The sequence below is a fragment of the Winogradskyella immobilis genome, from assembly GCF_021887715.1.
GTDB lineage: Bacteria > Bacteroidota > Bacteroidia > Flavobacteriales > Flavobacteriaceae > Winogradskyella > Winogradskyella immobilis.
In genome coordinates this window covers 173,014-215,863 of sequence record NZ_JAIQXX010000005.1, presented here as the reverse complement: position 1 = coordinate 215,863, position 42,850 = coordinate 173,014, and the positions used below count along the sequence as shown (strand labels likewise).

Below are 42,850 nucleotides of genomic sequence, written 5' to 3'. Positions count from 1 at the left end.
GTCGCATTGTCCGTTAAATCATCATTACCTATAGCGTTAATCGTTGTACTGGTCGTCGTGTCTTCGGCTACTGTTGCTGTATCATCAATCGCATCGGGTACGCCATCTTCTACTGTTAAAGTTGCACAATCAATTTCTCTTATACATACATTATCATCATGCGTAATTAAAACACAAAACTCTGTGCCATCTAATCCTGTAACATCGCTTATATTTAAGGTTGCTGTAGTTACATTACTAAAAACCCCGCCGTTATTAATTATAGTCCCACCATTATCTGGATCTCCAGTATACCATTGGTAATTAATTCCCGAATTAGCATTTCCAGGTGTTCCATAATTTGGAGTTCCTGTAGTATAGCTTGTAGCTGCATCTGCAGTAGCTACTACTATAAAAGTAGCAGGATCTCCTTCGTCTTCTGTCTGATTTGTCGGAGTTGTAGTTACTGTTAGTTGTACCGCTTCGATTTCATTTCCTGTAGTACCATTATAACCGCCTGTGCCTCCTGTAACTAAACCATCACTATCAAAACCTGTTCCGTCTAAAACTCCATCATTATTATCATCTACTCCTCCTGATTCTAAAACATCATTACACCCATCATTATCACTGTCTAAATCCTGAAAATCTGGAGTACCATCACCATCTGTATCTGGACAAGCTGTTATTCTTAAATTTAACACCCCTCCTCGATTACTTCCTGAGACAGTATTTGTTCCAAAAACTCCGTGTCTAATTGTAGCTGAAGTAAAAACAGGATAACTAACAAAAACAGCATAATCTTCATCGGTATTATCTGCATTATCCCCTACAGTAAAATCATCTAATCCATATACTACGCTTCCGTTTGCTAACACATATCTCTCGAGCTCTGCTCCTACTTGGATAAGTGCTCCAGCTGGATCAAAACCTCCTATATCTGTAAAGTCTAAAGGAGCATTATTTCTATTATCTAGATCAAATATTCTTACTTGAACATTATCTACAACTACAGGTATACCTGCTGGGGTTCCTGCTGTTACACTAGATGCTTCTACTAGGGAAATCTCTATTTCAAAACTTTCTTCTTCGGATGGATTACCATTTTCTATTGTATAATTATCTGCGCTAAATGATATAGTTGTACCTGGTGAAAAAGCGGTTCCAACAGTCGTATTCTCACCAGTTACTGCATTAAAGGTAGATACAATTTCTGCTCGTAAATCAAACACTTCAGATGTTATTGGATCTGTATAATAATTGGTTTTTACGAGCACATTTCCTATAAGTAAATCATTTATATTTCCTATAACAGCTGACCAATCATTACCTGCTGTTTGTAATAAATTTACCTCAGTACATTCATCTGTATCTAAAATCCCATCATTATCATCATCTAAATCACAAAAATCTGGCACACTATCTCCATCTGCATTTACATTATCATCTCCTCCTGGGCAAATATCTGTACTATCAGGGACGCCATCACCGTCACTATCTGGGTCAGATACCGTTATAGTCACTTCAGCAGTTCTACAAATGTCATCTGTTGTAGTACCTGGGCTATCATCATTTACATCATTACATACTACATATTCTACGGTTACAGTAGCACCTTCTTCTCCAGGAAGCGGAGTATAAGTCATTTCTCCTGTATCAGGGTCAAAACTTACAGTACCACGTGCATTACCATTACTTGTATCTGATATTATAGTATTACCCAAATTGTTAGGATCATTATTATTTAGGTAATCATCGTTTTGTAAAATATTTAGAGTCACTGAATTTCCAGGATCTACAGAAGCAGAATCGTCTGAAACTGTAGGTGCATTATTATTAGGATCAAATATATCTGGAGCACCATCACCATCTGTATCTTCTGCCACACAATAGACCAACTCAAAGAATTGCATAGTGACATTGCTACTATTAGCATTACTTTGTTTTCCAGCAACAACAATTAGTCGGTCAATAGGACCTTGCGCTGATATTGCTATGGCATTATCAGGTGCATTATCACCACCTGCAGTACTTACTGCACTTTGTCCTGTTATAGTAAGGTCACCATTTAAGTTTATATCGGTTATCGTTACTGGAACATTTACTCCATTATTAGAAGCAATAAAATCTACTCTATCATCATTATCTAATCCTCCCCAATTAAAGCTTGCCATGAATATTGATTGCTCAAAATCAAAAGTATAGACTCCAACAGCTATTCCTCCTGGTCCTGCATCAGCTGGATAAAACTCTCCAGCTGGAAAACTTGTATTATTAGGTTGTACATTTATAAATGCGCCATCTACACCGGCCTCATTATCAGTAGTTACACCATCATTCCATGTAGCACCATTGATTACTTCAAAAGAGAAATCAACAGAAACACCAGCAAAAGGGTATAAATTCATTACTGTACCTGAAGCTGTACCTCCGTCGGTACCTGTATCATTATTAGTAAATGTATCATTAATAGCTATAAATGAATTTGGGGGTGGGCATGTTAATTCGTCTATATCATTAACGCCATCACCATCAGCATCTTGAGCATAAGCGCTAAAAGATATGATTATCAAGCAAATGAATAAATTCGCTTTTACATATTTATTAAATAGTTGGGTAATAATTTTCATAATACTTCTTAAGTTTATTATGTTAATAAGAAATCACTATATGATTCATTGTTTTGGTTGGTTGCTATTTTTTTGAAATAACTTATATAATTTGTATTGTATTCTCTTTAGAAATCTTAAATCAGTATATGATTGATACAATTTATTTCGGCTCCAAGAAAGAAATAAAAAAAAGTGTTTTAAGGTATTTAATTTGTGGAATAATGTGGAATATATGGGGCTGAAAACTCTCCAATTTTTAAATGAAAATTGGCATATATAATTACAAGATACACCTAGACCGATAGGCATGTCATTATTAATCATTTATATAGGGTATATATATTTTATTAGATTATTTTACTAAGTATCTAATAAAATTAGGTTAACAAACTTACAATAGTAATTTTCTTATGCAAACTATTTTAATATTATTTTCAATTTAATTCGATAAAACACTCCTTGTATCGATAAATTAATTTACTCTTAAAATTACATTCTTATTCTAAGACACTCTAATCTTATTTAAGTCACATTAAAATCAAATAAAATAATGTCTAGTCTTTTGATATTAATTGAAACACAAAATATGTTTCATAAAAAACAAACTCAACATCGGCATTATTTGCTCTTTATCGATGTGAAAATACTTTTAACTAACCATTAAAAACACTTAAATGTTCTGAATATGTATTATAGAGTTGTAGAAACTAAAATTTGTGTTATAATAAAAAATAGGTTAGATTTTGTTTATTTTATTAAGGATGTCTTGACGATATTTTTTTCCGATAGGGATAATTTCGTTATTAATTTTTAATGACGTGCTATCAATTTGATCTAAATATTCTGTATTAATAATAAACCCTCGATGTACTCGAATAAATTTTGAGTTCACTTTATTAATAATATCATTTAAACTACCACGTATAATGAATCTCTTTTTTTCTTTTACAAAAATTTCTATATAAACATGTGAGCTTTTAAAATACAATATATCATCAAATGCAAGTTTATTGTAGACCCCTTTTTCTTTTATAAATAATGCATCTTTAATAATTACGTTTTTGTCATTAATCTCACTTATTTTTTCGGAATGACTATATAAAGCTATTTCAATAGAAGTATATAATTCTTCTTTAGTAAATGGTTTTATCAAATATGCAGGAGGTATTACTTTTTTAGCTTCATTTACTGTAGACACATCTGCATTAGAGGTTAAAAATATAAAAGGAAAATTGTAATCTTCCTTTATTTTTTTAGCAAGATCGATCCCTGTTTTTTGACCAGATAGCTGAATATCTAAAATTGCTATATCTGGATTTTCATTTTCAATTAACTCTATGGCTTCAGTATAATTTACGGCTGGTTCTAGAGCTTTATACCCTAAACTGTTTAAAGTATCACATATATTATCAGCAATTATTATTTCGTCTTCTACTACTAATATTTTTACTTTACTCATTTATGGTTATTTATTACCTGTAAAAATATATACTAAACATTTATATTATTCTAATGTACAGTAAAATGTTCTGAATTGCCCATTTTTAGTTCTGAACTAATTATACATTATTTTAGTTTATTCTCTTTCTTGCATGAACATCTTTAAATATAATTTCAAAATTAGCACCATTATTATTCATAAACGAAAATGATCCCTGAAGCTGTTTTGCAAGACGGTTTACTAACCGTAACCCTAAACTCTTTACTTTATTTATATTAAAATTATTGTCAAGCCCTGAACCATTATCAGATACTTCTAATTTATAATTGCCATCACCTACTTTATTAATAGCTATATTTAATTGTCCTTTTTTATGTTTTACAAATGCGTACTTATAAGCATTTGTAATTAATTCGTTTACAATTAACCCTAAAGGTATTGCTGTATCAATATCGAAAAACAAATCATCAGTGATGATCTTTGTATCTATTTTAGTATTTGATTTATATAATATTGAAATTTCTTTTACTAATAAGCGAATATATTCATCAAAATCAATCAATCCGTTTTCATTTTGATATAGTTTTTGATGAATCAATGCCATAGATTTTATCCTATTTTGACTTTCACTGGCTAATGCTAATGCTTTTTCATCTTCAATATCTTTAGACTGTAATTCTAATAAACTCGAGACAATTTGAAAGTTGTTTTTAACACGATGATGCACTTCTTTTATCAATAATTCTTTTTCTTTTAGCGCATCGTTAATTTGATGATTTTTTATCATTAATAGTTTTGATTGCTTCCTTTTTTTAATTATTACAAATACAGAAATTAAGAATAAGCCTGTAACTAATGAGCCTATAATTATATATAAATTAGAGCGCTCTTTAGCATTGAGAATTTCTACTTCTTTTGATTTTATAGCTTGTTGAGTTTTAAAATTTGCTAAAGACTTGGTCAAGTCTTCACTATATATTTTTCGAGTTAATACAATTGCTTGGTCTTTGTACTTTATTGCTTCTTTATAAAAATTATCCTTTTCTAGAAGTTTAGAAGATTCTGACAGAACATGATAAAAATCATTATCATTAAGTTTATTTTTAGATGCTTCAGTAATAATTTCACAAAATTCTAATGCATTATTCGATCCAAATTTTTTAAATATATTTTTTTTTGTTTCAGAATTTAAATCTAATGTAGAAAGGTATTGCGCATATAGTGAATAGCTATCTTTTTGCGAAATTGGGTCGTTATAAAGCTCTTCTAGTAATTGTTCTACTCTTTTATCATATCCACCTTTAAAAGCATAAGCATTTATTAAATGCCCTATTGTACCAGCATAATAAGATGTCTTACTAGGCTGCTTTTTTTCTAGTTGTAAACTTCTTTCATTAACATCTATAAACTCATCTAATTTTCTCTCTACAACCAAAAAGTCAGACAAGTAAAAAAACGAGGCTATTTCAAGAGGTATATCGTTATATTCTCTCGCAATTTTTAAACAATTATCAAGTATTTCTTTACCTTTATTAAAATCTTTTTGAATAAAATTCATCACAGCATTATGAATACTCACATATGATTTTTGAATTTTATACTGTTTGTCCGTTTTACTAAATTTATTTATATAATCTTCTAAGATTTTATTTTGTGTAGTAGCTTCATCTAAATTCCCGTTATTTCTTAATGTTGTAACTTGATTTTGTTTGATTAAAGTATAATCTAAATTAATCTTATTTCTATCTAATGGTGGTTTTACAAAATCATTTATATAGTTAGAAATTAAATTGTAATTAATTTCCTCTTTATTACTAATTTCAGTAAGAAAAATATTGTAATCTTTATACGTAGCATTCTCTGTATCTACAATTTTTAGCAATAGTTTTTTATAGTCACCATCTTTTAATCTAGATATATAATTCAAAGTTGAATCTGACTGCATCATTATAATAAATGATTCAATTTTTGATTTATAAAAACTATCACTTTCTTTAATTTGAGAATTAAGTATACTAGAAAAGTATAAACCTATAAGAAGTGTTATTAAACCTTTTTTCATATTATCTAAGAGTCAATATATTAATACAAATATATAAGAAGTGATAGTCAAAAAAATGAAAAATGTTATAATCGCATTTATAAGTCCTCCTAGTTTGAGTAAAAATTGAGTTTATAAAAATTTATAGATAATTTATTATTAATTTGGATTAACATATAGCATAAAAAAATATAACAAATAAGGCTATATTTGCGCTCATTAAATCAATACAATGAGTTTTCTATCTGAAATACAGCGACGCCGAACTTTTGGTATCATTTCTCACCCCGATGCTGGTAAAACCACACTTACCGAAAAGCTTCTATTGTTTGGTGGTGCCATACAAGAAGCTGGTGCTGTAAAAAGCAATAAGATTAAAAAAGGAGCTACAAGCGACTTTATGGAAATAGAGCGTCAACGTGGTATTTCTGTAGCTACTTCTGTATTAGCTTTTGAATATAACGGTATTAAAATAAATATCTTAGATACACCAGGCCATAAAGATTTTGCAGAAGATACGTTTAGAACTTTAACTGCTGTAGACAGTGTTATTGTAGTTATAGATGTTGCAAAAGGTGTTGAGGAACAGACTGAGAAATTGGTTGAAGTATGCAGAATGCGAAACATACCCATGATTGTTTTTATAAATAAATTAGATCGTGAAGGTAAAGACGCTTTTGATCTTTTAGATGAAGTAGAGCAAAAGTTAGGTTTAACTGTAACTCCTTTAAGTTTTCCAATTGGTATGGGTTACGACTTTAAAGGCATCTATAACATTTGGGAAAAGAATGTTAATCTTTTTAGTGGAGATAGCAGAAAAGATATTGAAGAAACTATTGAAGTTAGTGATTTAAATTCTTCCGAACTCAATACCCTTTTAGGAGATATCGCTGCAAACCAACTTAGAGAAGATATTGAACTTACAGATGGTATATATCCTAGTTTTGATAAAGACGCTTATTTAAATGGAGATTTACAACCTGTATTTTTTGGATCTGCTTTAAATAATTTTGGAGTTAGAGAACTATTAGACTGTTTTGTTGATATTGCTCCTAAACCAAGAGCTAAACAGAGTGAAGAACGTTTAGTAAAACCCGATGAAAATAAATTTACGGGATTTGTGTTTAAAATTCATGCTAATATGGATCCTAACCACAGAGATCGTTTAGCGTTTATAAAAATTGTTTCTGGAGAGTTTAAAAGAAATACTCCTTACCTACATGTTAGAAATAAAAAGAAACTAAAATTCTCAAGTCCAAATGCATTTTTTGCCGAAAAAAAACAAATTGTAGATATATCATATCCTGGTGATATTGTTGGGCTACATGACACAGGTAATTTTAAAATAGGTGACACACTTACTGAAGGAGAAATTATTAATTACAAAGGTATTCCTAGTTTTTCTCCTGAACATTTTAGATACATTAATAACGCTGACCCAATGAAAGCTAAACAGCTATACAAGGGTATCGATCAATTAATGGATGAAGGTGTTGCTCAGTTATTTACCTTAGAAATGAATGGTCGAAAAGTTATAGGTACTGTCGGCGCACTACAGTACGAAGTGATACAGTACCGATTAGAACACGAGTATGGTGCTAAATGTACTTATGAAAATTTGAATGTTCATAAAGCGTGTTGGGTAGATCCTGAAGACGAAAAGAATACTGAGTTTGCAGAATTTAAACGTGTGAAGCAACGCTACCTCGCTAAAGACAAGAGTGGACAATTGGTGTTTTTAGCAGATTCAGTCTTTTCACTACAAATGACACAGCAAAAATACCCTAGTATTACATTCCATTTAACTTCAGAATTTGAATAAATTAGTAGGTTATACATCGATATTTCTATCTTAATCATGTTTTTAATCTGATTTTTTATGCTTTTTATCGATTATTTTTATATATTGCCACTATAAACGAATAATTTGAAGACAGATTAAGCCCCAAAATAGTCTACCTTATGGAAACAAATACAAACGTTTTCAGTAATTCTGAAATTACTGTAACCTATGAGCCAAAATGTTGTGTTAATGCAGAACTTTGTGCAAAACAACTTTCTGATGTTTTTAGAACATCTGTTATTCCGTGGATTGATCTCGACGGAGCTAAAACCAAAAAAATTATAAAACAAATACAAAAATGCCCTTCTGGAGCATTAAAATACCATGTAAATAAAGAGCAAAAAGAAGTTGCTTAAATCCCAGTTATAGAACTTGGATAAAATTTTAATTTCAATAATTGAAAAACCCTTTGACTAGTCATCAAAGGGTTTTAATTTTTAGGCTTGTCCTGTTGGACCGAAATTTATTGGAATAGACGGTTGCTCATAATCCTTAATAACTCCATGAGCATTTTCAAAACGTTTAACATTTTCGTTCAACGCTTTTACTAATCGCTTTGCATGTTGTGGTGTTAATATAATACGAGACTTTACTTTACTCTTTGGAGTGCCTGGCATAATATTTACAAAATCAACGACAAATTCAGATACTGAATGGTTGATAATCGCCAAATTAGAATAGGTTCCTTGTGCAACTTGTTCGTCTAATTCTATGTTAATTTGACCTTTTTTTGGATTCTTTTTTTCGTCTGCCATTTTAAACTTGTTTAAATTCCCGTGAAAACGGGAATCTTATTAATTAATAAATTTAACACCAACAAGGTTATATAAACCTTGCAGGTATTGTAATATTTAAAAAAGCCTTCATACATATAATGTGTGAAGGCTTTCATTTTATTTAGATTCCTGCATTACTCATTGATTTACTATTCAAAACAAATGAATTAGTGAATCTTCGATTTTGCAAGAATGACAAATTTCTAATTGAAATTCATTTCTTCTTTAGCTTTCATCATCTCATCAAATTCAGCTTTAGAACCTACGATAATATTTTCGTAATCTCTAACACCTGTACCTGCTGGTATTCTATGACCTACAATTACATTTTCTTTAAGACCTTCTAAATTATCTATTTTACCGTTTACTGCGGCTTCATTAAGGACTTTAGTTGTCTCTTGGAAAGAGGCTGCTGATATAAACGATTTTGTCTGTAAAGATGCTCTAGTAATACCTTGTAAGATTGGAGTTGCTGTTGCCGGACTTGCATCACGAGCTACTACTAACTTTTTATCCTCTCGTCTTAGGCTAGAATTTTCATCTCTTAAAACTCTTGTCGTTACTATTTGACCTGATTTTAAATTCTCAGAATCACCAGCATCATCAATTACTTTCATTCCGAAAATTTTATCATTTTCTTCAATGAAATCTGATTTATGAACTAATTGATTTTCTAAGAAAATAGTATCACCAGAATCTATAATACGTACTTTACGCATCATTTGTCTTACAACAACCTCAAAGTGTTTATCATTAATCTTCACACCTTGTAAACGATATACTTCTTGCACTTCATTTACTAAATATTGTTGTACCGCTGATGGGCCTTTAATATTTAAAATGTCATTAGGCGTTACAGAACCATCAGATAATGGCATACCAGCTTTAACGTAATCATTTTCTTGAACAAGAATTTGATTCGATAATTTTACTAAGTATTTTTTAACCTCACCTAATTTAGATTCTATAATAATCTCACGATTACCACGCTTAATTTTACCAAAAGATACAACACCATCAATTTCACTAACTACAGCTGGGTTAGATGGATTACGCGCTTCAAATAATTCTGTTACACGCGGAAGACCACCAGTAATATCACCTGCTTTAGCTGATTTACGAGGTATCTTAACTAAAATCTTACCGATTTCAATTTTATCTCCATCATCAATCATTATATGAGCACCTACTGGTAAATTGTAAGAACGTATCGTTTCTCCTTTAGAATCTTCAATTAATAATGTTGGTATTAATTTTTTGTTTCTAGATTCAGAGATTACTTTTTCTTGGAAACCAGTTTGTTCATCAATTTCAACTTGGTAAGTTACACCTTGTTCAATATTCTCGTAACGTACTTTTCCTGCAAATTCAGAAATAATAACACCGTTATATGGATCCCATTGACAAACAACATCACCAGCTTTAAGTTTACTACCATTTTTAGCATAAATATAAGATCCGTAAGGAATATTATTTGTACTTAAAACGATACCTGTTTTAGCATCTGTTAATTTTAATTCTGAAGTTCTAGAGATAACAACATCTACATCATTACCCTCATTGTCTTTAGACTTAACCGTTTTAAGATCTTCGATCTCAGCGATACCATTAAACTTAACTGTTAATTTATTTTCTTCTGAAATGTTACCTGCAATACCACCTACGTGGAATGTACGTAATGTTAACTGTGTTCCTGGCTCACCAATAGATTGGGCCGCTACAACACCAACAGCCTCACCTCTTTGTACCATTTTACCAGTAGCAAGGTTACGTCCGTAACATTTAACACAAATACCTTTCTTAGCTTCACAAGTTAATGCAGAACGCACTTCAATTGTTTCAATTGGCGAATCACCAATACGTTTAGCAATAACATCATCGATATGTTCTCCAGAAGCTACTAATAACTCCTCAGTAAGTGGATTGTATACATCATTTACTGATGTTCTACCAACTATTCTATCTTCAAGTTTTTCTACAATCTCTTCATTTTTCTTTAATGCAGAAACTTCAATACCTCTAAGTGTACCACAATCTTCTTGATATACAATAACATCTTGAGATACATCTACTAAACGACGTGTTAAATAACCTGCATCGGCAGTTTTAAGAGCCGTATCTGCAAGACCTTTACGTGCACCGTGCGTAGAGATAAAGTATTCTAAAATTGAAAGTCCTTCTTTAAAGTTTGAAAGAATTGGATTTTCAATAATTTCTCCACCACCTGCATTAGATTTTTTAGGCTTTGCCATTAATCCACGCATACCTGTTAACTGACGAATTTGTTCTTTAGATCCACGAGCTCCAGAATCTAACATCATAAATACTGAGTTAAACCCTTGTTGATCCTCACGGATACGCTTCATAGACAATTCTGTTAATTCGGCATTAGTTGATGTCCAGATATCAATAACTTGGTTATATCTCTCATTATTAGTGATAAGACCCATGTTATAGTTACCCATAATACCATCTACTTGTTTGTTAGCAGCATCAATCATTCCATGCTTTTCTTGAGGAATGATTATATCACCTAAACTAAATGATAAACCACCTTGGAAAGCAAACTTATATCCTAATGTTTTAATTTCATCAAGGAAAGCAGCAGTTTCTGGTACGCTAGTTACCTTAAGAATACCATGAATAATATCTCTTAACGATTTTTTAGTTAATACCTCATTAATATAACCAGCAGCTTCAGGTACTTTTTCATTAAAAAGTACACGACCTACAGTAGTTTCTATAATTTGAGTTGTTAACTCACCTTCTTCATTAAAATCTACAGTTCTTACTTTTATACCTGCATTAAGATCTACTTTCTTCTCATTGTAAGCAATAGTTACTTCTTCTGGAGAATAGAATGTTAAACCTTCACCAGTAATAGGTACATCTTTAGTAGATTTTCTATGCTTAGTCATATAATATAAACCAAGTACCATATCTTGAGAAGGTACAGTTACTGGTGATCCATTAGCAGGATTTAATATATTATGAGAAGCTAACATTAAAAGTTGTGCTTCTAATATCGCCTCAGGACCTAATGGTAAATGTACCGCCATTTGGTCACCATCGAAATCGGCATTAAATGCAGTACATACTAATGGATGTAACTGGATTGCTTTACCTTCGATAAGTTTAGGCTGGAATGCTTGAATACCTAGTCTGTGTAATGTAGGAGCACGATTTAAAAGTACTGGATGTCCTTTTAAAACATTCTCTAAAATATCCCAAACTACAGGCTCTTTTCTATCTATAATTTTCTTTGCAGATTTTACAGTTTTTACAATTCCTCTTTCTATCAATTTTCTAATGATGAAAGGCTTGTAAAGTTCTGCTGCCATATTTTTAGGCAATCCACATTCAAATAACTTTAATTCTGGTCCAACAACAATTACCGAACGTGCTGAATAATCGACACGTTTACCTAATAAGTTTTGACGGAAACGTCCTTGCTTACCTTTAAGTGAATCTGATAATGATTTTAATGGTCTGTTAGAGTCTGTTTTTACCGCAGACGATTTACGTGTGTTATCAAATAATGAATCTACCGATTCTTGTAACATACGTTTCTCATTACGTAAAATTACTTCTGGAGCTTTTATCTCAACTAATCTTTTAAGACGGTTGTTACGGATAATTACACGACGGTATAAATCATTTAAATCTGATGTTGCAAAACGACCACCATCTAAAGGCACTAAAGGTCTTAGTTCTGGTGGAATTACAGGAATAGCTTTAAGAATCATCCATTCTGGCTTATTCTCTCTATTCATGTTAGAATCTCTAAATGCTTCTACAACTTGTAAACGTTTTAATGCTTCTGTTTTACGTTGCTTAGAGGTTTCATTATTTGCCTTGTGTCTTAAATCATAAGATAAAGCATCTAAATCAATACGCGCTAAGATGTCTATTAAACACTCAGCACCCATTTTAGCAATAAATTTATTAGGGTCTGTATCATCTAAATATTGATTTTCTTGTGGAAGTGTTTCAAGAATATTTAAGTATTCTTCTTCTGTTAAGAAATCCATTTTTTGTACAGGTTCACCTTCTGCATTCATAGCAATACCTGGTTGTATAACTACGTAACGCTCGTAATAGATTATCATATCTAATTTCTTAGACGGTAATCCTAATAAATAACCAATCTTATTTGGTAACGAGCGGAAGTACCATATATGCGCTACTGGAACCACTAAGTTAATGTGTCCAACACGATCTCTACGTACTTTCTTTTCTGTTACTTCTACACCACAACGGTCACAAACAATACCTTTGTAGCGAATTCTTTTATATTTACCACAAGCACATTCAAAATCCTTTACGGGACCAAAAATACGCTCACAGAACAAACCATCACGTTCTGGTTTGTGTGTTCGATAATTAATAGTTTCTGGTTTTAAAACTTCACCGCGAGATGCTCCTAAAACTGATTCTGGAGATGCTAAACCAATAGAAATTTTATTAAATTTCTGTACTGTATTCTTATCTTGTTTTCTTGCCATGTCTTTATTTAGTATTCAGTCTCAGTCTCAGTATTCAGTTCACTTAAATTGCAAACTGAGTACTGTGACTGCATACTATTTTTATTCTTCTAATCTAATATCTAATCCAAGTCCTTTCAATTCGTGCATAAGTACGTTGAAAGATTCTGGAAGTCCTGGTTCTGGCATTGGCTCACCTTTTACAATAGCTTCATAAGTTTTAGCTCTACCAATAACATCATCTGATTTTACAGTTAGGATCTCACGTAAAGTACTTGATGCTCCATAAGCTTCAAGTGCCCATACTTCCATTTCACCAAAACGTTGACCACCAAATTGTGCTTTACCACCAAGAGGTTGCTGCGTAATTAATGAATATGGACCTATAGAACGTGCGTGCATTTTATCATCAATCATATGACCAAGTTTAATCATATAAATGACACCTACAGTTGCAGGTTGATCAAAACGATCACCTGTTCCACCATCATATAAATATGTATGACCGAAACGAGGTACATTTGCCTCGTCTGTAAATCCATTAATTTGATCTAAAGTTGCACCGTCAAAAATTGGCGTTGCATATGTGCGACCTAAATTTTGACCTGCCCAACCAAGAACCGTTTCATAAATCTGACCGATATTCATACGAGAAGGTACACCTAACGGGTTTAATACAATATCAACTGGAGTACCATCTTCTAAAAATGGCATATCTTCTTGACGAACAATACGAGCTACAATACCTTTGTTTCCGTGACGTCCTGCCATTTTATCACCAACTTTTAGTTTACGTTTTTTAGCAATGTAAACTTTAGCCAATTTGATAATACCTGCTGGTAACTCATCACCTACAGAAATTGTAAATTTCTCACGTCTTAAAGAACCTTGTAGATCATTTTCTTTAATCTTATAGTTATGAATTAAATCTGCAACTAAAGTATTTGTTCTATCATCAGTAGTCCATTTACCAGAAGTTAAATGCGTATAATCATCAACACTATTAAGCATTTTTAATGTATACTTCTTCCCTTTTGGAATAATTTCTTCACCTAAATCGTTATAAATACCTTGAGCAGTTTTACCATTAACAATTATAAATAATTTTTCTACTAAAACATTTTTAAGATCATCAAAGCGGTTGTCGTAAGCATTTTCTAATGCATCAATATCCTCTTTATCTTGCGCTCTTTTACGCTTATCTTTTATTGCTCTAGCAAATAATTTTTTGTCAATAACTACACCATTTAAAGATGGTGATGCCTTTAAAGATGCATCTTTTACATCTCCAGCTTTATCACCAAAAATAGCACGTAAAAGTTTTTCTTCTGGTGTAGGATCTGATTCTCCCTTAGGTGTAATTTTACCAATTAAAATGTCTCCTGGTTTAATCTCCGCACCAATACGAATCATACCATTCTCATCTAAATCTTTGGTAGCTTCTTCAGAAACATTAGGAATATCATTAGTTAACTCTTCATTACCTAATTTTGTATCTCTAACTTCTAATGAATATTCATCGATATGAATAGATGTAAATACATCTTCTCTTACTACTTTTTCTGAAATTACAATCGCATCCTCAAAGTTATACCCTTTCCAAGGCATAAAGGCTACTTTCATATTACGTCCTAATGCTAATTCTCCATTTTGAGTTGCATAACCTTCGCAAAGTACTTGTCCTCTCTCAACTTTATCTCCTTTTTGTACTATAGGCTTTAAGTTAATAGATGTTCCTTGGTTGGTCTTTCTAAACTTTACTAATGGATATGTTTTAGTATCACTGTCAAAGCTTACCATAGCAGCTTCTTCAGTACGTTCGTACTTAATTGTAATCTTTTCTGCATCTACATATTCAACAGTACCATTTCCTTCAGCATTAATTAATACTCTAGAATCTGATGCTACTTGACGTTCTAAACCAGTTCCTACAATTGGTGCTTCAGGACGTAATAAAGGTACTGCCTGACGCATCATGTTAGATCCCATTAACGCACGGTTGGCATCATCATGCTCCAAGAATGGAATTAATGAGGCTGAAATCGATGCAATTTGGTTTGGTGCTACGTCTGTATAATTAACATTAGAAGGTTCTATTACTGGGAAATCTCCCTCTTGACGAGAGATAATTTTATCTGCAGTAATTTTACCTTTATCATCAACTTCAATTGTAGCTTGTGCAATTAACATATCTTCTTCTTCTTCAGCACTTAGATATGTTGGTGCATTTTTAATATCTACAACACCTTCTTCTACTTTACGGTATGGTGTTTCAATGAATCCCATAGAATTCACTTTAGCATATACTGATAAAGAAGATATTAAACCAATGTTTGGCCCTTCTGGTGTTTCAATAGGACATAAACGTCCGTAATGTGTATAGTGAACGTCACGTACCTCGAAACCTGCTCTTTCTCTTGATAAACCTCCAGGTCCTAAAGCAGATAAACGACGTTTGTGCGTAATCTCAGCTAACGGATTGGTTTGATCCATAAATTGAGACAACTGGTTTGTACCAAAGAAAGAATTAATAACTGAAGACAAAGTCTTTGCATTAATTAAATCTATTGGTGTAAACACTTCGTTATCACGTACATTCATACGCTCACGAATAGTACGTGCCATACGTGCTAAACCAACACCAAATTGAGATGATAATTGTTCACCTACAGTACGTACACGACGGTTAGATAAGTGATCGATATCATCAATCTCTGCTTTAGAGTTAATTAGCTCAATTAAATATTTTATAATCGTTATAATATCTACTTTGGTAAGCACTTGCTTATCCATACCGATATCTAACTGTAATTTTTTGTTCATTCTGTAACGTCCTACTTCACCTAAAGAGTAACGTTGGTCAGAGAAGAATAATTTGTCAATAATACCACGTGCTGTTTCCTCATCTGGCGGCTCAGCATTACGTAGTTGACGGTAAATGTGTTCAACAGCTTCTTTTTCAGAGTTTGTTGGATCTTTTTGTAATGTATTATGAATAATTGCGTAATCTCCTTGTTGACCACTTTCTTTATGTAATAGAACGGTTTTTACACCAGCTTCAAGGATTTCTTCAATATTGTCTTTATCTATAATAGTATCACGGTCTAAAACAATTTCGTTACGCTCAATAGATACTACTTCACCAGTATCTTCATCAACGAAATCTTCGTGCCATGTATTCAATACACGTGCAGCAAGTTTACGACCAATGACCTTCTTTAAACCAGATTTAGATACTTTAATTTCTTCTGCAAGGTCAAATATTTCAAGAATATCTTTATCACGTTCAAAACCAATAGCTCTAAATAATGTAGTTACCGGAAGTTTTTTCTTTCTATCAATATACGCATACATCACTTGGTTAATATCCGTAGCAAACTCTATCCAAGATCCTTTAAAAGGAATTACTCTTGCAGAATATAACTTTGTTCCATTAGCATGGAAAGATTGACTAAAGAATACACCTGGTGATCTATGCAGCTGAGACACAACGACACGTTCTGCACCATTGATACAAAATGTACCACTTGGCGTCATATAAGGTATAGTACCTAAGTACACATCTTGAACAATAGTTTCGAAGTCCTCGTGCTCAGGGTCTGTACAATACAATTTTAAACGTGCTTTTAAAGGCACACTGTACGTTAATCCTCTTTCTATACATTCTTCTATTGAATATCTTGGTGGATCAATAAAATAATCTAAGAATTCTAGTACAAATTGATTTCTTGTGTCTGTAATTGGAAAGTTTTCCATGAAGGTGTTATATAATCCTTCATTTCCTCTTTGATCTGATTTTGTCTCTAACTGGAAAAAATCCTGGAAGGATTTTATCTGAATATCCAAGAAATCTGGATAAGCAGTTCTATTTACAATAGACGAGAAATTTAATCTTTCAGCTGTTTTTGCTAACATCGATGAACGAGATTTTGATTAAAAAAAATAAAAAACGTGTACATAGTATTTATATACACAAAAGGGTTTAGGTCATATCTGGCATTTTTTTACCAAATAAACCTAAACCGTATTTTGTAGGTATTAGTTAAGCTTACTTAAGCTCAACCTCTGCTCCAGCTTCTTCTAATGATGCTTTTAAACCTTCAGCTTCATCTTTAGAAACACCTTCTTTGATTGCACTTGGTGCATCATCTACTAAACCTTTAGCATCTTTTAATCCTAAACCAGTTAATTCTTTAACTAATTTTACTACAGCTAGTTTAGAACCACCTGCAGCTTTAAGGATTACATCAAATTCAGTTTGCTCTTCTGCAGCTTCTCCACCTGCAGCAGCTCCACCTGCAGCAACTGCAACAGCAGCAGCAGCTGGCTCAATACCGTATTCTTCTTTTAAAATATCAGCTAATTCATTAACCTCTTTTACAGTTAAATTAACTAATTGTTCTGCGAAATCTTTTAAATCTGCCATTTTTCTATCGTTTTAATAAGTGTGTTTTAATTATAATTTGTTTGTGTGTGTACTTGTTTTTTATCCTTCTTTTTCGGATAATGTTTTTAAGATACCTGCTATTGTACCACCACCTGATTTAAGTGCTGAAATAACATTCTTAGCTGGCGATTGTAATAATCCAATAATCTCACCAAGTAATTCTTCTCTTGATTTGATATCAACTAAGGCATCTAATTGATCATCGCCTAAGTAAATAGACTCTTCAATGAAAGCGCCTTTTAATAAAGGTCTTTCAGATTTTTTACGAAAAGCTTTAATTACTTTAGCTGGTCCATTACCAGTTTCAGAGTACATTACAGAAGTATTACCTTTTAATGCTGTAGGTAGATCGCCGAAGTCTTTATCGGAAGCCTCCATAGCTTTTTCTAATAATGTATTTTTAACAACTGCTAATTTTACGTTAGCCTTAAAACATGCACGACGCAAGTTTGAAGTGTCTACTGCATTTAATCCAGAAATATCTGTTAGATATATATTTGTATTATCTGCAAGTTGAGCAGTTAACTCTTCAATTACCAATGATTTTTCTTCTCTTGTCATAATATTAAAGTTTACTACTATTGAATTTTTGGATCAATTGAAATACTAGGACTCATAGTACTAGACATGAAAATACTTTTCATATATGTACCTTTAGATGAAGTCGGTTTTAATTTCATTAATGTAGTTAATAACTCGTTGGCATTACCTACAATCTTATCAGCGCTAAAAGAAGCTTTTCCGATTGGGGCATGTACAATACCTGTTTTATCTACTTTAAAGTCAATTTTACCAGCTTTAACTTCACTAACTGCCTTAGCAACATTCATTGTTACTGTTCCTGTCTTAGGGTTTGGCATAAGACCTCTTGGTCCTAATACTCTACCTAGTGGTCCTAACTTACCCATAATGCTTGGCATAGTAACGATAACGTCAACATCTGTCCAACCATCTTTAATTTTTTGTAAGTATTCATCTAACCCAACATAATCAGCACCAGCTTCTTTAGCCTCTGCTTCTTTATCTGGAGTTACTAATGCAAGAACCTTCATATCTTTACCTGTACCGTGAGGTAGTGAAACTACACCACGAACCATTTGATTTGCTTTACGTGGATCTACACCTAATCTTACGGCTAAATCTATTGATGCATCAAATTTTGTGTATGTGATTTCTTTTAGTAAAGCTGAAGCTTCTTCTAGACTGTAAAGTTTGTTTGTATCTACTTTACTTCTAGCTTCCTTTTGCTTTTTTGTTAATCTTGCCATTTCAAAAATTTTAGTTTGGAGCGTCTCCTCCTTTAACTGTGATACCCATAGATCTTGCAGTACCTGCAACCATTTTCATGGCTGAATCAATTGTAAATGCATTTAAATCTACCATCTTGTCTTCTGCAATAGTTTTAACTTGATCCCAAGTTACTTTTGCTACTTTTCTTCGGTTTGGTTCTCCAGATCCTTTCTTTACTTTGGCCGCTTCTAATAATTGTACTGCTGCTGGTGGAGTTTTGATTACAAATTCAAAAGATTTGTCTTTGTAAACAGAAATTACCACAGGTAAAACTTTACCTGGTTTATCTTGAGTTCTCGCATTAAACTGCTTACAGAACTCCATGATATTAACTCCAGCGGCACCTAAAGCGGGTCCAACCGGTGGCGATGGATTCGCTGCACCTCCCCGAACTTGTAATTTAACTACTTTGTCTAGTTCTTTTGCCATTTTAAATTTAAAATTATGCGTCGTTTTTAAATTGGAAGCCTAAAAACAAACACTATATAATGTAACAATTATTATACTTTTTCAACTTGCATATAACTCAACTCTAATGGTGTTTTTCTTCCGAAAATTTTAACCATTACTTCAAGTTTACGCTTCTCTTCATTTATCTTTTCGATAGTTCCATCAAATCCATTAAATGGCCCATCAATTACTTTTACAGTTTCACCTATTGTATAAGGTATAGCAATATTTGCATCAGCTTCTAAAGCTAATTCATCTACTTTACCTAACATACGGTTAACTTCTGACTGTCTTAATGGAACAGGATCTCCTCCTTTTGTTTCTCCTAAAAAACCAATTACGTTAGTAATAGACTTAATTATATGAGGAATCTCGCCACTAAGATTAGCTTGTATCATAATATAACCTGGAAAATAAACTTTTTCTTTGTTTATCTTTTTCCCGTTACGTATTTGAATAACTTTTTCTGTAGGGACTAAAACTTGATCTACATAATCTTCTAAACCTAATCTAGAAATCTCATTTTCTATATACGTTTTGATTTTGTTTTCTTGACCACTTACAGCTCTAACAACATACCACTTTTTATTTCCGCTTTTTTCAGACATAATTTTCAATTATTGTTGTTATTATTAGCCTATCCAACTAAAATATGCTTTAACTGCTTTACTAAAAACAGTATCAACACCCCAAATAGCTAATGAAAAAATAATTGAAAAAACAGCCACTACAACAGTTAACCTTTGCGCTTCTGGCCAAGGTGTCCATGTTACATGGTTTTTTAATTCTTCGAATGATTCTTTTACGTATGTTATAAATCCTGCCATTTGATATTTTATTTATACACTTTACTTAGCACAAGCTAATTCGATGTAAACTTACTTTAGAGATTTTATTTCAACCTTACTCGAGGCAAACTCTTATCTCTCTTTTCTATTTGCACGGGTTGAGAGACTTACCTCGACTATGCTCAGCATAAACTTCTCGTCTTGCAATCCTTTGCTTTGCACGGGTTGAGAGACTCGAACTCACGACACCTGGTTTTGGAGACCAGTGCTCTACCAACTGAGCTAAACCCGTAAACATAAATCAAGGCATCCCGAAATTACGGGACACCTTAATTATTATTTAGCTTTATTATTAGTCTAAAATTTCAGTTACCTGACCAGCACCTACTGTACGTCCACCCTCACGGATAGCAAAACGTAAACCTACGTTCATTGCAATAGTTTGTATTAACTCAACAGTAATTGTTAAGTTATCTCCAGGCATTACCATTTCAACTCCATCAGGAAGCGCAATGTTTCCAGTTACATCAGTTGTACGTACGTAGAACTGCGGACGATAGTTATTATGGAATGGTGTGTGACGACCACCTTCTTCTTTCTTAAGGATATAAACCTCAGCTTTAAATTTAGCATGTGGTGTTACAGAACCCGGCTTAGTAATTACCATACCTCTAGAAATTTGAGTTTTCTCAATACCTCTTAATAAGATACCAGCATTATCACCAGCTTCACCTCTATCTAATATTTGACGGAACATTTCGATACCTGTAATAGTAGATGTTAATTTCTCAGCACCCATACCGATAATCTCAACAGGATCTCCTGTATTAGCGATACCAGTTTCGATACGGCCTGTAGCAACAGTTCCACGACCAGTAATAGAGAATACATCTTCGATTGGCATTAAGAAATCTTTATCCACCTCACGTGTTGGTTCTTTAATCCAGTTATCAACAGCTTCCATTAATTCCATTACTGTATCAACCCATTTTTGCTCACCATTTAAAGCACCTAATGCAGAACCTGCAATTACAGGACCATTATCACCATCGTACTCATAGAAAGATAATAAATCTCTGATTTCCATCTCTACTAATTCTAGTAACTCCTCATCATCAACCATATCAACTTTGTTCATGAATACAACAATACTAGGAATACCTACCTGGCGTCCTAAAAGGATGTGCTCACGAGTTTGTGGCATTGGCCCATCAGTTGCAGCAACAACTAAGATAGCACCATCCATTTGAGCAGCACCAGTAACCATGTTCTTTACGTAATCCGCGTGACCTGGACAGTCAACGTGAGCGTAATGACGATTAGCTGTTGCATATTCTACGTGAGAAGTATTAATTGTGATACCTCTTTCTTTTTCTTCAGGAGCGTTATCAATTTGATCGAAATCTTTTGCTTCTGATAAACCTGCATCAGCTAATACTTTAGTAATAGCAGCAGTTAAAGTTGTTTTACCGTGATCTACGTGTCCAATAGTACCTATGTTAAGGTGTGGTTTTGAACGATCGAAAGTTGCCTTTGCCATGTTTAATTTATTTAATCTTATTTAATATTAGTGTTCAATTTTCTTTATACTACAAAAAAGAGCCAATGACGAGATTTGAACTCGTGACCTCTTCCTTACCAAGGAAACGCTCTACCCCTGAGCTACACCGGCGTAAAGAGTTTACTATTTCACTTTAAAAGTGATATTTCTGCCTTCGCAGAAATTTTAGAGCGAGAGACCGGGTTCGAACCGGCGACATTCAGCTTGGAAGGCTGACGCTCTACCAACTGAGCTACTCTCGCATTCATCAAAGTTTTTGCACTTTGAAAGGTTTTCATTATTTCAAAATCTAGGATTACCTCGCTTTGCTCGGTAATCCTAGATTGGAACCCAATCCAAACAATTTTTTAATCCAGTTTTACAAAAGCAAGCTTTTGACAATTCACTACAAAAAATTGTTTGTGGGGAGAGCAGGATTCGAACCTGCGAAGTTAAAAACAACAGAGTTACAGTCTGTCCTCGTTGGCCGCTTGAGTATCTCCCCAAAAACTTTAAATACATTAAAGTTTTAATTCAATATTTAAAGAACTTCTTCTTAAATTTTAGAGCCGATGGAGGGACTCGAACCCACGACCTGCTGATTACAAATCAGCTGCTCTAGCCAGCTGAGCTACATCGGCTTTTTTTACTTTTTTTATACCAAATTTTTAGCATAAAAAAGTCCGCTATTTCTAACGGACTGCAAATGTAATGTTTTATTTTTTCTTTCAAAACATTTTTGAAAAATTTTTATTTAGATATGTGATCGTAATTTTTGTTTTCTTTTCTTTAATTGTCTTTCTAAAGATGAAGCTGCCATATCTGCCGCTCCTTCAAATGATTTACATTGTTTTTTAACTATGAAGCTATCACCTGGTACACTTATTTTTGCCTCCACTATTTTATTCTCTTTTTCACTAGTATTCTCTAATTTAAGGTACACATCTGATTGTATAATCTTATCATAAAATAATTCTAACTTATCTAATCGCTTCTGAATGAAATCTATTAGCTTTTTATCCGCTACAAAATTTACAGATTGAGTGTTTACTTTCATGTGTGGTCGTTTTTAGTTAAACAATTGGTTAATTACGGTTTCTTGGATGCGATTTAGCATATACTTTTTTTAGTTCTGCTATACTATTATGTGTATAGACTTGAGTAGCTGCCAAACTTGAGTGACCTAGAAGTTCCTTAACTGCATTTAAATCTGCCCCTTCATTTAAAAGATGTGTCGCAAAAGAATGTCTTAAAACATGTGGACTACATTTTAATTTTGAAGATGCTCCACTAAAATACTTATTTATTATTCTGTAAACAAGCATTTCGTATATTTTGACTCCTTTTTTTGTTAAAAACAAAACATCTTTATCTTCAATATTTTCTAATTGACTTCTATATTTTAAATAGTGCTCTACAGAGTTAACTACAGATGGTAATAACGGAATATAACGTTCTTTATTTCGCTTACCTAATACTTTAAGTACATTACCATTTAAATCTATAGCATTAAGCTTAATATTTACAAGTTCTATACGTCTAATCCCTGTAGCATAAAACAGCTCTACAATAAGCTTATCTCTCGCGGTTTTAAAATCATGGACTTCATTTAAGCGTTTAAGTACATCATCTAATTCTTTTTCTGAAAAAGGAATTTGTATTTTCTTTTCTACTTTTAATGCTCTATGTTTTTTTAAGGGGTTTACTTCTATATCACCTATTTTTAATAAGAATTTATAATAAGAATTAAGTGATGATATTTTTCTATTAATAGTTCTATTAGATATTTCATTATTAACTAAACCAACAATCCATTGTCTAATCTGAGAATAGCTAACCTCTTTTATAAGATCTGATTGATGCTCTGAATCTAAAAACAATTGAAATGCATCTAAATCATTAAGATAAGCCGTAGCTGTATGATTAGAGTATTTTTTTTCTAATAATAAGTAATCTGAAAATTTATCTAAAGACATTTACATTTTAATAAATACTAAAGGTAGCTTTATTTTATGGGTTAAGCATTTTACTAAATCAAAAATTAATTTTTAAATAGTGAAGCTCGTATACTTAAATCTTTAATGAGTTGTTCATCTTCTTCACTCTCTAATAAGACATTGTAATTTTTCCAGAAGGCTTCATTATAAGGTTTAGGCGAAAAAATATCTACATCCCAATTCTTAGTGTATAATTCTGTTTTTATAACAGCTTTATCTAATATAATTTCTGAAAACAATATTTCTTGAATGGTATAATAATAACGTTCTTCCCTATTATAGCGTGCCTTTTCTTCATCACTAGCTTTATTAGACTTAAGCCCCGTATTTATAAGTTTAGGTGTTTCGTAATAGATGTAATTAGGATACATCTTTTCTTCATATTCAATATAATTAATTACTAATTTATGATTGACTTGTGTGCCAAATAATCGCTTGCTCCGTTCTTTCTGTACTTCAGAGGCAGCAACCAACTCGTATTCTATTTTTTTAATTGCATAGTTATCATAATAAATATATAGCCATCCATTAGCCACGTAACCTTCATTAAAAATACCTTTAGTATCTAGGCCTACAAAATCATTGCTTTCAGAAATTTTTATTTTATAGATTTTACGATCATTATCCACTAAGATCGTATCTAAACTAAATTGATGATTATTTAATAGGTCTTCGCTAAATAGTGCTTTGCTTTCTTTTGAGTTTCTTAAAAGATTTAATTTCCCTTGGAATAAGTTTTGTAAACCATTAACTCTATTATCGTTCCAACGGATAGATTTAATTAAATCTGAAGTTTGCACTTCATTACGATTAATCGTTTTTAATTTACCTCTTCCGTTATTTAAATATTGGTTGCTATAAGACACGTAAGAAAGTACACTATCAATCTCCCGTAGATCATAACTTTTTCTTACTTCATCCACATTAATTTTAAGGTGATCTTTACTTTTAGAGGCATAACCAGAATCGTAAACGGTTATTGCACTTTCAATAAGCCATTTAAACTCAAGGTTATTACGCTCTTTATGTCTTAAAAATCCTTTTTGGATGTATGAAGAATCTGGAAGGTTTAATTCTAATTTTTCTATTGCTTTTACAACTATAGCGTTACCTGTTGTTGGTCTTGGTTCTGCTACGAGAACAACTTCATCTAATGAAGCTATATCTTCTTCTAAAAAAATGGTTACTGTGTTATCAAATTCTTCAACTGGTATTTTATAACTCTTATAACCTATAGACGAAATAACTAGTGTGTCTTTAGCTAGTGTTTGAGGCACTAATAATTGAAATTTACCATCGGAATTAGTGACTGTCCCTTTGGTTGTGTTTTTAATATACACACTGGCATTTTCAATTGGATACTGCAATACAGAATCGATAACTTTACTTTTCAATTCTATTTGTCCGTAGCCTAAAAACACAAAAGCTATGCTAATTAAGGTTAGAATGTTCTTCTGGCTTTTAATTATCATAACTTTAATATATAGTGCATTTGAAATTTCTCAAATACTAGTTTAAAGTATAAATATAAGAAACTTATGTCGCTGGCTTATAATCTTTATTATCTATTACCATTTTAGCAATAATTTCTTTGAGTATCTCCGAAGTACCACCACCAATTGGTCCTAACCTACTATCTCTTGCCATTCGTGCTAATGGATATTCTTCCATATAACCATAACCTCCTAAAAATTGAAGACACTGATAAATAACATCGTCAGCCATTTTAGTAGATTGTAATTTAGACATGGTTGCTTCTTTAACAACGTAATCTCCCATATCTAATCGTTTAGCAACGTAATAATTGAATTGTTTACAGATTTCCATTTGTGTTTCGCAATCTGCATAAGTATGACGTAAGGCCTGAAATTTATCTATCGTTCTTCCAAAAGCTGTACGTTCTCCCATGTATTGCTTAGCGTATTCTAACGCGTATTCTGCTCTAGCATGAGAATTAACTGCCATGATTAAACGCTCTAAAGAAAAATGTTGCATTATGTATGGAAAACCTTGGTTTTCTTCTCCCATTAAATTTGAAGCTGGTATTACTACATTATCAAAAGCGATCTCGCCAGTATCAGAAGCTCTCCAACCTAATTTGTCTAGTTTCGTAGCTGAAATACCTGGTGTATCTCTATCCATTACAAAAATACTAATGCCTTTATTTCCTAATTCGGGGTTAGTCTTCGCAGCAACTACCAAGTAATCACTATAAACACCATTGGTAATAAATGTTTTAGAACCATTTATTACATAAGTATCTCCTTTTTTCTCAGCTGTAGTTCGCATTCCTGCAACGTCACTACCTCCAAAAGGCTCAGTAATACACAGGCAGCCCATTTTATCTCCTGAAATACTCGGTGCTAAATACGTTTCTTTTATTTGGTGATTGCCTTCTTTATTAAGATGTGTCATTGCCAAGTAAGCATGCGCCCACATTGCTGCAGCAAATCCGCCAGAATTAATACGTTGTAATTCTTCTAAAAAAATAACAGTATAGAACAAATCTAAATCTAGACCTCCATAAGCTTCTGGGTAGGCTAAACCAAAATAACCCATATCACCAAACTTCTTCCAAATAAAACGCTCTATATGACCCGTTTCTTCCCATTTATCAATATGCGGCACAACTTCTTTTTTTAAGAAATCTCTAAGGCTTTCTCTAAATAAATTGTGCTCTTCGTTAAAATATAATTGTGACATAAATCGTTTTTGTTTAGAGCTGCAAATATAATTTAATAATCTCGATTTTATTCGCCGGAAACTGTTCAACTTTTGTTAAATCATTCAAGGATTTAAATCCATCTCGCAGTATTCGTTCTTCTATAATGCTTTTAGCTATTTCATAGTCTATATATTTAATTGTTACCAATTCGTCTCTTGTAGCTGTATTTAAATGTAACTTCTCTACAATTCTAGGGGTTTTAACTGTAAACTGATTGGTTATGCGTTCTATTACTTCTGGTTTTAATCCATAAATTTCTATTAACTCTATATCTGAAATAAAACCACCTTTGTACTTTTTACGATAATTAATGATTCGCTCCGATAACTTTTCTCCTACACCATTAATTCGTTGCAGTTGAATAGCTGTAGCTGTATTAAGATCTATTTTATCTGCATAGGTTTTAATCGTATTATTATTTGAATAGGAATTATTGACATATGCATTTTTAGGTTTTGGATTAGTAACCCAATCTGGAAATTTAAAATACGGAGATATTTCATCTAATAATGAATCTGAAACTTTTGTTACATCCTGAAATTGTTTTGCAGAATTAATCCATTGCTCTTGCTCTCTAAATGTTAAAAGACGATCGATTTCTTCAGTAGACATGCCTAATGTATAGCCTTTATAATCGGTTATAAAATTAGGATTGAATGGAAATAACTTTGGTTTATTATCTTCTATAGCAGCAGAACGCAGTGAATCTACTTCTTTCCTATAGTGTTCTAATTCTGCTTCATTTATATCGTAATCTTCTTCTTTAGAGAAATCGACAAATAAATAAACAGATTGTATTGAAAGTATAATAATAATCAATAAAAAAATCCCACTTCGTTGTTTTTTAGAAAACTGGAAGTGAGATTTCATATGCTTAATTTTTAATTTACTCAGCCTTATTGGTCTTTATAGCATCTAAGTAGCGTAAAAGTTGCTTTTTAACAACTGGGTACAAGAAGAATAAACCAACCATATTTGGAAATATCATTGCAAAAATCATTGCGTCAGAGAATTTCCAAATTGATCCCATACTTGCTGCTGCACCAATAATTACAAATACTAAGAATAAAAATTTATAAGTTAAATCAGCTGTTTTACCTCTACCAAATAAAAATTTCCATGATTGTAATCCGTAATACGACCAAGATATCATTGTAGATACTGCAAATAATACTACAGCTACTGTTAAGAATATATTAGAATAAGGAATGTATTGTGCAAATGCTTTAGATGTAATTCCAGCACCTTCAAAAGGTTGACCATCTATATAAACTACACCTGATCCATCTCCACCATACTCAAAGAAACCTCCAAAGTTAAAAATAACAATAACTAAAGCTGTCATAGTACAAATTAAAACTGTATCAATAAACGGTTCTAACAATGCCACTAAACCTTCAGATGCTGAATATTTTGTTTTTACAGCTGAATGCGCAATAGAAGCTGAACCAGCTCCAGCTTCATTAGAGAAAGCTGCTCTTTGAAAACCTACCAATAATACTCCTATTAAAGAACCTACGCCAAAAGCTGTAGGATTAAATGCTTCCCTAACTATTAAACCAATAGCATCATCAATTAGGCTAAAGTTACTTAATATGATATATAAACAAGCAGCTACATACATTACTGCCATAAACGGAACTACTTTTTCAGTAACTTGAGCTATACGCTTAATACCTCCAATAATGATTATACCTACTAAAACTGCAAGAACTAAACCTACGATTGCTCCAGCTGCTGTACTTTCCCAATTAAATAACTCTTTAATAACAATTGTAGCTTGATTAGATTGTGCTGCATTACCACCTCCAAATGAGCCTCCAATACAGAATATTGCAAAAATTGCTGCTGCTACCTTTCCTAAAGTTTTAAATCCTTTAGATTTTAAACCTTTACTAATGTAATACATTCGTCCTCCATATATCGTTCCGTCTTCTCCTACATCTCTAAATTGAACACCCAATGTACATTCTACAAATTTTGTAGACATCCCTAAAAGACCACATATAATCATCCAAAAAGTTGCTCCAGGACCACCTAATGCAATGGCTAAAGCCACACCTGCAATATTACCATTACCAACTGTGCCTGAAACTGCTGTAGCCAAGGCTTGGAAATGTGACACTTCTCCTTCTTCACTTTCATCTCTAATCGTTTCAATTGAGTCTCCTCCTGGTGTAGAATCCCCATATGCCGGTTCAACGACAGGGTGATCTACATGATCATATTTTCCTCTAACCACATTTACAGCTTTACCGAAAAATCTAATATTAGGAAATCCGAAATAAATTGTAAAAAATAATGCACTACCTACCAATAATACTAATACAAATGGAATCGTTATAGTTTCTCCTTGATATACAGGAAAAAATATGGCATCAAAAAAAGCATCTGCTACTGGCTGAAAAGCTTCATCAATTTTTTGATCAAGGCCCTTTTCTGTTGTGTTTTGAGCAAAGTTTAAAAATGGTATTAATAAAGCGAAAATTGAAAGAAGATACTTCTTCATAATTAATATATTAGTTAGTTATTATTTTTCAAGTTGACAAGATGCTAAAAAAAAATGAGTTTTTAAAGCTTGAATCGTTAAAATGATACTATTATTTTATGTGATGTCGTATTCAGAATTTAGTTTACCAATCTGTTCTGGGCGTCCCAAAACAATGATTTTAGAATTTGGAACCAATTTCATATTTGCTTCTGGATTTACAATATATTCGCCTTCAGCATCTTTAAAGCCAATTACTGTACAGCCTGTATTTTTTCGTAAATCTAAATCTCTTATTGTTTTTATCTCTGAAACGTTGTATAGTTTCTCTACAGCAATTTCTTCTATATTTATATTGTCTTTACCGACAATAGCCAAGTTGTCTATAAACTCAATTAAATCTGGCACTACAACTAAAGATGCCATATGATCGCCACCTATACGATCTGGAAGAATAACATTATTTGCACCTGCTAATTTTAACTTGTGGTATGATGTTTCTTGAGATGCTCTACTTATAATTTGCATCTTGGCATTTATCTGCCTTGCTGATAGTACCACAAATAAATTATCCGCATCATTGGGTAAAGCAGAAATTAGTGTTTCTGCACGATCAATACCTGCCTGTAAAAGCACCTCATCTTCATTAGCGTTTCCTAATACAAAAGAAATATCTGTATCCTGAAATTTTTCAATAACCTCTTTATCCTTTTCAATAATTACAAAAGGTTTTTTATGTGCCGATAACTTTTTAGCGGCTTGTTTACCGTTACGTCCGTAACCACAAATTATAATATGATTAGACAAACCATCAATTCGCTTTTGCATCTTTCGTTGTTTTAGATTTTCAAAATTACTCTTACTTAAAATGTATTCGGTAAAAATAGCTATCGCATAACCGACAATAACTACACTTGCTAATATTAAAAATATGGTAAATATCTTAGATGGAATATCTAACGGATGTACTTCCCCAAAGCCTACAGTTGTAATGGTTATAACAGTCATGTAAGCGGCATCAACCCAATCTAAATCTGATATTAACTTATAACCTATAATACCTATCAGTAATAAAATAGCTAGCATTATTAGTGCTGTATATATTTTAGATCGAAACAATTTTATTAGTGGGCTATCCATAAATTATAAATCGAAAACTGAGTTACGTTTGGTATATACAATGTCTTTAATACGCATCCAGAATGCTAGGAAAAGATATAATGCAAAGCCAAAACCTACTGTAACGAAAGTTAAGTACATAAATGAAGTTCGTACAATTTTAGCACGTATCCCCAAACGGTCTGCAATACGTTGACAAACATAATAGCCATGTTTTTGAAAATAGAGTAAGAGTCTGTGAAAAAACTTCATATGGCAAGTTACTTATTTTTTACAATTAAGTCATTACCAATAGCACATTGTAAACATTTATTTTTAGCGCAGTATTCTGTTTTTAGTTGAATCAATGATTGCGATGATAATGCTGTTTTTTCTATAGGTTTTAATTTTAAAAAAGCATCTGTAATATTATTTCGTTCTAGCTTTATTTCTTTTATGAGTTTAAATATATCATCCTCTATACTTTGTCCATTAGCTTTAGCATAACTAAACTTTATTGGAATTATAGTATTTATTAATAATAGATCTACAAATCCTTTAGCCAATTGTTTTCTTGATTTCTTTGACGCTTTAGAAAATGTGTAGTGCGTTTTCCAAAAAGAAGATGTCTCGATCTGAAAAAGCTTATAAAATGAAGCTTTAGTTTTAAGATGAATTACTTCTGAAAACAGATTTGTATGTTGACCATATACATTTGCTAATTGCGATATGCGAATGGTTGGAAAATTTGGTGGACGTAATCTAAAAAATTGAAGTGCTGCTACTCCTTGATTAGTTAATGAAAATTTTTGTTTTAAAAACGCGTACCTTTTCTGTAAATCTATATAATAAGTGTCTTGGTAATCTTCTTCCAACAAATTAGCTTGCCCAAAAAACAGAGCTTCTAAATTGTAAACATCATTTTGAAGTTTTCTAACTATTGAAAACTCAAACGACTTTGCTAAGCTTAAAAAGGATTCGCCATTTACTTTAAGCCCAAAAGATTTTGCTAGCATAATAAATAATACAGCTTCCCAATCGTTATTTGAATTTTTCAATAGTTGCTGAATATCTTCAGACTTACGTTCTAAACGCTCTATATACAAACGGTCTAACCAATGGTTTAATAAAAAATCGTCTACTGATGTAAAATCCGTTTCGCAATTAATCCAAGATTTAGATTGCATCAATTTTGTGTAATTCTTCAGCAGCTGTTTATTAGTATAATGTTTTAACTCTAAGGTTGGAATCTTAGAATTATCTTTTCTAAATATTTCAGTATCATCTTCCCAGACTACGTGTAGTATAACATTATCATAGGCAACATCTTTTTCGTGATGATGCACATACCAATCCGATGATTTTATATGTATCTCTACATTACCTGCCCAAAGCTGATTATCTATGCGCATTTGAGCATTAAAAAAATCTGGTCCAGCGTTAAAATTGTGCTGCCCTAGTTGTTTAATCGTTATCGATTGTCCGTTTGTGGTTTTTAGAGCCGAAGTCTCAAACTTTTTGTACTTATAGATATAATGAAGGAAATCTTCTTGCATGTAACTAAAATAGAACTCTAAATGCAGAGTAGCAAATACTTATTTTATTTTCCGAGTAATACTAGTTAATACAAGATAATCTTTATGCTATTAAAAAAAAGCTTAATTTGTATTGGTTTTAATAATACACAATTATGAAAAGATTATTAGTTATCCTCATATTAATTATAGGCATTACTCTTCAGAATATTGAAGCACAAAGTATTAAAATAGACAACACAACTATTATCAAAGATGCTGATGGAAAAAAAATAGATTATGATACATTCTCTAAAATGATGCAATCTGGTGATTGGACGATCTCTCAACAAAAAGACAGTGATGGTAACAATTATATTCAATTAGAAAAAGCATCTCCAGAAACAAAAAAAAGAATGGAAGCATTTAGAGCAAGGCAATTAAGAACCTCAAACTTAGAAGGAAAAAGTGCTACTCCTTTTGAAATGACCGATATGGAAGGTAATACCATTACTACTGAAAGTACAAAAGGAAAAGTTGTAGTCCTTAATTTTTGGTTTATTGCTTGTAAGCCTTGTATTGCTGAAATCCCTGAATTAAATGAAATTCATGAAAAATATAAAGACAATAAAGATATTGTTTTTGCCTCAATTACTTTTGATAGAAAGAGTAAAGTTGAAAAATTCCTAAAAGACACTCCTATATATTATCCTGTAGTACCTTACCAAAGAACAACCATTTCTAGATTTGGAGTAAGCAGTTACCCAACCAATATGGTTATTGGTAAAGACGGGAAAATATCAGACGCTATATCTGGTAGATTTCTGGGTGTTGGCCTGCATATTGAAAATGCTATTGAAACTGCATTAAAAGGCAAATAAATAGTATTTAAACACAATTAACACTAGTTAACAGCCGTTAACTTTTTGTGTGACTTATTTAGTTTTTATTTGTAGTGTAATCATAAAAACACAAGTAAGTGTATCACTTAAAAAATCCTTCTTAGAAGGTTTCATCAATCAATTTTAGTCAGGTAAAGGTAAAGCACCAAAAGTGTTTTACCTTTACTTTTGTAATGCATCTCTAAAAACAAAGACTTATTACTTTCACAAGAAAAAACATATGAAAGGACTTTTAAAATCATTATTCATTTCAATATTCCCTGCATTTGGTTTGTATGTTCTTATATTAAGTGCATGGCAATTGACGCAACAAAACAATGCTTGGATACAAAATATAGGCACCTTAGTTATGGCGCTAATGGTATTTTCTTTTTTTGGTGGTTTGTTTTTAAAATCTCAGGCACGGACATCTCGGAATCTAAACACTCACACTTTAGTGATTCTTATTGCTTATATAGTGATTTTAATTGGGCGTTTTATAGAACCAAAGTCTAACCTCGTATACTACAGCAGTACTTTTTTAGTTTTTGGATGGATTACTTACCTCACATGGTTTTCTACATTTAAAAAACGTGACACCTCTGTTTTAAACATAGGTAATAAACTACCAGAGTTTCAGTTGGAGAACTCTAAGAAAGAAATCATTAATGCGTCTTCATTTATAGGGCAACCAAGCATTTGGTTATTTTACCGCGGTAATTGGTGCCCATTATGCATGGCGCAAATAAAAGAAGTTGCGTCGCAATATCAAGAACTCGAAAAGCGTGGAGTAAGCATGATTTTGGTAAGTCCACAACCTCATAAAAACTCAGAAGATTTGGCTAAAAAGTTTAATGTTGGTTTTCACTTTTTAACAGATTATAAAAATAAAGCCGCAAAGCAATTGGGTATTTTACATGCTAATGGCATACCTGCTGGTTTCCAAGTTATGGGTTACGATAGTGATACTGTTTTACCAACGGTTGTCATTACAGATGCAAGTGGTAAAATTATTTTTGCTGACCTTACGGATAACTACCGCATACGACCAGAACCTGAAACTTTTTTAAGCGTTTTAGCTAAAATTTAAAATACTAAGTAATGTCAGGGCTTTTGTATTGTATAAAAGAGAACTTTTAAAAGATCTTTTGCTTAATCTATATAACCCATTTCACGCATCCAATCGTCATTAAACATTTTACCAACATAACGACTTCCGTGATCGTGAAATAAAACCACTACGACATCATCTGGTTTAAAATGTTCTTTTAATTGCAACACTCCTTTTATGGCTGAACCTGCAGAGTTCCCTAAAAACATACCTTCTTCTTTAGCTAATCTTTGCGTATAAACGCAGGCATCTTTATCTGTAACTTTAGTAAAACCATCTATAATATCGAAATCCACATTTTTTGGTAAAATATCTTCTCCAATACCTTCTGTAACATATGGGTAGATCTCGTTTTCGTCAAACTCACCAGTCTCATGATATTTTTTAAATACAGAACCATAGGTATCTACTCCCCAAATTTTTATATTAGGATTTTGTTCTTTTAGATATTTACCAACACCTGAAATGGTTCCACCAGTACCAACACCAACTACAAAGTGTGTGATTTTACCATCGGTTTGTTTCCAAATTTCTGGTCCAGTACTTTCATAATGTGCTTTAGCATTACTTGGATTATCGTATTGATTTACATACCAAGAATTTGGTGTTTCTTCACCTAAACGTTTAGATACAGAATAATAACTACGTGGATCATCTGGCTCTACAGCAGTTGGGCAAACAATAACCTCAGCACCTACAGCACGCATAATATCTACTTTTTCTTTAGACTGTTTATCTGCCATTACAAAAATACACTTATAGCCTTTTACAATTGCTGCTAAAGCTAAACCCATACCAGTATTACCAGAAGTGCCTTCTATAATAGTTCCACCTGGTTTTAAACGACCATCGGCTTCAGCATCTTCAATCATTTGTAAAGCCATGCGATCTTTTACTGAATTACCTGGGTTAAACGTTTCGTATTTTGCTAATACCAAACATGGTAAATCTTCAACTAATTTATTCATCTTCACCATTGGTGTATTACCAATAGTGCCTAGTATATTTTCTACGTAATCCATAATAATAATTTGCGGTGCAAAGTTAAGGGAAAAGTTGAAAAGGATTTAGTAATAAGAGATAAGTTTAAAGCTGAGAATAAATTATTTTCATAAAGCTCCTTATGCCTTTCTACTTATGATTAGCTTCAATCAATCAAACCGCATTGCCTTTACCGGCGAAATTTTAGAAATAATAACTGATGGTACTATTAACATAAGCATGCAAATAATAAAAGTACCTATGTTTAAAAGTAAAATATAATCTAAACTGATATAAATTGGGATTTTAGAAATATAATACTGCTCTGGATTAGGGAATTTAACTAATCCAAATTGATTTTGAATAAACAGTAAACTTATACCTATAATATTTCCCCAAAGTAATCCTAAACCAACAAGGTAAGATGCATTGTATAAAAACACTTTACGAATCGTCCAATTTGAACTCCCTAAAGCTTTTAAAACACCTATCATTTGTGTGCGTTCTAATATTAGTACTAATAAGGCTGTTATCATATTAATACCAGCAACTAAAATCATAATAGCTATAATACCAGATGTATTGTTATCAAAGATTTTAATCCATTCAAAAACAGGTCTGTATTTTTGTATTATTGTAGTTGCATTCATTAATGAAGGTATATATTCATACACTTCGTTACCCTTTATTTCTATTTCAGAAAAATCATCGATAAAAACTTCAAAATTTCCAACCTCATCTTTTTTCCATCGATTTAAACGCTGAATATGTCCTAAATGAACAAGACAAAATTTTTCATCTAACTCTTGAAAACCTGAATTATAAATACCTGCGATTTTAAATTGTATAATTCGCGGTATACTTTGAAGGTCGTCCGCAAAAACAACTTGAAATTTATCATCTACTTTAAATTCTAAACGTTTGGCTATATATCTTGAGATGAGTATTTCATTATTCAATTTTTCAGTAAAATCAGGCAATCGACCTTCTACCAAAAAATCTTTAAAATAGCGCCAATCGTAATCAGAGCCCACACCTTTAATAACTATACCTTCTGTATTCACTTCGGTGCGTATAACCCCAAATTTACTAGCCGTACCCTGAACATGTCTAATACCTTCTACAGAAGTAAACTCTGGATAAAAATCTTGATCTAGCGATAAAGGTATTTGAGATTCGTCAGAAACATTAGTATCATAATTATCTATAATAATGTGCCCATTAAATGCCGATACTTTTTCTCTTATTTTTTGTTGTAGTCCAAGGCCTGTTGCTATAGCAATTAACATTACAACAATACCAATTGCTATTGCCGCAATACCAATTTTAATTATTGGTGCCGAAACACTATTTTTATACGCTTTATTGCCAATAATGCGTTTAGCTATAAACAACTCAAAATTCAAAATCTAAATATGCGTTTTAAGATTTTCAAAAATACATTATTATTATTAGTCTTTATAACGATTTCTTGTGCAAGGAAAACTGAAAGTGAAAAGTTAGCCGCTAGAAGTAACAAAGACACTTTGAGTGAGTTTCAACAGAACCAAAAGGATACTCTAAAAGCAAAAAAAGAAATTATTGTTGGCGCTAACCAAACTGAGCAATACTTGCCTCTACTGAAAGGAAAACGTGTAGGTATTGTAGCCAACCAAACGAGTGTTATTTTTTTAGATTTAGAGGATAAGAAGCAACAGACAAGTACTTATACCCATATTGTAGATTCATTATTGTCTTTAAAAATTAATATAAAAAAAGTATTCTCACCAGAACATGGATTTAGAGGTACTGCTGATGCTGGTGAAGCTGTAAAAGATGGTATAGATACTAAAACACAATTGCCTATTTTTTCGCTTCATGGAAAACATAAAAAACCGACTAAGCAACAATTAAAAGACATAGACATCATGGTTTTTGATATTCAAGATGTAGGTGTGCGTTTTTACACTTATATCTCGACTCTACATCATGTTATGGAAGCATGTGTCGAAAACGATATACCGGTTTTAATATTAGATCGCCCTAACCCAAATGGCAATTACATTGATGGACCAACTTTAGAAAAGAAACATAGTAGTTTTTTAGGTATGCATCCAATTCCTTTAGTTCATGGAATGACTATTGGTGAATATGCAAAAATGATTAACGGTGAAAGATGGTTAAATCATAGAATTACATGTGATATTACTATTGTTAAAATGAAAAACTATAATCATAACAGCGTATATAGTCTACCTTTAAGACCTTCACCAAATTTGCCAAATGATCAGGCTATAAAGTTATACCCAAGTTTGGGTTTATTTGAAGGTACAAATATTAATGCTGGCAGAGGTACAGAATTTCAATTTCAACGCTATGGAGCGCCGTTTCTAGACAAAGATCATTATGAATTTAGTTATACACCAATTCCTAATTTTGGATCTAAATATCCTAAACATAAGGATATTATATGCTATGGAATAGATCTTTCAGGTATAAATGCAGAAAGGCAATTTACTCTAAAATATATTATAGATGCTTATAATAATTCCGTAGATAAAACAAAGTTTTTTAATACCTCTAACTTTACTGCACATGCAGGCACCGAAAAATTACAACAACAAATTGAAGCTGGTAAAACGGAAGTAGAAATTAAAGCCAGTTGGACATCGGATTTAGACGCCTTTAAAACAATACGAAAAAAGTATTTACTTTATAAATAAAAATTAATTATGCTTTGAAGACGCTAATTCTTCTTCTTTAATTGCGTAGTCTAAAACAGTTACCACCTTTTTGCTCCCTATTGGTATCTCTTCTAGCATGTGTACCACAAAGACAATTCGTAATGGAGATTGTATGGCTACAAATACATGCTTGCCTTTTCCTAATTTGTTAAGTGGTAATTTATAAGTTTTAGCATCTACCAAAAGATTGAGATCCTTATTTTGACTTTTATCTATTGAATAGAGGTAGTTTATTTTACGATCACTCTTAAGAATAAGTGTATCTTTTGTTTTATTTAAATTGTGATAAAATCCTTCGACTTGAGGGTTTTTATTTTTATCTAACCTAGCATATTCTGTTTGTGAAAACACATTACAACAAGTAAGTGTTAATAGAAATACAATAAGTATTCTCGTAAAATTTTTCAATAAAAAAACTATTAAGTTCAACAAATGTTTCACTCAACAGTAATTAACTAATCCATTCTAAACATAGTTTGTTTTGCAAGAAACTACTTAAAAAAACCTTTAAACTGTTAAAAAATCCGAGTAACAGCTGAAAAATAAAATTTTATATAGATTCGGCGTCAACTCCTATTCATTAGGATTAATGGTAGGTCGCTTGTATTTTTGAAAAGGTTGTGTCAATAAATTAGAAACCTTAGCATTTTCTTCTTCATCAAAAAATACATCTACACCATATACAATTTTTTCGCGTGGTATATACTTATACGTTCCTAGTAACCGATCCCATATAGAAAAAATATTTCCATAATTAGAATCTGTATATGGTAATCTATAATGGTGATGTATTTTATGCATATCTGGTGACACTATAATATAACTTAAAAGCTTATCTATAGCTACAGGTAATTTTATATTAGCATGGTTAAATTGTGATGCCACTACTGATATTGATTGGTAAAGCATAATAATACCAATTGGTGCACCAACAATAAACACACCTATCAATGTAAATACAAAACGAATAACACTTTCTATAGGATGATGACGATTTGCGGTAGTTGTATCTACGTTATGATCGGTATGATGGACTAAATGCACCATCCAAAGTAAATTAACTTTATGCTCTACATAATGTGCTAAATAAGCACTGAAAAAATCGAGTAATAATACTCCTAAAAACACATATAACCACAAAGGCATTTCGGGTAACCAATTGATAATACCAAAATTATTAGCTATTACCCAATCTGAAGTACTTAACAATATAAATGCGAGTAGAAAATTGATAATTATTGTTGTTAAAGTAAAAAAGAAGTTAGGTATGGCGTGCTTCCATTTTATGTACTTAAATTTAAATAACGGTAGAGTACTTTCTAATAACCAAAAAAATGTTATTCCTCCAACAAGTATTAAACTTCTATGTGATGAAGGAATGTTTTTAAAGTAATCAATAATAACCTCCATCTTTATCTATTATTGTTAATTATTAATTGCGATATCTTTATATTTATTAAAGACACTTTTGGCCTCCATTCTGCTGCATTTACTTCATCGTTTAATAATCGATATGCGGTGAGGTATAAAAATGCTATTAGTGGCGTATTTGCATTTTCTATTGTCGGTGCATTTATACGCTTTAATTGTCGTAATACTTTTTTGGGGTTATTGAGCATTAAATCTTGCTTCATCCGTATCAATCTAATTCGCTGTTCTAATTTTTCTTTATTTTCTAAATTGCTGTCCTCTAATAAATCTTTGGCTTCTTTTAAATAAATATTAGATAAATCTAGTATTTCCTCTCTTATATTTCTTATGTTATAAATTGCATAGTCTACATACTTAGATGCCAAATAAAATGTAGAATAAAAATCTTTTTTGTTTCTATAATTAATTAATTCTTGCTTTAAAAATTTAGTATCCAAGGCATATTTAAGTATGAGCTCAGTTAGGTTAACTCTACTTGTAGAATAGACATTTTTTGCGTTTAATATATTACCATTAACATCTAAAATTTTAATAGTATCGTCATTAAACTTATCAATATATGTAAGCTTACGTTTGCCCTTTATTTCCTTATATAAATCATCGTACATGCTTTCATTTATGGTTAATGGAACAAAGTTCTCCCATAGTATTTCTTCTATTTCTGGCACTGTAAACATATCTTCTACAAAGATTTTTCTACCATCATCATCGTACATTATTACCGGGAAAGGATATAATGTTGCTTCTTCCCACATCATCAATATCATTTTATTTTCAGTTAAAGCTAATCGCTTAGCTATAGACAAGGATTTCATCCATTCTTGTGCATAAGCATTTAAACTAGACAGTAAGATTAAAAAAACTATAAGGGCAATTTTTCTCATTCATTTAATTATTTAGACATTCTCTTTTTTAGTGCTTTAACAATATTATATGCTGCAGGACATATTGCTACATTTTTAAGGGTTAAGTTAGAAATTTGTTGAAATTTCTTCCTGTCGGTATGCGGAAACTCTCTACACGCCTTAGGGCGTACCTCATAAATTGAACAATAATTATCTTCACCTAAAAATGTACAAGGTACAGATTGTAACACATAATCGTTATCTTCATCTACCCTCAAAAATTGTTCCACAAACTGTTGAGGTTTAAGTCGAAAATGTTTGGAGATTCTTGCAATATCTTTATCTGTAAATAATGGACCTGTAGTTTTACAACAATTGGCACATTGCAAACAATCTGTACGTTGAAACTCTTCTTCATGCAACTCTTGCATTACATAATCTAACTGTTTTGGAGGTTTCTTTTTTAGCTTTGTAAAAAAGGTTTTATTCTCCTTATGTTTTTCCGCAGCTAGCTTAGGTAGGTTATTTAAAATGTTTTGCATAATGTAAAAATACGAAGTTATCGATACAATTTTGAAAAAATCAAAAACACTGTAGCTACTTACTTTTATCTATATTTGATAATTAGTTTTTAATTAAAAAGATTCCTGTCTACGCAGGAATGACAAAATGAGATCCTCACTTTTGTGAGGAATAAATATGAAAGACCTTTTTGGAAAAGCCTTATTAGATTACCATTCTGGGAATTATACAGAAGACCTTATCACCTCAACTAATATTTCTGATGAAGACGTCTTGCCATTACCCTATTTATTTCGAGGTTATTCTGAAATGCCTAAACTAGAACAAAAGGCATTACAGCTTGCTAAAGGTTCTGTTCTTGATGTTGGCTGTGGAACTGGAAGTCACAGTTTGCATCTTCAAAATAAAGGGTTTGAAGTTAAAGCTATTGATGTTTCTGAAGGATCAATAGAAGTCTGTAAACAACGTGGTGTTACTAATGTAGAATTAAAAGCGTTACTAGACGAAATTGAAACCATTGACACTATTTTAGTGTTAATGAACGGTACTGGTATTTTTCAAACTTTGGAAAATACACCTAATTATCTGAAACATTTAAAATCATTACTTAAACCCAATGGGCAAATTTTAATTGATTCTAGTGATATAAAATATATGTACGAAGATGACGATGGTCCCGATAACTATCGGGGTTGGCAAGATATGAATGCTGATTACTATGGCGAATTAGATTACTACCTCAACTATAAAGGCCAAAAAGAAGTACCAATGAAATGGCTCTACCTCGACTTTAATACGTTAAAAACAGCTTGTAATAGTGTTGGTTTACAATGTGAATTGATACTAGAAGGCGAACATTATGATTATTTGGCGAGGATATATAACTAAATCTGTCTTCCTGAACTTGCCTGTACTGAACTCGCTTCAGTAATTCAGGATCTCATTAATAATAGATTTCGTATCACACTTCGACTGCGCTCAGTGGGACAATACGGAATGACAAAACAATTAAATTTATTCTTTCTTTTGGTATAATAACTTCGCTTCCTTTTTTCCTTTTTCAAAAATATCTTCTCCAAATTTTTTAAGGAGCAATGCTCTCATTTTATTAGAATAACACAGCATGGCTTCATCAACAAGACAACCTCCATTACCCATAATAATGTTGTACTTCTCTTTCATATGTTTCCAATAAAATTTATCGAAATCCCAATCTTCAGAAATCACTAATCCGTAAGAAATTAACTTGTAATTTTCATTAGCAAAATCTTTATAAGCTTGTGATGTACCTTCATCACAGGTATAATGAAGCTTTATTTCTTTTACTATAGTCGCCTCTTTTTGTGCAAAGATAGTTGTAGATATAAATAGCGTTATGATATAAATAATATGTTTCATATCATATAATAATCAAAGACTATTCCGTTTTATATCAAAAATCAAACTGATAGGTTGCTCCTGCTAAAAATTGGATGCCTTGTACAGGAAAATTTAACCAACGGTCATAATCTTGATTTGCAATATTATTTGCTTTTACAAATGCAGATAATTGATCTGTAACTTTATAACCTACATGTGCATTTGCATCAAAATAACTATCTAAAGTTACTGTTATTGGTGTAGTATCTATCAATGTGCCAACCAAACTCAATTGATCTTTTCGTTCACCAACAAAGAAAACACTACCTCCCATAAACCACTTTTCAGAGATTTGATAGTCTAAAAATATAGATCCTGTAACATCAGGAAGATTCCAAGCTTCGGCTTCATTATCGGTAGAGTAATTAAAATACTCACCTTTTATGGCTAACTTAAAGTTTCTATTAACATCAATATTTAATTCACCAGCTACAGAAAAGGTATCTACATCATCGTAAACCACATTGAATGAATTTCCAAATTGATAAGCTTCACTAGCAAAAGTTTGTGCTTCGTTAGTTCTAAACAATGCCTTTGTATCTTCTGCGTAATAATTTCCTTTTATATTATAACTCACACTATTAGATAGTTTGCCCTTTAGACCTATAAACGCCTTATAGCGTTGATCTGTTGGTGTAATTAATAATGTTGGTGACACAAATGGGTTGCTACTTGCAAAATCGAAATACGAATTCTGAATTAAATCTCCTTTAACTCCTGCATAAGAAATTAAAATATCATCTACCAAACGGTATGAAGCTTCTATATTAGGATAGATAAAAAATCTGTTATCATTAAGCTCTGTATCATTTAAATACACAAATTTCGCCCCTAAATCTATGGTTAAATCATCTTGTTTTATCTGATAAGATGGTGATAACCCAACGGATACATTTCCGTAATTGATAGATTCTGTTGATACAAAATTTCGATCAAATTCCCCGCTAATATAATCGACTTTAATCTCAGTATCTATTTCTTCTCCTTGAACAGGAATACCAAATCCTACTTTTGCTACAAATCTATTTTCGCCAGAATCTCTATCGTCTCCAAAGCGTCTAAAACGCACACTTCCATCTTTAATAATAGCATCATCAAACTTTAATTTACCACCGATATAAAAGCTATTATATTTTATTTCTGGGTCAATGGTATTGGCTTCTGCTTGTCCAAAAAACTGCTGTGGTAAACCATACCAATTGTAATTTTGAAGTTCTGCTCCTAAATCTATTTTCCAAGAAAAGTCAGAAAGCTTTTTAGAATAGTTAGCATTAAAATTGGTTTTAGAAAAATCATTATCTAACAACACGTCATCAACGCCACCATCAGAAGAATGGTGACTAAAATAGCCTCCTACATTTTCTCCATTACTTAATTCATGATTTAAATATACTTCTCCTAAAATTGTAGTATATGTGCCCACA

At 32.0% G+C, this 42,850-nt stretch carries 36 protein-coding genes and 5 tRNA genes (1 of these 41 cut by a window edge); 6 read left to right on the top strand and 35 right to left on the bottom strand.

Annotation, left to right across the window (positions count from 1 at the left end; all coding sequences use genetic code 11):
- From K8Z87_RS06020 to K8Z87_RS06010, 3 genes are all read right to left on the bottom strand, one after another.
- Positions 1 to 2,609 (bottom strand): Ig-like domain-containing protein (locus K8Z87_RS06020; protein ID WP_227476582.1); only part of this gene is annotated, 2,609 nt, incomplete at its 3' end.
- A gap of 718 nt (positions 2,610 to 3,327) precedes the next feature.
- On the bottom strand, positions 3,328 to 4,050 hold the full coding sequence (locus K8Z87_RS06015) for a LytR/AlgR family response regulator transcription factor (RefSeq protein WP_227476581.1): 723 nt from the start codon (positions 4,048 to 4,050) through the stop codon (positions 3,328 to 3,330).
- A 112-nt stretch (positions 4,051 to 4,162) separates the two neighbouring features.
- A complete protein-coding gene (locus K8Z87_RS06010; RefSeq protein WP_227476580.1) occupies positions 4,163 to 6,094 on the bottom strand; it encodes a sensor histidine kinase in 1,932 nt (643 codons plus the stop codon).
- 211 nt (positions 6,095 to 6,305) lie between these two features.
- Between K8Z87_RS06010 and K8Z87_RS06005 the strand changes: the two genes are divergently transcribed.
- Together K8Z87_RS06005 and K8Z87_RS06000 are read left to right on the top strand one after the other, a co-directional pair.
- Complete coding sequence (locus K8Z87_RS06005) at positions 6,306 to 7,895, top strand: peptide chain release factor 3 (protein WP_227476579.1); 1,590 nt, start codon at positions 6,306 to 6,308, stop codon at positions 7,893 to 7,895.
- Positions 7,896 to 8,035: 140 nt separating this feature from the next.
- A complete protein-coding gene (locus K8Z87_RS06000; protein WP_227476578.1) occupies positions 8,036 to 8,272 on the top strand; it encodes a (4Fe-4S)-binding protein in 237 nt (78 codons plus the stop codon).
- 81 nt (positions 8,273 to 8,353) lie between these two features.
- Here the strand turns inward: K8Z87_RS06000 and K8Z87_RS05995 are convergent, their stop codons facing one another.
- From K8Z87_RS05995 to K8Z87_RS05880, 24 genes are all read right to left on the bottom strand, one after another.
- A complete protein-coding gene (locus tag K8Z87_RS05995) occupies positions 8,354 to 8,671 on the bottom strand; it encodes a DUF3467 domain-containing protein (protein ID WP_227476577.1) in 318 nt (105 codons plus the stop codon).
- Positions 8,672 to 8,895: 224 nt separating this feature from the next.
- Complete coding sequence (gene rpoC / locus K8Z87_RS05990; protein ID WP_227476576.1) at positions 8,896 to 13,197, bottom strand: DNA-directed RNA polymerase subunit beta'; 4,302 nt, start codon at positions 13,195 to 13,197, stop codon at positions 8,896 to 8,898.
- Positions 13,198 to 13,278: 81 nt separating this feature from the next.
- A complete protein-coding gene (gene rpoB, locus K8Z87_RS05985; protein ID WP_227476575.1) occupies positions 13,279 to 17,091 on the bottom strand; it encodes a DNA-directed RNA polymerase subunit beta in 3,813 nt (1,270 codons plus the stop codon).
- Between the two features lie 133 nt (positions 17,092 to 17,224).
- The gene (gene rplL / locus K8Z87_RS05980) at positions 17,225 to 17,602 is read right to left on the bottom strand and encodes a 50S ribosomal protein L7/L12 (protein WP_227476574.1); all 378 of its coding nucleotides are present in this window, start codon (positions 17,600 to 17,602) and stop codon (positions 17,225 to 17,227) included.
- 60 nt (positions 17,603 to 17,662) lie between these two features.
- A complete protein-coding gene (gene rplJ / locus K8Z87_RS05975; RefSeq protein ID WP_227476573.1) occupies positions 17,663 to 18,184 on the bottom strand; it encodes a 50S ribosomal protein L10 in 522 nt (173 codons plus the stop codon).
- A gap of 17 nt (positions 18,185 to 18,201) precedes the next feature.
- The gene (gene rplA, locus K8Z87_RS05970) at positions 18,202 to 18,891 is read right to left on the bottom strand and encodes a 50S ribosomal protein L1 (RefSeq protein WP_227476572.1); all 690 of its coding nucleotides are present in this window, start codon (positions 18,889 to 18,891) and stop codon (positions 18,202 to 18,204) included.
- Between the two features lie 10 nt (positions 18,892 to 18,901).
- A complete protein-coding gene (gene rplK, locus K8Z87_RS05965; RefSeq protein ID WP_188373941.1) occupies positions 18,902 to 19,342 on the bottom strand; it encodes a 50S ribosomal protein L11 in 441 nt (146 codons plus the stop codon).
- A 71-nt stretch (positions 19,343 to 19,413) separates the two neighbouring features.
- Positions 19,414 to 19,971 carry a transcription termination/antitermination protein NusG gene (gene nusG, locus K8Z87_RS05960; protein WP_227476571.1) on the bottom strand — a complete coding sequence of 186 codons (558 nt, stop codon included), beginning with the start codon at positions 19,969 to 19,971 and terminating at the stop codon, positions 19,414 to 19,416.
- Between the two features lie 24 nt (positions 19,972 to 19,995).
- The gene (gene secE, locus K8Z87_RS05955; RefSeq protein ID WP_227476570.1) at positions 19,996 to 20,190 is read right to left on the bottom strand and encodes a preprotein translocase subunit SecE; all 195 of its coding nucleotides are present in this window, start codon (positions 20,188 to 20,190) and stop codon (positions 19,996 to 19,998) included.
- A 180-nt stretch (positions 20,191 to 20,370) separates the two neighbouring features.
- Positions 20,371 to 20,443, bottom strand: a tRNA-Trp gene (locus K8Z87_RS05950).
- A 60-nt stretch (positions 20,444 to 20,503) separates the two neighbouring features.
- Positions 20,504 to 21,691, bottom strand: coding sequence for an elongation factor Tu (gene tuf / locus K8Z87_RS05945; protein ID WP_227476569.1), 1,188 nt, complete (start codon positions 21,689 to 21,691; stop codon positions 20,504 to 20,506).
- A 60-nt stretch (positions 21,692 to 21,751) separates the two neighbouring features.
- A tRNA-Thr gene (locus K8Z87_RS05940) sits at positions 21,752 to 21,823 on the bottom strand.
- Between the two features lie 58 nt (positions 21,824 to 21,881).
- A tRNA-Gly gene (locus K8Z87_RS05935) sits at positions 21,882 to 21,954 on the bottom strand.
- Positions 21,955 to 22,114: 160 nt separating this feature from the next.
- Positions 22,115 to 22,196: transfer RNA gene (locus K8Z87_RS05930), tRNA-Tyr, on the bottom strand.
- A gap of 62 nt (positions 22,197 to 22,258) precedes the next feature.
- Positions 22,259 to 22,332 (bottom strand) — tRNA-Thr (locus K8Z87_RS05925).
- 113 nt (positions 22,333 to 22,445) lie between these two features.
- Positions 22,446 to 22,748 carry a ribosome hibernation-promoting factor, HPF/YfiA family gene (hpf, locus tag K8Z87_RS05920; protein ID WP_227476568.1) on the bottom strand — a complete coding sequence of 101 codons (303 nt, stop codon included), beginning with the start codon at positions 22,746 to 22,748 and terminating at the stop codon, positions 22,446 to 22,448.
- A gap of 28 nt (positions 22,749 to 22,776) precedes the next feature.
- Positions 22,777 to 23,667, bottom strand: a complete 891-nt coding sequence (locus K8Z87_RS05915; protein WP_227476567.1) for a tyrosine-type recombinase/integrase — start codon at positions 23,665 to 23,667, stop codon at positions 22,777 to 22,779.
- A gap of 65 nt (positions 23,668 to 23,732) precedes the next feature.
- Positions 23,733 to 25,160 carry a carboxypeptidase-like regulatory domain-containing protein gene (locus tag K8Z87_RS05910; RefSeq protein WP_227476566.1) on the bottom strand — a complete coding sequence of 476 codons (1,428 nt, stop codon included), beginning with the start codon at positions 25,158 to 25,160 and terminating at the stop codon, positions 23,733 to 23,735.
- Positions 25,161 to 25,224: 64 nt separating this feature from the next.
- Entirely contained in the window at positions 25,225 to 26,391 is a 1,167-nt protein-coding gene (locus K8Z87_RS05905) for an acyl-CoA dehydrogenase family protein (RefSeq protein ID WP_227476565.1), read from the bottom strand.
- 13 nt (positions 26,392 to 26,404) lie between these two features.
- A complete protein-coding gene (locus tag K8Z87_RS05900) occupies positions 26,405 to 27,283 on the bottom strand; it encodes a ComEA family DNA-binding protein (protein WP_227476564.1) in 879 nt (292 codons plus the stop codon).
- 16 nt (positions 27,284 to 27,299) lie between these two features.
- Complete coding sequence (locus K8Z87_RS05895) at positions 27,300 to 28,922, bottom strand: alanine/glycine:cation symporter family protein (protein ID WP_227476563.1); 1,623 nt, start codon at positions 28,920 to 28,922, stop codon at positions 27,300 to 27,302.
- Between the two features lie 96 nt (positions 28,923 to 29,018).
- Complete coding sequence (locus K8Z87_RS05890) at positions 29,019 to 30,041, bottom strand: potassium channel family protein (RefSeq protein ID WP_227476562.1); 1,023 nt, start codon at positions 30,039 to 30,041, stop codon at positions 29,019 to 29,021.
- Positions 30,042 to 30,044: 3 nt separating this feature from the next.
- Positions 30,045 to 30,272, bottom strand: a complete 228-nt coding sequence (locus K8Z87_RS05885) for a PspC domain-containing protein (protein WP_227476561.1) — start codon at positions 30,270 to 30,272, stop codon at positions 30,045 to 30,047.
- A gap of 8 nt (positions 30,273 to 30,280) precedes the next feature.
- Positions 30,281 to 31,555, bottom strand: a complete 1,275-nt coding sequence (locus K8Z87_RS05880; RefSeq protein ID WP_227476560.1) for a DUF2851 family protein — start codon at positions 31,553 to 31,555, stop codon at positions 30,281 to 30,283.
- Positions 31,556 to 31,689: 134 nt separating this feature from the next.
- Here K8Z87_RS05880 and K8Z87_RS05875 point away from each other — a divergent pair, with 134 nt between their 5' ends.
- A complete protein-coding gene (locus K8Z87_RS05875) occupies positions 31,690 to 32,394 on the top strand; it encodes a TlpA family protein disulfide reductase (protein ID WP_227476559.1) in 705 nt (234 codons plus the stop codon).
- 241 nt (positions 32,395 to 32,635) lie between these two features.
- Positions 32,636 to 33,484 (top strand): peroxiredoxin family protein, encoded by an 849-nt coding sequence (locus K8Z87_RS05870; RefSeq protein WP_227476558.1) that lies wholly within the window; start codon positions 32,636 to 32,638, stop codon positions 33,482 to 33,484.
- Positions 33,485 to 33,546: 62 nt separating this feature from the next.
- On the opposite strand, the gene K8Z87_RS05865 is transcribed toward K8Z87_RS05870, so the two are convergent.
- Together K8Z87_RS05865 and K8Z87_RS05860 are read right to left on the bottom strand one after the other, a co-directional pair.
- On the bottom strand, positions 33,547 to 34,527 hold the full coding sequence (locus K8Z87_RS05865; RefSeq protein ID WP_227476557.1) for a PLP-dependent cysteine synthase family protein: 981 nt from the start codon (positions 34,525 to 34,527) through the stop codon (positions 33,547 to 33,549).
- A gap of 129 nt (positions 34,528 to 34,656) precedes the next feature.
- Positions 34,657 to 35,892 (bottom strand): ABC transporter permease, encoded by a 1,236-nt coding sequence (locus K8Z87_RS05860; RefSeq protein ID WP_227476556.1) that lies wholly within the window; start codon positions 35,890 to 35,892, stop codon positions 34,657 to 34,659.
- Positions 35,893 to 35,901: 9 nt separating this feature from the next.
- On the opposite strand from K8Z87_RS05860, the gene K8Z87_RS05855 reads away from it, so the two are divergent.
- Positions 35,902 to 37,188, top strand: coding sequence for an exo-beta-N-acetylmuramidase NamZ family protein (locus K8Z87_RS05855; RefSeq protein WP_227476555.1), 1,287 nt, complete (start codon positions 35,902 to 35,904; stop codon positions 37,186 to 37,188).
- A 3-nt stretch (positions 37,189 to 37,191) separates the two neighbouring features.
- Here the strand turns inward: K8Z87_RS05855 and K8Z87_RS05850 are convergent, their stop codons facing one another.
- The 4 genes from K8Z87_RS05850 to K8Z87_RS05835 form a co-directional block, all read right to left on the bottom strand.
- Positions 37,192 to 37,617, bottom strand: a complete 426-nt coding sequence (locus tag K8Z87_RS05850; RefSeq protein ID WP_227476554.1) for a hypothetical protein — start codon at positions 37,615 to 37,617, stop codon at positions 37,192 to 37,194.
- A gap of 165 nt (positions 37,618 to 37,782) precedes the next feature.
- Positions 37,783 to 38,619: a sterol desaturase family protein gene (locus K8Z87_RS05845; protein ID WP_227476553.1), complete on the bottom strand. Its 837-nt coding sequence runs from the start codon at positions 38,617 to 38,619 to the stop codon at positions 37,783 to 37,785.
- A 2-nt stretch (positions 38,620 to 38,621) separates the two neighbouring features.
- Positions 38,622 to 39,524, bottom strand: a complete 903-nt coding sequence (locus tag K8Z87_RS05840) for a hypothetical protein (protein WP_227476552.1) — start codon at positions 39,522 to 39,524, stop codon at positions 38,622 to 38,624.
- A gap of 8 nt (positions 39,525 to 39,532) precedes the next feature.
- Positions 39,533 to 40,027, bottom strand: coding sequence for a YkgJ family cysteine cluster protein (locus K8Z87_RS05835; protein WP_227476551.1), 495 nt, complete (start codon positions 40,025 to 40,027; stop codon positions 39,533 to 39,535).
- A 157-nt stretch (positions 40,028 to 40,184) separates the two neighbouring features.
- Between K8Z87_RS05835 and K8Z87_RS05830 the strand changes: the two genes are divergently transcribed.
- Entirely contained in the window at positions 40,185 to 40,895 is a 711-nt protein-coding gene (locus tag K8Z87_RS05830; protein WP_227476550.1) for a class I SAM-dependent methyltransferase, read from the top strand.
- Between the two features lie 126 nt (positions 40,896 to 41,021).
- Here the strand turns inward: K8Z87_RS05830 and K8Z87_RS05825 are convergent, their stop codons facing one another.
- Both K8Z87_RS05825 and K8Z87_RS05820 read right to left on the bottom strand, forming a co-directional pair.
- The gene (locus K8Z87_RS05825) at positions 41,022 to 41,405 is read right to left on the bottom strand and encodes a hypothetical protein (RefSeq protein ID WP_227476549.1); all 384 of its coding nucleotides are present in this window, start codon (positions 41,403 to 41,405) and stop codon (positions 41,022 to 41,024) included.
- Between the two features lie 34 nt (positions 41,406 to 41,439).
- Positions 41,440 to 42,850, bottom strand: partial view of a TonB-dependent receptor gene (locus K8Z87_RS05820; RefSeq protein ID WP_227476548.1) — the 3' portion only. 314 nt of this gene lie beyond the right edge of the window; only the last 1,411 of its 1,725 coding nucleotides appear in the window; its start codon lies off the right edge, out of view; it ends in the stop codon at positions 41,440 to 41,442.

Bases quoted from the DNA above. Each gene is read 5' to 3' on its own strand.
- K8Z87_RS05995 (WP_227476577.1), bottom strand. From the start codon at position 8,671: ATGGCAGACGAAAAAAAGAATCCAAAAAAAGGTCAAATTAACATAGAA.
- rplA (WP_227476572.1), bottom strand. From the start codon at position 18,891: ATGGCAAGATTAACAAAAAAGCAAAAGGAAGCTAGAAGTAAAGTAGAT.
- rpoB (WP_227476575.1), bottom strand. From the start codon at position 17,091: ATGTTAGCAAAAACAGCTGAAAGATTAAATTTCTCGTCTATTGTAAAT.
- K8Z87_RS05865 (WP_227476557.1), bottom strand. From the start codon at position 34,527: ATGGATTACGTAGAAAATATACTAGGCACTATTGGTAATACACCAATG.
- K8Z87_RS05855 (WP_227476555.1), top strand. From the start codon at position 35,902: ATGCGTTTTAAGATTTTCAAAAATACATTATTATTATTAGTCTTTATA.
- hpf (WP_227476568.1), bottom strand. From the start codon at position 22,748: ATGAAAGTAAACACTCAATCTGTAAATTTTGTAGCGGATAAAAAGCTA.
- rplJ (WP_227476573.1), bottom strand. From the start codon at position 18,184: ATGACAAGAGAAGAAAAATCATTGGTAATTGAAGAGTTAACTGCTCAA.
- K8Z87_RS06010 (WP_227476580.1), bottom strand. From the start codon at position 6,094: ATGAAAAAAGGTTTAATAACACTTCTTATAGGTTTATACTTTTCTAGT.
- K8Z87_RS05875 (WP_227476559.1), top strand. From the start codon at position 31,690: ATGAAAAGATTATTAGTTATCCTCATATTAATTATAGGCATTACTCTT.
- rpoC (WP_227476576.1), bottom strand. From the start codon at position 13,197: ATGGCAAGAAAACAAGATAAGAATACAGTACAGAAATTTAATAAAATT.
- K8Z87_RS05825 (WP_227476549.1), bottom strand. From the start codon at position 41,405: ATGAAACATATTATTTATATCATAACGCTATTTATATCTACAACTATC.
- K8Z87_RS05900 (WP_227476564.1), bottom strand. From the start codon at position 27,283: ATGAAATCTCACTTCCAGTTTTCTAAAAAACAACGAAGTGGGATTTTT.
- K8Z87_RS05870 (WP_227476558.1), top strand. From the start codon at position 32,636: ATGAAAGGACTTTTAAAATCATTATTCATTTCAATATTCCCTGCATTT.
- K8Z87_RS05830 (WP_227476550.1), top strand. From the start codon at position 40,185: ATGAAAGACCTTTTTGGAAAAGCCTTATTAGATTACCATTCTGGGAAT.
- K8Z87_RS05885 (WP_227476561.1), bottom strand. From the start codon at position 30,272: ATGAAGTTTTTTCACAGACTCTTACTCTATTTTCAAAAACATGGCTAT.
- K8Z87_RS05835 (WP_227476551.1), bottom strand. From the start codon at position 40,027: ATGCAAAACATTTTAAATAACCTACCTAAGCTAGCTGCGGAAAAACAT.
- K8Z87_RS05890 (WP_227476562.1), bottom strand. From the start codon at position 30,041: ATGGATAGCCCACTAATAAAATTGTTTCGATCTAAAATATATACAGCA.
- K8Z87_RS05915 (WP_227476567.1), bottom strand. From the start codon at position 23,667: ATGTCTTTAGATAAATTTTCAGATTACTTATTATTAGAAAAAAAATAC.
- K8Z87_RS06015 (WP_227476581.1), bottom strand. From the start codon at position 4,050: ATGAGTAAAGTAAAAATATTAGTAGTAGAAGACGAAATAATAATTGCT.
- nusG (WP_227476571.1), bottom strand. From the start codon at position 19,971: ATGTCTGAAAAAAGCGGAAATAAAAAGTGGTATGTTGTTAGAGCTGTA.
- K8Z87_RS05910 (WP_227476566.1), bottom strand. From the start codon at position 25,160: ATGATAATTAAAAGCCAGAAGAACATTCTAACCTTAATTAGCATAGCT.
- rplK (WP_188373941.1), bottom strand. From the start codon at position 19,342: ATGGCAAAAGAACTAGACAAAGTAGTTAAATTACAAGTTCGGGGAGGT.
- K8Z87_RS05845 (WP_227476553.1), bottom strand. From the start codon at position 38,619: ATGGAGGTTATTATTGATTACTTTAAAAACATTCCTTCATCACATAGA.
- K8Z87_RS05840 (WP_227476552.1), bottom strand. From the start codon at position 39,524: ATGAGAAAAATTGCCCTTATAGTTTTTTTAATCTTACTGTCTAGTTTA.
- K8Z87_RS06005 (WP_227476579.1), top strand. From the start codon at position 6,306: ATGAGTTTTCTATCTGAAATACAGCGACGCCGAACTTTTGGTATCATT.
- K8Z87_RS05905 (WP_227476565.1), bottom strand. From the start codon at position 26,391: ATGTCACAATTATATTTTAACGAAGAGCACAATTTATTTAGAGAAAGC.
- K8Z87_RS06000 (WP_227476578.1), top strand. From the start codon at position 8,036: ATGGAAACAAATACAAACGTTTTCAGTAATTCTGAAATTACTGTAACC.
- K8Z87_RS05880 (WP_227476560.1), bottom strand. From the start codon at position 31,555: ATGCAAGAAGATTTCCTTCATTATATCTATAAGTACAAAAAGTTTGAG.
- secE (WP_227476570.1), bottom strand. From the start codon at position 20,190: ATGGCAGGATTTATAACATACGTAAAAGAATCATTCGAAGAATTAAAA.
- K8Z87_RS05895 (WP_227476563.1), bottom strand. From the start codon at position 28,922: ATGAAGAAGTATCTTCTTTCAATTTTCGCTTTATTAATACCATTTTTA.
- tuf (WP_227476569.1), bottom strand. From the start codon at position 21,691: ATGGCAAAGGCAACTTTCGATCGTTCAAAACCACACCTTAACATAGGT.
- rplL (WP_227476574.1), bottom strand. From the start codon at position 17,602: ATGGCAGATTTAAAAGATTTCGCAGAACAATTAGTTAATTTAACTGTA.